The following is a 57671-nucleotide window of genomic DNA, read 5'->3' as shown; positions in this document are numbered from 1 at the left end:
CGCTGCAGAAGTAGGTCGCAGGTTGCCTGCCTGAGCGTGCCGTGGAGCGACGCAACGCGGCGCGCGTGCTGTCCGTGGAAAACTGTATGAATATACAGTATAGTATCCGTCGAACGCGTGCGGCCCGGGCATGACCCGGGCCGCACGCGCGCCGCTCCTGCGGGCATCCGCCGCAGCGTTCCGGCACCGTGAATTCCGGCTAACTCCATTCAGACGGGCAGGCAAATTGTCATCCAGCAATCTGATCCGCATTCGCGGAGCACGTCAGCACAACCTCAAGAACCTCGATCTCGACCTGCGCACCGGCGAAATGACGGTCGTGACCGGCCCGTCGGGCTCAGGCAAGTCGAGCCTCGTGTTCGACACGCTGTATGCGGAAGGCCAGCGGCGCTACGTCGAGACGTTCAGCGCGTACGCGCGGCAGTTCCTCGACCGGATGGATCGCCCGCAGGTCGAGCGTGTCGACGGCGTGCCGCCCGCGATCGCAATCGACCAGACCAACCCGGTCCGCAGCTCGCGGTCGACGGTCGGCACGATGACCGAGCTCAACGATCACCTGAAGCTGCTGTACGCGCGCGCGGCCGAACTGTTCGACCGCAAGACCGCGCGGCAGGTGCGGCATGACACGCCGGAAACGATCTACGCGGAACTCGTCGAGCGCACGCGTGCCGACGATCCGCGCGTCGTCGTCACGTTCCCGGTCGAGTTGCCGGAAAGCGCGTCGGAAGAAGAGGTCGCGCAGTGGCTGTCCGCGAGCGGCTACACGCGCGTGCAGGCGCAGCGCGAAGTCGCGTCGCCGACCGGCCCGCGCAAGCTGCTCGACGTGGTCGCCGACCGCTTCCGCGTGCAGCAGGCCGACAAGGTGCGGGTGGTCGACGCGATCGAAGCGTCGCTGAAGCGCGGCGGCGGCCGCGTGAACGTGTACGTGCTGGCTCCGGAAGCCGCGAACGCGGTGGCCGGGCCGCAGGTGTGGCGCTTCTCCACCGGCCTGCACGATCCCGACAGCGACCTGCGTTATGCGGAACCGCAGGCGGCGCTGTTCTCGTTCAACTCCGCGTATGGCGCATGCGAGACCTGCCGCGGCTTCGGCCGCGTGATCGGCGTCGATCTCGGCCTCGTGATTCCTGACGCGCGCAAGACGCTGCGCGGCGGCGCGATCAAGCCGATGCAGACGCCCGCGTGGAAGGAATGCCAGGACGACCTGATGCGCTATGCGGCGAAGGCCGACATTCGCCGCGACACGCCGTGGTCCGATCTGACGGATGCGGAGCGCGACTGGGTGATCAACGGCTCGCCGGACTGGAACGGCAAGTGGCAAAGCCAGTGGTACGGCGTGAAACGCTTCTTCGGTTATCTCGAATCGAAAGCGTACAAGATGCATATTCGTGTGCTGCTGTCGAAGTACCGCAGCTATACGCCGTGCGACGTATGCGGCGGCGCGCGCCTGAAGACGGAATCGCTGCAGTGGCGTCTCGGCTCGAAGGCGAACGCCGACGCGGTGCTCGCGCCGGCCGATCGCTTCATGCCGCGCGGGGTCGACTGGACGCGCGCGCAGCTCGAAGCGCTGCCGGGCTTGACGGTGCACGACCTGATGCTGCTGCCGATCGGGCGCATCCGCCGCTTCTTCGACGAGATCACGCTGCCGAGCGCGCTGCTCGACGATGCGCTGAAGCTGCTGCTTGCCGAAGTGCGCACGCGGCTGAAGTACCTGTGCGACGTCGGGCTCGGCTATCTGACGCTCGACCGGCAAAGCCGCACGCTGTCGGGCGGCGAGGTGCAGCGGATCAACCTGACGACCGCGCTCGGCACGTCGCTGACCAAGACGCTTTTCGTGCTCGACGAACCGAGCATCGGACTGCATCCGCGCGACCTCACGCGGATCGTCGACGCGATGCAGCGGCTGCGCGATGCGGGCAATACGCTGGTCGTCGTCGAGCACGATCCGTCGGTGATGCTCGCGGCCGACCGCCTGATCGACATGGGCCCCGGCCCCGGCGAGCGCGGGGGCACGATCGTGTACGACGGCACGCCGGCCGACATCCGGTCCGCGCGCACGCTGACAGGCGAGTATCTCGGCGGCCGCAAGCACGTCGCGCATGCGTCGAACTGGGAACGCCGCCCGGTGGACGCGAACACGCCGCGCATCGTGCTCGAGGGCGCGACCGAGCACAACCTGCGCGACGTGACGGTCGAGATTCCGCTGCAGCGGCTCGTGTGCGTGACGGGCGTGTCGGGTTCCGGCAAGTCGACGCTGCTGCAGGACGTGCTGTATCCGGCGATGGCGCGCCACCACGGCAAGGCGACCGAGTCGCCGGGGGCGTTCCGCAATCTGATCGGCGCGGACCAGGTCGGCGACGTCGTGTTCGTCGACCAGTCGCCGATCGGCAAGACCACGCGTTCGAACCCGGCCAGCTACGTCGGCGCGTTCGACGAGATCCGCAAGCTGTTCGCGAAGGCGCCGCTCGCGCTGCAACGCGGCTACGGCGCGGGCACGTTCAGCTTCAACTCGGGCGACGGCCGTTGCCCGACGTGCGGCGGCTCCGGCTTCGAGCACATCGAGATGCAGTTCCTGAGCGACGTCTACCTGCGTTGCCCCGATTGCGACGGCAGCCGCTATCGCGCCGAGATTCTCGAAGTGCGCATCGAGCGCGACGGCCGCGCACTGAATATCGCCGACGTGCTCGATCTGACCGTCAGCGAAGCGGCGGCGTTCTTTGCGACGGATGCCGAGGTGCTGCGCGTGCTGCAGCCGATCGTCGACGTCGGCCTCGAATACGTGAAGCTCGGGCAGCCGGTGCCGACGTTGTCCGGCGGCGAAGCGCAGCGGCTGAAGCTGGCAGGCTTCCTCGCCGAATCGGCGGCCGCCGCCGGCGGGCGGCGGGTCGTCAGCGAAGAGGCACGGATCGCGCGCGCGAAGCTGTTCATGTTCGACGAGCCGACCACCGGGCTGCACTTCGACGACATCGCGAAGCTGATGCAGGCGTTCGGCAAGCTGCTCGCGGCCGGCCATTCGCTGATCGTGATCGAGCACAACCTCGACGTGATACGCGCGGCCGACTGGCTGATCGATCTCGGTCCGGAAGGCGGCGACGGCGGCGGCCGCGTACTCTGCGCGGGCACGCCCGACGACGTGAAGGCGTGCGCGGAATCGCATACGGGTGTCGCGCTGCTGCAGTACGACCGCGCGATGGACGGCGAAACTGCGCTCGCCGACGAAGGCGTGCCGCTGCAGGCCGTGCTGAGCGCCGCGCGCGAGCGCCGCGCGATCGAGGGCGAGGACGTCGTGCGGATCGTCAATGCACGCGAGCACAACCTGAAGGCGCTCGACGTCGACATCCCGCACGGCAAGTTCAACGTGATTACCGGCGTGTCGGGTTCCGGCAAGTCGACGCTCGCATTCGACATCCTGTTCCACGAAGGCCAGCGCCGCTATCTCGAATCGCTGAACGCATATGCGCGGTCGATCGTGCAGCCGGCCGGGCGGCCGGAAGTGGACGCCGTGTACGGCATTCCGCCGACCGTCGCGATCGAGCAGCGGCTGTCGCGCGGCGGCCGCAAGAGCACGGTCGCGACCACGTCCGAGGTGTGGCACTTCCTGCGGTTGCTGTACGTGAAGCTCGGGCTCCAGCATTGCATTCACGACGGCACGCCGGTCACGTCGCAAACCGTCGAATCGATCGCCGCGCAACTGCTGCGCGATCATCGCGGCGAACACGTGGGCTTTCTCGCACCGCTCGTCGTGAACCGCAAGGGCGTCTACACCGATCTCGCGAAGTGGGCGAAAGCGCGCGGCAGCACGCATCTGCGGGTGGACGGCGAGTTCGTCCCCGTCGATCCGTGGCCGAAGCTCGACCGCTTCCGCGAACATACGATCGAGCTGCCGGTCGCCGATATCGTCGTGTCGCCGGACAACGAGGCCGAGCTGCGGCGCCTGCTCGACGAAACGCTGGAGCTCGGCAAGGGTGTGGTGCACCTGCTCGCGCCGCTCGACGGGCTGCACCACGCGATGCAGAACGATCATTCGACCGCGTGCGTCGGCGAGGTCAAGGTGTTGTCGGTCAAGCGCGCGTGCCCGGTGTGCGGCACGAGCTACCCGGAACTCGATCCGCGGATGTTCTCGTACAACAGCAAGCACGGCTGGTGCACGACCTGCGTCGGCACCGGCGTCACGCTCACGCGCGAACAGCGCGCCGCTTACGACGACACGCTACTCGCCGGCGACGATCGCGGCCGCGAGCAAACCTTGCCGTCGGACGAGCAGGAACCGGAAGGCGTCGGCAACGAGCCGTGCCCGGATTGCGGCGGCACGCGCCTGAACCCGTCCGCGCGTGCGGTCACGTTCGATGCGCATCCGATCGTCGAGGTCGCGCAGTGGACGGTGTCCGACACGCGCCGCTGGATCGATGCGCTCGAATTGACCGGCCGCGACGCGCAGATCGCGCGCGACATCGTCAGCGAGATCGGCAGCCGCCTCGCGTTTCTCGAGGAAGTCGGGCTCGGCTATCTGAGCCTCGATCGCGCGGCGCCGAGCCTGTCGGGCGGCGAAGCGCAGCGGATCCGGCTCGCCGCGCAGCTCGGCAGCAACCTGCAGGGCGTGTGCTACGTGCTCGACGAGCCGACGATCGGCCTGCATCCGCGCGACAACCAGATTCTGCTCGACGCGCTGCGCAAGCTCGGCGACAAGGGCAACACGCTCGTCGTCGTCGAGCACGACGAGGACACGATTCGCCGCGCCGACCACATCATCGACGTCGGCCCGGGCGCCGGCAAGCGCGGCGGCACGCTGGTCGCCGAGGGTGCGGTCGCCGACCTGGCAGCGCAGCCGGATTCGGTCACGGGCCGGTTGCTTGCGCACCCGATGACGCACCCGCTGCAACCGCGCCGCGCGGTGAGCGTGGCCGGCAAAAAGGGCGCAGCGGCGGTGCCGGACGGCTGGCTTACGGTCCATCGCGCGACGCTGCACAACCTGCGCGACGTCACCGTCGGCATTCCGCTCGCGCGGCTCGTCGCAGTGACGGGCGTCAGCGGGTCGGGCAAGTCGACGCTCGCGCGCGACGTGCTGATGACGAACCTGCTCGACGCGGTCGGCCGTTCGGTGCTGTCGTCGCCGGCCACGCGCCGCGCGCGCAAGGCCGCGCAGCAGGACGCGCCTGCCACGAACCGGCGTTCGAGCGTGCTCGCGCGCAGCGTGCCGCGGCCGTCGCTCGACGTCACGCATGGATGGCAGGGTTGCGAATCGCTGAGCGGCTGGGAGCAGATCGACCGCGTGCTCGAAGTCGACCAGACGCCGATCGGCAAGACGCCGCGGTCGTGTCCGGCCACGTACATCGGCGTGTGGGACACGATCCGCAAGCTGTTCGCCGATACGCTCGAAGCGCGGGCGCGCGGCTATAGCGCGTCGCGTTTCTCGTTCAACACCGGCGACGGGCGATGCCCGGCGTGTGAAGGCCAAGGCGTGCGCACGATCGGAATGAGCTTCCTGCCCGATGTGAAGGTGCCGTGCGACGTGTGCCACGGACAGCGCTTCAATCCGGAAACGCTCGCGGTTACGTGGCGCGGCCGGAACATCGGCGACGTGCTGACGATGGAAATCGACGAAGCGGTGGAGTTCTTTGCGCCGATTTCGAACATCGCGCATCCGCTGCAGCTGATGAAGGACGTCGGTCTCGGCTATCTGACGCTCGGTCAGCCGTCGCCGACGCTGTCCGGCGGCGAGGCGCAGCGGATCAAGCTCGTCACCGAGCTGACGAAGGTGCGCGACGACATCACGCGGCGCGGGCAGAAGGCGCCGCACACGCTGTACGTGCTCGACGAGCCGACGGTTGGCCTGCACATGGCCGACGTCGCGAAGCTGATCCGCGTGCTGCACCGGCTGGTGGACGGCGGTCATAGCGTCGTCGTGATCGAGCACGATCTCGACGTGATCGCGGAAGCCGACTGGATCATCGATCTCGGTCCGGAAGGCGGCGTGGGCGGCGGCACGATCGTCGCGGCGGCGCCGCCGGAAGGGCTCGTGCAGGTGAAGGCGAGCCATACCGGGCAGGCGCTGAAGCCGGTGCTGGCACGAACGGCGAGCGCAGACGTCGAGGCGGAGCGGCAGGGCGCGGCGCGGGTCGGCTGAACGCGGGCGCGTGCCGTGCAGCGAGCGGTGTACGGCATGCGGCCCCGATGTCGGATCAGCCCGGTTCGGGCATCGGGGCCGCGCATCGTGCGTCGCTCATGTCGCGGCCGCTCATTCCCCCTTCACGCCGATCGTCTCGATGATGGTCTCCAGTTGCGGGCTCATCGGCAGATTGAGGCTCACACCCGATGGAAGCGGGCGCAGGAACCAGCGCTTGTATTGACGCGCGATTTCGCCGTCGAGGGCCAGCTCCTGGAACGTGCTTTTCACGACCTGCGCGAGCTGCGGATCATCCTTGCGAAACATGATTCCGTACGGGTCGTAGGACAGAAAGTCGCCCACGACGTCGTACTGTCCGCCCTTGCCCGCATTCTCTGCGATCAGCCCATACAGCAGCACGTCGTCCGTCGCGAACGCGTCGGCGCCGCCGTTCGCGACGAGCGCGAAGCCCTGCGCATGGTCGGGCACCACCTGCAGCTGGATTCCAAGCCGGAATCGCTCGTCCAGATCGCGCAGCGCCTTCTCGTTGGTCGTACCGGCGGTCACCGCGACTTTCCGGCCCGCGAGATCGCGGAACGAGCGGATCGGCGCGCCGCGTTTCACCATCACCTTCGTGCCGGCCACGAAGATGATCGGCGAGAACGCCACGCGCTTCTGGCGCTCGAGGTTGCTCGTCGTGGAGCCGCATTCCAGATCGACCTTGCCGCTGACCACCGCGTCGATGCGGTTGTCTGACGTGACCGGCACCCAGCGGATCGTCAGGCTCCGGTTGATCGCGTCCTCGATAGACGCCACGAGCGCCTTGCACAGCTCGATCGAATAGCCGATCGGCTCGTTGCGCGCGTTCAGATACGAGAACGGGATCGACGCGTCGCGATAGCCGAGTGCGATCGTGCCGCTGCCGCGCACCTTCGCAAGCGTGCCGGTCAGTTGCGCCGGCGCGAACGGCTCGACGCGCGGCAGCGTCGATGGCGCATCTTCCGCGCGCGCGGTCGCGCCGATGGCAAGCAGGCCCGCGAGCGCGAGCGCACGCCAGAATCGCTGCATCTTCATCGCCGGGCCTCCGTCAGACTTCGGTCGGATGTGCGATCGTCGCTTCCTGTTCGGCTTCGATGCGCGCCGCGTTGGCCTCGGCTTCCGCTTCGGACATAAGCTGGCCTTCCCACTTCGCGACGACCGCGCTGGCAATCGAGTTGCCGACCGCGTTGGTGGCCGAGCGTCCCATGTCGAGGAACGTATCGACGCCGAGAATCAGCAGCAGCCCGGCTTCGGGCAGCCCGAACTGGTGCAGCGTGGCCGCGATAACGACGAGCGAGGCGCGCGGCACGCCGGCCATCCCCTTCGATGTCAGCATCAGCACGAGCAGCATCGTGATCTGCGTGCCCAGCGACAGATGGATGTTGTACGCCTGCGCGATGAACAGCGACGCGAACGTGCAGTACATCATCGAGCCGTCGAGGTTGAACGAATAACCCATCGGCATTACGAAGCTGGAGATTTTGCGTCGCACGCCGAACCGGTCGAGCGCGTCGAGAATCTTCGGATACGCGGCTTCGGAGCTGGCCGTCGCGAACGACAGCATGAACGCTTCCTTGATCAGCACCAGCAGCTTGAACACTCTGCGCCCGAGGAACGCGAACCCGGCACAGACGAGCAATGCCCAGAGCAGGAACAGGCTCACGTAGAAGTCGCCCATGAACACCGCGAACTTCAGCAGCACCGACAACCCATTGACCGCGACGGTCGCGGCCATCGCCGCCATCACCGCGAGCGGCGCAAGCTTCATCACGTAGCCGGTGATCTTCAGCATCACGTGCGACAGCTGGTCGATCGCGGCGATCAGGATCTTGCCGCGGTCGCCCAGCGCGGCGAGCGCCACGCCGAAGAACATCGAGAACACGACGATCTGCAGGATTTCGTTATTCGCCATCGCCTCGGCGAACGACTTCGGCACCATGTGGCCGACGAAGTCCTTCAGCGTGAACTTCGACGTCGCAAGGTTCGCCGATGCGCCGATGTCCGGCAGCGGCAGGCCGAGATTGTCGCCGGGCCGCAGCAGGTTCGCCATCAGCAGCCCGAGCAGCAGCGAGACCAGCGACGCGGTGACGAACCAGCCGAACGCTTTCACGAACACGCGCCCGACCGAAGCCGCGTCGCCCATGTGCGCGATGCCGACGACGAGCGTCGAGAACACGAGCGGCCCGATCACCATCTTGATCAGCCGCAGGAACACGTCGGACACGAGCGAGATGTACCCGGCGATTTCGGCGGCGGCCTTCTTGTCGGGAAAGCTCGTGAAGATCATGTAGCCGATCACGATGCCTGCCACCATCGCGATCAGGATCCAGACGGCTGCTGCATTCTTTTTCCGCATCGTGAGCCTCCCATGCACCGGTTTCGCCATCGGGGATGGAAGGACGATACAGGACCAGAATGGCGATGAACAGTGCAACCGGGGCCGGGTTTGCGCTAGCGCCGGGGCGACGCCGATCGGGCGACGGCGAATGCGAGGGTGGCGCTTCGGGCCCGGCATCGGCGCAACCCGATACCGGTTTGTGCGGAGCAGCACGCCGGCTGTTCGACTGCTGGCGAGTCGACTGTGCGCGTCACGTCGGCGCCGCCTGAGTCCCGTAAAGCGCACGCGCAGCCCCGGGCGCCTGGCGTCGCCCGATTACCGCAGGTACGGTCGCATCGCTGGAGCCAGCGATACCGATGCCGGAGCAACGACAGCCGCAGTCGCATGCTCGCGTGGCACGCGAACCGCACCTCATCGCAATGGCAGCCAGAGCGGGCCGTCCCACCCTTTGAGCGCATCCAGGAACGCCTTCAGCTTCGACGGCATGAACCGCCGTGTCGGATAAACGGCATGAACGAATATTTCCGGCGAGGACCAGGCCGGCAGCACGCGCACGAGTTTTCCCGTCGCGATATGCGGGTCGCAATAGTTCGACGGAAGCAGCGCGATGCCGTGCCCACGAAGCGCAAATGCACTGACGACGTGAAAGTCGCGCGCGGCCACCGGCCCCGTCAGATGCACCTTCACCGATTTCCGGCCGTTGACGAGATGCCACTCCGTCTCGTTGTTGCGCGCGTTCATCATCACGCACGCATGTCGCGCGAGATCGTCGGGCCGCGACGGCAGCGCGTGCGCTCGCGCGTATTCCGGCGACGCGACCAGATACCGGACGCTCCGGCCGATCCGTTGCGCGACGAGGCTCGAGTCCTGCAAGTCACCGAAGCGGATCGCGACGTCGATGTTTTCGGCGATCAGGTCGAGAAACGCGTTCGTGAAGTAGAGATCCACATGGATGTGCGGATAGGCGCTCAGAAACGACGACAGGAAATCGTAAAACGGTTCCTGCTCGAGCATCACCGGGCCGGAGATGCGAAGCAGGCCTTCGGGCTTCTTCTGCGTTTCGGTGATCACGCGCTCCGCGTCGTAGAGGTGAGTCAGCGGCTCGCTGCACGCGTCGAAATACGCGCGGCCCTGCGCGGTCAGGCTCAGCTTCCGGGTGGTCCGCTGCAGCAGCGTCGCGCCCAGACGCTCCTCGAGCGCCGTCACTTTGCGGCTGACCGTCGAGACCGGCATTCCAAGGGCATGCGCCGCCCGGCTGAAGCTTCCCAATTCCACTACCCGGACAAAGACGGCGATGTCGTTCAGATTGGCCAGTTCGCTCTTGTGGGATTTTTGCATGGATGGAAAAGTCATTTCAGACATTCCAGTCTAATCAAAAATCGCGCCGAGGACGACACTTCTCTCCACGCAGTCCCACAACCCCAAGGAGAGCAATCATGGCTAACAAAGTCGTCGTCATTACCGGTGCTTCCAGCGGAATCGGTGAAGCCACCGCCAAGCGCCTCGCGTCAAACGGCGCCACTGTCGCGCTGGCCGCACGCAGGCTGGAAAATCTCGAACGCATCGCGACGGAAATCCGGGAAAAGGGCGGTAATGTATCCGTCCATCAGGTCGACGTGACAGACCAGGCGCAGGTCAATCGCCTCGTCGCCGATGTCGTGTCGCAACACGGGCGCCTCGACGTAATGGTGAACAACGCCGGACTGATGGCGATCGCGCCGTTGTCGTTGCGCAAGACCGACGAATGGGATCGGATGATCGACATCAACATCAAGGGTCTCCTGTACGGCGTCGCGGCCGCGTTGCCGGTTTTCGAAAATCAGGAATCCGGCCATTTCGTCAATATCGCGTCGGTCGTCGGGCTGAAGGTCTTCAGCCCCGGCGGTACCGTGTATTCGGGCACGAAGTTCGCGGTCCGGGCCATTTCGGAAGGCTTGCGTCACGAAGTCGGCGGCAAGATCCGCACGACCGTGATTTCACCGGGAGCGATCGACACGGAGCTGAAGTTCGGCTCGGGGCACGACGAGAGCCGCGACTTCGTCGTCGATTTCTACAAGATGGCGATTCCGGCCGATGCCATCGCGCAGGCTATCGCGTATGCGATCGAGCAGCCGCCTTCGGTCGACGTCAACGAGATCGTGATTCGTCCCACCGTGCAGGATTTCTGAGGTTGCGCATGTCGTCCATCCTTTCCCGACATGCGGGTCACCATGGCAACTGCTGAACCGCTGTTGCGGATTGGCCGTGCACGCGCGATGCCCGGCGCGCGTGCCGGCCAACCCGGATCGGACATGCATGAATCCATGTTGACGATCGATGTCACCGTCAAGGATTTCCACCGCGCGGGGCAGGCGGGCCCGCTGGATAAGGGCGTTCCTGCCACTAACCGGGGCCATCGCTGGCGGCGGCGAGAAGCGGCACGATCAGGTCGCTGATCGGCGTCGGAATGCCGTGAATTCGTCCGTATCGCTGCACGACTCCATTTCGGCAATCCCATTCGAGCGGGCGATTGCCCTGCCGATCGGCGAGAATCGACGTCCCCAAATCTGGCGGGAAACGATGGAACGCGTCGACGATCTCGCGGGGCACTTCATCGCCGAGCTTCGCACCTTCCGCGCGGGCGACCTCGAGACATTCCCGCAGGTACGCAAGCGCCAGTTCGGTGATGTCGCTTCGCGAGAACATGCCGGCGCGGCGGCCGGTCAGCACCATGAGGCCCGCCACCGCGTTCTGCAACAGCTTGCGCCACGCGAGCGAGATGAAATCTTCCGCAACCTCGACCGAGCATCGCGTGCCCCGCAACGCCGAGATCACCGCGTTGCTCGCCGGCGTGTCGGGCAGAGTGACGCGCGGTTCGCCGCGCAACCACACCGACGCGTCCGCTTCGCGTTGCGCGGGAAACCAGACCACCGATGGCACCACCGCAGCGCCGACCGAATACGGCGCGAACGCGGCTGCTTGCTCGACGCCGTTTTGCAGCACGCAGACGACGGAGTTCGCATCGCATAGCGCGGGGAGCCACGACGCCGCGCTCGCGACCTGCGTCGATTTGACTGCCACGAATACAACGTCGAACCGCTCGTCGATCGCTTGCGGATCTGTCAGCACGGGCCCGGGCACGACGATCTCGCCGCCGTCGAAGCGCAACGTCAGCCGCTCGTGCGCCGAGCGGCCGCAGATCGCCGGCGTGCGGCCGGCTTCATGAAGCGCCGCGGCAATGGTCGTGCCGATTGCACCCGGCCCGACGATGGCGACGCTGCGGTAGTCATCCTCTGTCATGGTGTTCATCCTGTCCGTTGGTCCGCCAGATGCGGGCGCAGTGCGAACGCAAGCGGAAAAATCGCGAGGGCGGTCAATGCGGTCGCATACGTCGCGGCATGCACGCCGATCCGGTCGCCCAGCAAGCCGTAGAGAACAGGCGATAACGCACCGGATGCGATCGTTCCCGTATAGAAAATCGCGAACGCGCGCTCGGTGCGATCGGGCGCGGACATCTCCGGAACGGTTCCGTACAGCACCGAGGACGTGCCGTTGAGCATCATGCCGAGGATCGGCAGCAGCACCATCGTCAGCGGCAGCGGCAGATACATCACCGCGACGATGCATGCGGCCGTGCCGCCCTCCGTGAGCAGCACCGTCTTCACCACCCCCATGCGCGCGCCCAGCCAGCCGCAAACGAACTTGCCGGCCGCACCGCCAATGAACACCAGCGCGAGAGCCGTTCCGACCAATTGAGGCGACACGCCCTTCGCACCGAGCAGGAAGGGCAGAAACGTAAGCAGCCCCATGCGTACCGCCGTATCGAGCACGCCGATCGAAAACAGCGCGGGAAATCCGCTCGTGCCGGTGCGCTTGCGTGCAGTGGTCGCGTGCTCGGCGCTGGTCGTCTTCGCGGGGCCGCGCGGCACCGCGGGAAACCGGAGCGCGATGATCGCAGCCACGACGCAGCCCCATCCGGCGACGATCCATAGCGCATGACGCCACGGCATCATCGTCGCGAACAGCGAGATGGCGGCCGGCAGCAAGGATTTGCCGAGGTCGCCGGAAAAATTGTAGATGCTCAGCGGGCCCCGTGCGTCGCGGCCATAGGTGCGCGAGATCGCGCCCGAAGCGATCGGATGCTGCGTGCTCGACCCTGCGCCCGAAATCGCCAGCGCGACGCACAAACCGAGCAGCCCGCCCGACAGGCCGGCGAGCGCATAGCCGAGCGCGGCGAGCAGCGTGCCGGCGGCGAGCGGCGCGCGGCTGCCGAGACGTTGTGCGACACGCCCCGCAGGCAACTGCAGCGCCGCCATCGTGCCGGCATACACGCCGCGCAGAATCGCCAACGCAGCGAAGTCGAGGCCGAACTCCGACTGCCATACGGGTAGCAGCGCGTAAATCATGTCCGTGTAGCCGTCGTGGATCGCGTGCGCGACGCAGGACAACCACAGTACGCGCGGTCGTGACGACGTGGTGTCCGGTGTCGCGGAAGGGGAAAAAACCGGCAAGCTCATCGTCGTTCTCTCCGCACGAGTTGCTGACGTAAGCCGCTCGTGGTTTGGTTTTCAGGCTGGGACGGTCAATTCTATGGCCGACGTGGCGGCCACTTCAATTGAGCTAAAATCGCGTCAACAGAGAGAAAAAGTCACGTCATGAACGAAAGCCCCGATGCGAAGAACCGGGACCAGCTCCCTCCGCTGAACGCATTGCGCGCTTTCGATGCGGTTGCGAGGCACGGCAGCTTCGCTGGCGCGGCGGCGGAATTGCACGTGACGCATTGGGCCGTCGGAAAACAGATCAGATTGCTGGAGAACTGGTTCGGCCTGCCGTTGTTCGACCGTCGTCCGCGCGGTGTCGTGCTGACCGACGAAGGCGCCGCATTGCTGAACGACGTCAGCCACGCGTTCGAGCGCCTCGGCAGCGCAGCGGTGCGGCTGCGCCACAACACGGCTACGCACCGGATCTCGGGCATCGTGCGCGTGAACGTGCCGATGAGCTTCGCGCTGTGCTGGCTGCTGCCGCGCCTCGCCGATTTCCATTCGCAATACCCGGACATCGACGTGAGGGTGTCGACGACGTCGCGCAAGCTGCGCTATGTCGCCGACGCTTTCGATATCGGGGTTCGGTCCGGCCCGGAGCAAGGGGCTGGTATCGAATCGCGCCCGCTGATGCCCGACTTGCGCGTGCCTGCCTGCAATCCCGTATTGCTGCGCAAGCAGCCGATACAGACGGCGGCCGACTTGCGCCATCACACGCTGCTGCATTCGGCCACGACGCGCTCCGCGTGGACACACTGGTTGAAGGAAGCGGGCGCCGCCGATCTGCGGCCGGCGCGCGACGTCGAATTCGATCACGTGAATCTTCAGCTGGGTGCTGCGATCGAAGGCCTCGGCGTGGCGCTGGCGTCGTTGCCGCTGATCGGCCGCGACCTGGCGGAGGGGCGGCTCGTATGTCCGCTCGCGTCGCCGGTCTGGCGTGCCGACGATTACATGTTGGTGACGAACGCCGATCGCGCCGACGATGCCGCAGTGTCCGTGTTCGCCCGGTGGATCGAACGCGCGGCGAGCCAGGAGGCCGGGCACGCGCCGGCATGAATCCACGCGCCACCGCTCGAGTGCGCAGCGGATCGCCTGTTTGCGGCCACGGCGACAGACGTTCAACCGCACTGGTCCGCAGCGTCCGCAAACCCGCCCGCCCCGCCTAAGCGAAATACGGTTGCAGCACGCGCTCGATCCAGTCCATGAACGCCCGCACGCGCGGCGACAGATTGCGCCGATGGGCGACGACGAGTGACGCCGCGAGCGGCTCCGGGCGCAGCGCCGGCAGCACCTCGACCAGCGCACCGCTTTCGATGTGACTCGCGATCCCCGAATATCCGGCCTGGATCAACCCGAGACCGGCAAGCCCGGCCGCATGATAGGTCTGCACGTTGTTGACCTGCATCGCGCTCGGCAACGCGAGCGTCGCATAGCCGTCGCCGGTCGGATATTCCCAGCCGGGATGCCGCGCGCCGAGTGTCAGCGTGTAGTGAACCATCCGGTGGCCGTGGGCGAGCAGATCGTCGAGCGTATGCGGCACGCCATACCGCGCCAGATACCCGGGGCTCGCCGCATTGATCATCCGCAGCCGGCCCAGCGGCCGCGCAATCAGTGTCTCGTCCACGATCGGCCCCAGACGGATCACGCAATCGAACCCTTCCTGCACGAGATCGACACGCCGATCGGTGCTCGACAACTCCAGTTCCAGCTCCGGATGCGCGGCCATCAGTTGCGGCAGCGCGGGCACCACGACGCTGCGTGCGAGCTCGGTCGGCATGTCGACGCGCAGTCGTCCGCGCACGCGCGTGCCGTCGCCGGAGAACATCGATTGCAGTTCCTGCACCTCGGCCAGCAGATCGCGAGCACGTGAATAGAACGCGCGGCCGTCTTCGGTCAACTGCACGCTGCGCGTCGTCCGGTGCAACAGCGCGGCGCCGACGTCGCGCTCGAGGGTGCGGACCACCATCGACACACGGCCTTTCTGGATGCCGAGGCTTTCGGCCGCCCGCGTGAAGCTCGACATTTCGGCGACTCGGGCAAAGATCAACAGCGCGTCGAGATTTTGCATTGTTCACTCGAAGAGTAACAGTACGTTCAATCGATCATCATTTATAACTCAGTTGCGGCTCGGTAGAGTGCCTTTCGATGTCGTCGCCCGACGACAACCTGAGCGAAAGGACGCAACCATGACGCAACACACCTCGCCGGCCAAAACGGCCGTCGTCTATCACTCCGGCTATGGGCATACCGCACGAATGGCCGCGGCGGTCGCCGAAGGCGCCGGCGCCGCGCTCGTCGCGATCGACGCCGACGGCAACATTGCGGACAACGCATGGGACACGCTCGCGAGCGCGGACGCGATCGTGTTCGGCTCGCCGACGTACATGGGCGGCCCGAGCTGGCAGTTCAAGAAATTCGCAGACGCGTCGTCGAAGGCGTGGTTCGAAGGCGCGTGGCGCAACAAGATCTTCGGCGGCTTCACGAACAGCGCGAGCATCAACGGCGACAAGCTGAACACGCTCGAGTACTTCGTGCTGCTGGCCGGGCAGCACGGCGGCATCTGGGTGAGCATGGACATCAAGCCGGCGAACCTGAAGGCGTCGCTGCGTGACGACCTGAACCGCATGGGCTCCTATATCGCGCCGATGGCGCAGACGCCGGCCGATGCGTCGCCTGACGAGATGTCGCCGGGCGACCTCGAGACCGCCCGCCGCTATGGCGCACGCGTCGCGATGATCGCCGGACAGTTTCGCGCAGCGCAAGCCCGGCTCGGCTGAAATCCCGCGCATTCGGCGTGCCGGCGCGCGCGCCGCTGCATCCTTTTATACGATCCTGATGGACACGGTCATGAAATACAAGCAACTGGGCCGCACGGGCCTGTACGTCTCCGAACTGTGCCTCGGCACGATGACATTGGGCGGCAATGCCGACGCCGGCATGTGGGCGGCGATCGGTTCGGTCGGCCAGGACGACGCGACGAAACTCATTGGCCGCGCGCTTGCCGCGGGCATCAACTTCATCGACACGGCCGACGTCTACTCGTTCGGCGAATCCGAACGCCTCGTCGGGCAGGCGCTGCGCGACATCGGCGTGCCGCGCGGCGAAGTCGTGCTGGCAACGAAGACGGCCGGCGCGATGGGTCCGAAGCCCAACGACCAGGGCGCATCGCGCGGGCACATCATGGATTCGGTGCAGAGAAGCCTGGAACGGCTGCAGGTCGACCATATCGACCTCTATCAGATCCATGCGAACGATTCCGTCACGCCGCTCGAGGAAACGCTGCGTGCGCTCGACGACCTGACGCGCCAGGGCCTGGTTCGCTATGTCGGTGTGTCGAACTGGCGCGCCGGCAAGATCGGCAAGGCGCTCGGGCTGAGCCAGGCGCTGCACGCGACGCGTTTCGAAACGCTGCAGGCCTATTATTCGATCGCGGGGCGCGACGTGGAGCGCGAACTGGTGCCGCTCGCGCTCGAAGAGCAGTTGGGGATGCTTGTCTGGTCGCCGCTTGCCGGCGGATTGCTGTCGGGCAAATTCGGTCCGGGCGCACCGTCCGCCGAAGGTTCGCGGCGCAGCCGTTTCGACTTTCCGCCGGTCGACCTCGAGCGTGCGTGGCCATGCGTGGCCGAGATGCGCGCCATCGCCGACGCGCGACGCGTGTCGGTCGCGCGGATCGCGCTTGCGTGGCTGCTCGCGAAGCCGCATGTCACGAGCGTCATCGTCGGCGCCAAACGGGTCGACCAGCTCGAAGACAACCTCGGCGCGGTCGATGTCGCGCTGACCGACGACGAGCTTGCACGTCTGGACGCCGTGAGTGCATTGCCGCCGAGCTATCCGGGCTGGATGATCGATCGGCAGGAAGCAGCCAGACGGCCGCCGGCTTTTACGGGCGGGCGTCGCGTTGAAGCGTGAGCGGTGACGTCACGTGCGCCCGTGATGCGGCGTGCGGCAACGCGCAATGTCGAAGCGACGCGCGGCCGCGCATGACGGCCTGCTGTCCGATGTTTGCGCGCGCGCCGGTGCCCGGCAGCCCGGCGGCCGGGCGAGCATGTTTGCGGCGCCCCTGCGGTGTAGCGACAGGCGTGCGCCGCTCCGCCGGTGCGCACCATCTCCGCGATTTGGCGTGGCGCATCGACCGCAGCGGCGCGAAGCATCTTTTTGCGTCCGGTACGCTCGCACGGCGCCCAGGGACGAATCCGGACGACCGTCGTCGCGACGTCATCCTCAATAGGATAAAAAATAGCATATTGAATCTGCGATGCTCATGAACTAAGTTCCTCAAGGCCGATACCAAAGCGGCTGGCAAATCGACCGGTACGTGCCTTTGCATATGATTCCGTATTTCATATGGCGCGGCATCGATCCCACGGGCGGAGACCGCGCCCCGTCGACACGCCGACACACAAAACGGATCGCCCACGATCCCCAACGGAGACACCACTGATGAGCAGCGTTACCAATCCCGGCGCCCGCGCAGGCGCCGCGCCTTTCTTTTCGAAGGAAGCGACCATCGCGCCGCCGGGCTTTTCGCGATGGATGGTGCCGCCGGCCGCGCTGGCCGTGCATCTGTGCATCGGCCAGGCCTACGCGTTCTCGGTCTTCAACGGTCCGCTCACGAAAGTGATCGGCATCGCCGAATCCGCCCCCGACGACTGGTCGCTTACCACGCTCGGCTGGATCTTTTCGCTGTCGATCTTCTTCCTCGGGCTTTCCGCGGCGTTCGCCGGCAAGTGGCTCGAGCGCGTCGGCCCGCGCCGCACGATGTTCACGGCCGCGTGCTGCTTCGGCGGCGGTTTCCTGATTTCCGCGCTCGGCGTGAAACTGCACCAGATCATGTTGCTGTACATCGGCTACGGCGTGGTCGGCGGCATCGGGCTCGGGCTCGGCTATGTTTCGCCGGTGTCGACGCTGATCCGCTGGTTTCCCGACCGCCGCGGAATGGCGACCGGGATGGCGATCATGGGCTTCGGCGGCGGTGCGATGATCGCCGCGCCGCTGTCGGTCGCGCTGATGAATCATTTCAAGAGCGCGTCGAGCGTCGGCGTCGCCGAGACGTTCGTCGTGCTCGGCATCGCGTACTTCATCTCGATGTCGATCGGCGCGCTCGCGATCCGCGTGCCGCCTGCCGGGTGGAAGCCGGCAGGCTGGACGCCGCCCGCGGTGACGAAGCACAAGATGATCACGTCGAATCACGTGCACATCGACCAGGCGCTGAAGACGCCGCAGTTCTACCTGATCTGGCTGGTGCTGTTCCTGAACGTGACGGCCGGAATCGGCATCATCGGGCAGGCATCGGTGATGATCCAGGAGAGCTTCAAGGGTGCGGTCAGCGCCGCGGCGGCGGCCGGCTTCGTCGGTTTGCTGTCGCTGTTCAACATGGGCGGGCGCTTCGTGTGGGCGTCGGCGTCGGACTGGGTCGGACGCAAGAACACGTACTTCATCTTCTTTGCGCTGGGCGCCGTGCTGTACTTCTGCGTGCCGCTCTTCGCCGCGTCCGGGCAAATCGCGCTGTTCGTGCTGACGTTCTGCCTGATCCTGTCGATGTACGGCGGCGGATTTGCGACGGTGCCCGCGTATCTGGCGGACATGTTCGGCACCGCGTACGTCGGCGGCATTCATGGGCGGCTACTGACGGCGTGGGCCGCGGCCGGTATTGCCGGGCCCGTGCTCGTCAACTACATCCGCGCATATGAAGTCGCGCACGGTGTCGTGAAAGCGGATGCATACACGATGACGGTTCACATCATGGCGTCGCTGCTCGTGATCGGCTTCATCTGCAACCTGTTCGTGAAGCGCGTCGACGAGCGCCATCACATGACCGATGCACAGCTCGACGCGGGCAAATAAATTCTGGAGACGCGAGAATGAATGAAACGGTTGCTTCGATGCGCCCGACCAACAAGGCGGTGCTTGCCGTGTTCTGGCTGTATGTGCTGGTTCCGCTCGCGTGGGGCGTCGTGAATACGATCACGACCGCGATGAAGCTGTTCGGCTGAAAGCGGCAAGGATGTACGTGCCGCGGCGGTGCGTGCACGCGGAAGGCGGCGCGCGCCGCCTCAACGGCCATGCCGGTTGGACCGCGATGTACCGCACTGCCTTCTACGGGCGCAACGCGAACCGGCGCACCGCGCCGCGACGCCATCTTTTGACGGGAATGACATGAAACGGCAGATTGGCCTGATCGGCGTGGGGCTGATGGGGCACGGGATTGCGCGCAACGTGCTGAAGCACGGTTATCCGCTCACGGTCGTCGAACATCCGGGCAATCAGCCGCTCGACGAACTGCTGCGCGGCGGCGTACGGACGGTGCGAACCGCGCGCGAACTGGCCGCGCAGGCGGACGTCGTCATCCTTTGCGTGACGGGCTCCCCTGAAGTGGAAGCGGTCCTGACCGGTGACGACGGCGTGTTGGCGGGGCTGAAGAACAATGCGATCGTCGTCGACTGTTCGACCGCCGTTCCCGAATCGACCGTTCGGATGGCGCGGCTTGTCGAAACGGCAGGCGGGCGCTTCGCCGACGCGCCGATGACGCGCGGCGCGCGGGAAGCGCACGAGGGCCGGTTGAACCTGCTGGTCGGCGCGGCGCCCGCGTTGTTCGAGGAGATCAGGCCCGTGCTCGCGTGCTTCGCCGAAAACATCACGCGCGTGGGCGACGTCGGTGCGGGCCACAGCATGAAGCTTCTGCACAACTATGTTTCGCTCGGCACCATCGCGCTGCTGTCGGAAGCCGTCGCGTGCGCGAAACGCGCGGGCGTGGACGTCGCGGTGCTCGCCGACGTGCTCGCCAACGGCGGTGGCGGCGGCGCCGCACTGAACCGGCTGCGTCCGTTCCTGGAAAGCGGCGACGCATCGGCGTTGCCGTTCCATATGGCGAACGCGCTGAAAGACTTGTCGTACTACTCGGCGATGGCCGACGGCGTCGATGCGGCTCATGCTATCGCGGCGGCCGTCACGGATACGTATCGCGACGCCGTTGCCGGCGCCGGCGCGCATTGTCCCGTGCTGAAATTGTCCGATGTGCTGATGGCGGCGCACACGCACGACGCGCGCGCGTCGTCCTGAGCGGGTTCGCGTCCACCGGCGCGCTGCTGATCGCGCGCGCCGCGATCAGCGCGGCGGCGCGACCGACGCGCCGGTGATCCCGTGCCGCCGCAGCGAATCCGCGACGAAGCCCGACGCCTTCATCTCCTCGACGAACTCGCCGAGAAACGCTGCAGCCGCTGCGCCGCGGCTCTTCGGCACGCCCATCGCCTGACGGATCACCATGAAGCGCTCGTCGAGCAGGCGCAGTCCCGAAGTGTTCGCCGCGTCGGCTTCGAGTTGCTGCTTGACGCCCGCGGCGACTTCAAGCTGCTGTTCGACGAACGTCGGCACGACCGCCTGCGACGTTGGTGCGCGTACGATCTGCGCGGCCTTCAGTTCGCGCGTGAGGAACAGGTCGTACGCGCTGCCCTTGCCGACGGCCACGCGATTGTGCGGTTGATCGACGTCCGCATTGGTGCGGATCGGCGATGCGTCGCGCACGAGATAGAAGCCCTCGATCAGCACGTACGGCTCGGTGAACGCGACGGTCTCGCCGCGCAGCGGATCCACTGCGAAGAAGCCGAAATCAGCGCGCTCGTCGGTCAGCGCCTGCACGGATTTGCCGGCCGCATCGAACACCACGAGTTCGAGCTCGGACGACAACCGCTCGGCGAACGCACGCGCCAGGTCGATCGACACGCCGAATGGCTCGCCGGTTGCAGCGTCGCGATTCGCGAGGATCGGGTTGCCGAGGTTGATCGACGCGCGCAGCTTGCCGGTCGGCGTGAATGCGGAGAGGACGGAAGGATCGATGGGCATGGAGACACTCATGAAGATCGAATGCGCCGGTGCGCTCGGCACGCGGCGGCCGAGGTTTCATGCGGAGATGCGAGCGGACGTTTTCGGTGCTCGCCGAAAGGAAATCGCAAGCACCGCCGGACGTGACCGGCGGTAGTGCGCCCGGATATCGGTTCGTCTCCGCTGCGATTACTTTACTGCGACTTCCGTGTGCACGACCTGCGGCGGGCTTTTGAAGAACGGCCCGGCCAGCTGCCGCCACGCCTGGAAGTCTTCCGATTGCCGGAAATGCACGATGTGGTCGTCGACGGTGTCCCACTTGACGACGAGCAGGTAGCCGCCGCTGCGCTCGATCACGCGGTGCAGTTCGGCGCCGCCGCAGCCGCGCGCACGGGCAAAGAGCGGGAGCGCCTGACGAACCGCTGCTTCGAACGGCTCGGCCTGCGACGGATCGATTTCGAGCGATGCCATTTCCAGAATCATGGATGCTATTCCCGGGGTGTGAATGATGCGGACTGTTCGCGATGCGACGCGCGCATCGGTCGGCGTCTCGCCACGATACCGGAAGTCGGGATCGCGCGCCCGCGAGACCGGTTCCAGCGATGCCGCTGCCGTCCCGCGAGCCGTCCGCCAACTCGTGCGCATTCGCGTTTTCCCCTATGTGGAATGACGCCGCGCAGGCCGATGTCACAGAGGCGGCGATAACAATCCGAGGCCAGCCATGACGATATCCGCGACAAACGGAACAAACGACACACCGCCGGCAACCATCGCCGAAGCCGCACCCGATTACGCCGTCGCGCCAGCGACGGTCCTGCTGGTCGACGACGAACCGGCCGTGTTGTCCGCGCTCAAGCGGGTGCTGCGGCCCGCGCGTTACGACGTCGTCACCGCCGAAAGCGGCGAAGCCGCGCTCGAACTGCTTGCATCGAAGGAAGTCGACCTGATCGTGTCCGACATGCGCATGCCGAACATGAGCGGCGCCGCGTTTCTTTCCCGCGTGCGTGCGCTGTACCCGGACACGATGCGGATCCTTCTGACCGGCTATTCGGACATCGCGTCGATCGTCGAAGCCGTCAACGACGGCGGCGTGTATCGCTACCTGAACAAGCCGTGGGACGACCACGACCTGCTGATGACGCTCGAGCAGGCGCTCGAACAGCGGCGCTTGCGCGGTGAAGCCGCCCGGCTCGCCGCGTTGACGGAAGCGCAGAACGAAACGCTGCGCCGTTTCAACACCGAACTCGAAACGCAGGTGCGCGCGCGCACGGACGAGCTCGGGCAAACCGTGATGTTCCTCGAGGCGGCGCAGCACGACCTGAAAAGCAGTTTCACCGCGATGGTTCAGGTCTGCGCGAGCATGATCGAAATGCGCTGCGGATCCGCAAGCGGTCATGCGATGCGCGTCGGCGAAATCGCGCGCCAGCTCGCGCTGGCGGCCGGGATGAGCACGCTGCACGCGCAGGACGTCTATTACGCGGGGCTGCTGCATGGAATCGGCAAGCTGTCGCTGCCGGACGAACTGCTGCACAAGCCGCTCGTCAAGATGACGACGGACGAACACAGCCTGTTCCAGCAGCATCCGCTGCGTGCGCAGATGGTGCTCACGCCGGTCGCGCAACTGCACAAGGTCGCGTCGATCGTGCTGCACCAGTACGAGCGGTTCAACGGCCGCGGCACGCCGGACGGGCTCGCGGGCGACGCGATTCCGCTCGGCTCGCGGATCGTCGCGATCGCGCGTGACTTCGAGGGGCTGCGCAACGGCGAGATCGGTGCGCCGCATTCGGTCGAGCAGGCGATCGACGTGCTGCGTTCGCAGGCCGGCGTGCGCTACGACCCGGTGCTCGTCGCGTGCTTCGTCGAACTGATGCGCAACCCGGCGCGCCTCGGCATCGCCGCATCCGTCGCGGAGATACGGTCCGCGCAACTGCGCGAAGGGATGCAGCTTGCCGACGATCTGCGCACGCATCGCGGCGTCCTGCTGATGACGAAGGGCAGCGTGATGTCGGCGCATCAGATCGAACTCGTACGTCGCTTCGAGGCGCGTGAAGGGACGCCGTTCGACATTCTCGTGCTGACCGGTGCGGCTGCTGCGGCGCAGGCTCACGCACCGTCCGGCGCTTCGCCCGGCTGACGTCGCGCCGCGCGGCCGTTGCATCCGACCGACGACCCGCAGTCGCAACGCGTTCATCTCGACCGGGCGCCCGATCATGCATGGCACGTACAACCCGCCGCTCGTCCTGCTGTCGCTCGTCATCGCGACGCTGGCCTCCTATACCGCACTCGATCTGGCTGCGTTCATTTCGCTGCTCGACAATCCGCGGCTCAAGCGCGCGTGGCTCGCCGGCGGCGCGGCCGCGATGGGCACCGGGATCTGGTCGATGCACTTCGTCGGGATGCTGGCGCTGTCGCTGCCGGTGCCGCTCGGCTACGCGCTGCCGGATACCGGCGCGTCGCTGGCGATCGCGGTGCTCGTGTCGTACTTTGCATTGAACGTCGTCACGCGTGCGCGCCTGAACGGCGGGCGGCTGCTGGGCGGCGGCGCGCTGATGGGCGCGGGGATCGTCGGGATGCATTACACCGGAATGGCCGCGATGCGCATGGAGCCCGGTATTCGCTACGATCCCTTGCTGTTCGCCGCATCGATCGGCGTGGCGGTGATCGCGTCGACCGCCGCGCTATGGATGGCCCAGGCGCTGCGCGCGCAACAGGCGCGCCATGCGACCGCGCAGCGCGTCGGTGCGGCGCTCGTCATGGGGATCGCGATCACGGGCATGCACTATACGGCGATGGCCGCCGCGCATTTCGCGCCGGATGCGCGATGCTCAGCCGCAAACGGGATCGATGCGCCGTGGCTCGCGACGACGATCGCGCTGTTTACGACCGCGACGCTGATCGTCACGCTGCTCGTGAGCCGCTTCGATGCGCGCACGACGTTTTTGCGCGGAATGACGGACACGCTGGAACGGCTCGTGCGGTTGCGGACCGCGGAACTGGAAACGGCGTTGCGGCGCTACGAGCAGACGACCGCGATGCTGCAGCGCACGCGCGAGAACATGGCGACCGAGATCGACGAACGCCGGGCGGCGCAGGCCCGGCTCGAACAGGAGAAGGACGAGCAGCGGCGCCTGCTGCGTGAGCTCGAGGAAACGCACGTCCAGTTGCTGCAATCGGAAAAACTCGCGTCGATCGGTCAGCTCGCAGCCGGCGTCGCGCACGAGATCAACAATCCGATCGGCTTCATCAGCGCGAATCTCAACACGTTGAGGACGTGGGTGCGAACGCTGCTGGACGTGATCGCCGCGCACGAGGCGGCAATGCCGCAGCTCGAACCGCGGACGCGCGACACGCTGGCGGCGATGCACGGCGCGGCCGATCTCGACTACGTGCGAGACGAGATCGTGACGCTGATCGACGAATCGATCGATGGTGCGTTACGCGTACGGCGCATCGTGCAGGATCTGCGCGATTTCTCGCGGCCGGGCAGCGGCGAGTGGAGCGTCGTCGACGTGCATGCGGGGCTCGAGAGCACGCTGAACGTCGTGCACAACGAGCTGAAGTACAAGGCCGACATCGTGCGCGAATACGGCGACGTGCCGCACGTCGAATGTCTTCCGTCGCAACTGAACCAGGTGTTCATGAATCTGCTCGTCAATGCGGCGCACGCGATTCCGGCGCGCGGCGTGATCACGATCCGCACGTCGAGCGACGGCGATCAGGTGTCGATCGCGATCAGCGACACCGGAACCGGGATGACGCCCGACATCGTGCGGCGCATCTTCGATCCGTTCTTCACGACGAAGCCCGTCGGGCAGGGCACGGGCCTGGGGTTGTCGGTGTCGCACGGCATCGTCGAGCGCCATCGCGGCACGATCGACGTGACGAGCGAACCGGGGCGCGGCACGACGTTCTGCGTCCGGTTGCCGATCCGGCGCGCGGCAGGCAGCGCCGACGACGCGACGGCGGTCGCGCAGCGGGCATGAACGCGCGGGGCGCGATGCGCGCAACGGACGCGTTCGTCACGTCGCGCGCTTGCGCCGCCGCCTGCGGAAGAAATTCCAGAACATTGCGGTCGCGTCCGGTCCCGTTGCCGAGTGGAACGCTTCGCTTGGATCGCCGCCGCTCCACGCGTGCGCGAGCCGGCGAACGACGCATACCCTGACGAGCAGCCGGCCGCCGCGCAGATAGTCCGTATAGTCGGCACCGTCCTGCGCATAAGCGAGTCGTTCGCCGACGCGCAGTGCGCCGTGTTCGTCGATGAGCCGATTGATCCGGGCGAATGCGATGCCGAGCTGCTGTGCGTTCCGTTCGTCGACGACCGTATCGAGGCCACCATGTACGACGAGCGCGGGCATGCCCGGATAAGTGCGGACGTCGACGCACGCGTCCACGACGTGGATCGGATCGTCGCGCAGGCCGCGCCGCATCACGCTCATCGCAGCCATCGTCGACAACGGCGGCGCGATGGCCGGCCCGGAATGCAGGCCGACCGCCGCGAACAGTTCGGGATGGGCGACGGCGAGCTGCGCGGCCAGCCCGGCGCCGGCCGACATCCCGGCCAGATAGATCCGGTCGCGATCGAACCCGCGCTCGTGCACGAGCGCGTCGATCAGCGACGCGACCGCCGGGGCTTCCGACTGCGACGCGTCGCCATGCCAGTTCCAGCAGCGATGCGAATGCGCGGTCTTTGCCTGTTCCGGAAACAGTACCGCGAAGCCGGCACGGTCGGCGATGCGGCAGATGCGCGTGCCCGCCGCGAACGACTCGGCGGTCTGCTTGCAGCCATGCAGCATCACGACGACGGGCATGGCCGCGATGGCGGCCGGCGTCGCGGGCAGATACAGCGCGTAGGCGAGGTGGTTCACGAAGCGGCCGGCGGTCGGCCGCGCGGAGTGGAACGAGCGTAGCCACGTGCCCGCGGGCTGGCGCGGCGGCGGGCGGGCAGCGTGGGCCGCGCGGGCGGGGCGCGGAGGTGCGGCCGGCTTGCGGCGCGCGGGCGGCGCAGCCGCGAGGCGCTTGGCTGCCGCGGCGGGTTTGGACGACCGCCTTTTCGGCCGCGGACTCGTCGCGGCGGACAACAGGTCGAGCGGCCTCAGCCATAGGCTGGTTTTTTTCCTGGGCATGAATGAATCTCGTGCTGGTGCTCGTGTAACCGCATACGACGAGCCGCCGTCGGGTGGTGTCGAATCGGGGTGGAGCAGGATCCGTGCTCGGGGTGCGTCGCCGCCGACGCGATCACCCTTCGCCGGCGCGGGCAGACGTCCGGTTGGATCGCGCGACGTGTCGCCTCTGCTGCAGCGTCGTGATACGGGCCGGCCTCGCATCATGCTAGCGGATATCGCGTGCGGGCGCGAAGCGGCTCGTCGCGCGAACGCGCAAGCGAGTGGCGCGGAAGTTATGTTGACTGGCGCCGCGATACCGCATGCCGGTGCACGGTGACGGCAAGCAAGGCCGCCATCGCGACCGGTGCCAGATGAAAGCGCAGAGGGAAAACGCCGGTGCAGCACGCTTGCACGGGCATTAGCCATGCGACGCCGACGATTGCGCGATCGACGCGGGACAACGGGCTGTGGGTCGAATCGTGCGCGAGCAGCGCAATCGGGAGCCCGAGCCACGCCAGATCGTAGCTCATCATGTATGGCTGCATAAGCAGACTGGCCACCGACAACGCGGCTGCGCGCAATTCGAAACGTGCGCGACGGGCCCACAAATACAACGCCGACAATACCGCCGGAACGGCGACGAGCATATGACACGCGTACGCGCCGACAACCGGAAGGCCAGCCATTCTGGCCGCGGCGAACACGGTCGGCATGCCCGCCCAATGATCATTCCCGTTCAGCAGCAGCGAACGGTTGAATGTCGGCACGTATGACACATAGGTGCGCCACGCGTCGACGCCGAGCACCGCAGCGGTGCATGCCGCGAATGCGATGAACAGGACGGCCGACGCGAACAGCCCCCTCCAGTAGCGTCCGCACAGCAGCGCGAGCGGAAACAGCACGCCGAACTGGGGTTTGATCGCCAGGAACGCAATGCATGCGCCAGCGCGCAGTGGCGCTGTCTCCAGCAACGCAAGGGCGGCACCGGCCGCCGCTGCGGTGAGGAGCGAATTTTGACCGGCGTAAGCGGCAAGTGCGACGCCCGGAAAAGCGGCAACGACCAAAAGTGCGGACCGGTCGATGCCGCGGCATAGACGGGCAATGACGGCGCTGTATGCGCTCAGGCCAAGGACCGTGAACAGCGCAACGGCGCCGTCGAACTTCAATGCGCCGAACGGGAGAAGGGCCAGCAGGAATGTCGGCGGGTAGGGAAACGGTGCATACGCTGCCATCGGCCTGACCTGCGCTTCGACGGTATTCATCCACTCGGCCGAGAATACCGCTGGTGCGCCATGTTCGATTGCGACCCGGGCCGCTGCCCAAAAAATGCCGAAATCGATTCCGACCATTGGCGCAGTCCGGTCGTTCAGTATGTAGTATTTGACGCACCAGATCGCGAGCACGGCAATTTGTGTCGCGAGCGCCGCACCGGCATAGAGCGGCACGCGGCCGACACGCTCGCGACGGTTGTCCCATGTGCTCACGATCCGTTTCCCGCTCAGCTGCGCCCTACTCGAGCGCACGTACTTCGGCTCTTTACCGATACGTCCACAACCGGTGCATCAGGAACGTCGTCGGCGGAATCAGCAGCGCGATCGCGACGATGCTCCAGCCGCGCGGCACGTCGAGCAGTTCCGCAGTTCGTGCGAGCAGCATCGTCTCGGTGAAACCGGCTGCGGCGACGGCCAGAAAACGCAGCAGGTTGCGCGATTGTACGGATGACGAAAAACTCCACAGCGTATTCGCGAGATACGAGAACACGGTTGCGCAGATGAACGCGACGGCATTCGCGGCAACCTGTGTCGCGTCGAACAGCGCATACATTGCGCACGCGATCAACGCGTGCAGTGCGGTCGAGCACAGCCCCGACAGGCCGAAGCGGACCAGTCGCACGCGTTCGGCGTAGAGCAGCGCGAACATCGTCTCTTCCCCGGCTCAGCGCGCGCCGACCCGCACGCGGGCAGGCTGTACGCGGCGGCGCGCGATCGTGCGCCGCGCATCGCGCGCGACCGGCAACTCGACGACCTTCGCATGCGACTGATAGCGGCGGCGAATCAGATAGACCGGACGTTGCTTCGATTCGTCGTAGATGCGGCCGATGTACTCGCCGACCACGCCGATGCCGATGAGCTCGATGCCGCCGATGAACAGCACGACCGACAGGAGCGACGAGTAGCCAAGCACCGGATTGCCGAACACCAGCGTGCGGCCGACGATGAACGCGCCGTACAGGAATGCGAGCGCGGCGATGCCGAGGCCGATGTAGGTCCAGCTGCGCAGCGGCACGGTGCTGAAACTCGTGATGCCTTCGAGCGCGAAATTCCACAGCTTCCAGCCGGAGAATTTCGAGTGCCCGGCGCTGCGCGGGTCGCGCTGATACTCGACGATCACGGTCCGGTAGCCGACCCACGCGAACAGCCCTTTCATGAAGCGATGCCGTTCGGGCAGGCTGCGCAACGCGTTGACGACCTTGCGGTCCATCAGCCGGAAGTCGCCGACGTTTTCCGGCAGCTTTACGTCCGACAGCACGTTGTGCACGCGATAGTAAATCGCGGCCGCGGTGCGCTTCGCGAATGAATCGCACGCGCGGCTGCTGCGTTTCGCGGCGACGACTTCCGCGCCGTCGCGCCAGTGTTCGAGCATGACCGGGATCAGGCTCGGCGGGTCCTGCAGGTCTGCATCGAGCGGGATCACCGCGTCGCCGGCGGCTTCGTCGAGGCCGGCGGTCAGCGCGGCCTCCTTGCCGAAGTTGCGGGTGAGATCGATCACGCGTACGCGGCGATCGGCCATGCTGACGCGGACGAGCCGCTCCAGCGTGTCGTCTCGGCTGCCGTCGTTGACGCAGACGATCTCGAAACGGATCGCATCGAGGCCGGACATCAGCGGAATCACGACGTCGAAGAAGTGCTCGACGGCCTCGCCTTCGTTGTAGAACGGCACGACCAGCGAGACGAGCGGTGTGTAGAGCGATTCACGCATGATGGGATCCCCTGTAATCATGTATCAGCGATCGGCGCCGAAAGTCGGGCGGCCGATGCGGCGCAGTCCGTGCGCCGGGCGGTGGTGCGACCGGACCGGGTGCGTAAAGCCGGTGTCGGTGGAACGGTCGCGTGCGTCGGGCAACGACGGCATGTCCCGCCGTTCGTGTGCGATCCGGCCGACGAGCAGCGCGAGTGACGCGAGCGTGAAGATCGGCATGAACTGGAACGACAGGTGCGGTACCAGCAGCAGGCCGGCGAGCGGCATCGCCCACATCAGCAACAGCCATTCGCGTTCGAAGCGACGCCAGCCGTGCGTCCACGCATAGCGTGCGTACCACGCGATCACGAGCCCGTACCAGGTGAGGTCGTAGTCGTACAGGTACGGGCTGACGAGCAGGCATGCGCAAGCGAGGGTCGCGGCCCGCAGCGCATAGGCGCATGCGCCGCGCCATGCGTAGACGACTGCGATCGCGGCGACCGTCGCCGACAGCAACTGCAAGGTGTGCGCGACAAAGGCGGGCCAGCCGGCCATCGTCGCGAGCGCGAACAGCGTAGGCATCCGTGCAAGCTTCGACTGGCCGGTGCTGACGATCAGCAGCGCATCGTGGACTCCGTGTGCGAACGCGAGCCACGTGCCGAACCCGAACACGAGCGCCGTGAGCGCCGCGCTGCCCGCGATCGTCGCAGCCCACGCGGCCAGCGCGCGCCATTGCCCGGCGCACAGCAACGCGACGGGGAACAGCGCCGCGAGCTGCGGCTTCACCGTCAGCAGCCCCATGCAAATGCCGGCGACGACCGGCCGGCGGTTTAGCTCGATCAGTCCCATACCGGCGAGCGTTGCGGTAAAGAGGCTCGTTTGGCCGCCGATCAGCGTCAGGAACACGCCGGGGAACGCGAACGCGCAAAGCAGCGCGGTGTCGCGCTGCACGATCGCACGGATCACCGCCGCGAACGCGATGCAGGTCGCGCCAAGCCACAGCACGGCGGCGAGCGTGTACGGCAGCCAGCCAAGCGGCAGTACGACCAGCAGCATGGTCGGCGGATACAGCCAAGGCAGCGTGCCGTCCGCGACGCTCATCGTCGGGACCGCGAGCTTTTCGAGCGCGAACAGCGCCGGGAAATTCCACGCGTCGACCGCATGTCCGTGTGCCGCGAGCCGCGCGGCGCTCCAGATCGGCGAGAAATCCTGCGACAGCGGTTCCGGAGCGCCATGCCGTGCCAGCGACACACGGAACAGGTAGATGCCGATGAACAGCAGTTCGGTCAGCAGCACGCCGCCCGCATAGAAGCGCACGCGATCGCGGTTGAGCCAGTGCGGGAAGCGGCGAGGGCCCGCGATCGGTAGTTCCGGATGGAGATCGGCGGGCGAATGCCCATGGCGGACGGTCAGCGGCGCTCTCATCGCACGCTCCGCCCGGCAAGCATCGTGCGCCGCACGACGACGAACAGTACCGCGAGCAGCACGAATGGCCCGATCTGCGGCAGCTTCATCAGCCGGTTCAGCATCTCGAAGATCGGCAGCAGCCACGCGAGCACGAGGATGAGCTGTTCGCCCGGCAGCCAGCCGTCGTCGAGACCGCACGCGATCAGGCAAAACAGCGCGATGCCGAGCCACGTCAGCTCATAGCTCCACAGATACGGCGTCGTCAGCAGTGTGGCGACGGCGAGCGCCGCGGCCCGCAGGCGCATGTCATTCGTGCGGCGCCACACGTGGACGGCCGCGGCGATCGCGAGCAGCGCGACCGTCGCCTGGGCAGCCAGCGCGCCCGCCACCGACACGTGCGCGAGCCTCAGCGTAGCGAACAGCGTTGGCGATGCGAGCCAGTACGACGCCTGCATGAAATGCTGGTCCCGAACCGTCGACATCGCGTGGGTCAGACCGTGCAGTGCGGCGGGACCGGTCAGTGCGATCCCGGCCGCCGCGAACAACGTCGCGGTGATCGCCGCCGCGGCGAATGTGCGCCACGCCCGCGCTGCGATCAGCACGAACGGGAATACCACCGCCAGCTGCGGCTTGATCGCGAGCAGCCCGATCAGCACGCCGGCGACGATCGGGCGCTTGCCGAGCAGATGCAGTGCGAGTGCGGCGGTGCCGGCGGTGAGGATGCTGTTTTGGCCGAACAGCGCCGACAGGCAAACCGCCGAGTAGCCGATCATCACGAGCCCTGCCGCGCGCGGTGCGGGAAGGTGCGTGCGCAGGCCCGACAAGCGGGAGATAGCGAACGCATAGCATAAAAGGCTGCCCGCAAGAAAGAGGAAGTAAGCGGGCAGGAAAGGCACAAGGGCAACCGGCGCGATGAGCAGCAACATCGTCGGCGGATAGAGCCAGGGAAGCGGCTGATGCTGCAGATATGCACCGAAGTGCATCGATTCAGCCTGCAGGAATGACGAAGTGTCGTAGACCGACGATGCGTGGCCTTGCAACACGAGATTCGAAGCGGTCCAGAAGACCGAGAAGTCGGTGCCCGGACGGCTGACCGCGCTCGACGTGAAACCGTCCGTGACGATACCCCAGACCGTTGCCAATGCAACGAAGAGCATCAGCATGATGCAGCTGTACGGAACGATCCGATCGGCCGTCAGCCATTGAGCACAGCGTATTGCGCGATCGCGCGTTCCACGATTGGCTGTGTACATGATGCCCCGTCTGTAGTGGAGGCCGCGTGGTCTGTCGCAGCCGTTTGAGTTTGATGTTGTCGTGCCTGCGGATCGAATCGCCTTAAACGGCGTTGTCCGGTGAACCCATTGTTGGAGAAAAAAACGCGTGATGCAAACCGCGTACTGAATTCCGGAATCGGAAAGGGCGGCCAACACGCGCGATAACGGCTTTTTCTGGTATGAGAAAACGCGGCGGACGGGTTTGGTGTTTCCGAGTTGAAACATTCCAGGTTTTGCCGCACTGCTGCATCCCTCGGAACTGGCGACCGGCGATTGGCGCGCGGTGTTCGGGAAAATACCGACAAAATTTTTTTTGCCTCTTGCGCAGAGCCGCAGCGAGCGGTCGGGCCTGGGCGCACGTGGCCGCACGCATATCAAATCTGAAACATTTTCAACATTGCGCCCATACCGCCGGAACGCAGGTATCGCCGAAACCCTTGATCCACATGGATTCCTGCCGATATGGCCTGCTCTTTGCGTAAGCCTCGGCACGGCAGTCGACGAGGTGACGACCGGGCGGTATCGGCAAATGACCGATGGAACCCGCCCCGCGTCCCCCGCGGAAACGAAGGACCCGAGCGCGTCGGGGAACGTACGCAGCTTCGGGCCACGGAACCGCAAGCACCTTCGCCGATCGACCGACGAGACCCGGGTTGCTTCCGGGCGACAAGAAAATCGGCATGGCAGCACTTGGGGAATAAAAATGAAAGACCACAGCGCATCGCGGTCGGCAAGCCGCGGCAAAAGCAAGTTTCAGTTTCTCAGGGAGCTCTTCTCCCGTTCAATCGGATTTCGCGCGTCGAACGGCAATGCCGTCATTCGATTCGGCCGCCATGCGCGGCCCGTCGAACCGGCCATGCGATGCGCGTTTCTCCTGCCTTCCCCATCTTTGATAGTCGTTCGCACGGACAGGCGAGTGCATCCCTGTCATCGCGGCTGAGCGTCGCGTTTCGATTTCTCGAGTAGTGCCGGTGGTGCCAGCCCCCGACGTCGTGACGGGCGAAGGGGTTTTAGTAGCAGTCCGAAAGGAGTGTGCTCATGAGCAGCTTGATCGAAAAGATACCGTGGTTCATCCGGGATGAAAGAGGCGTGACGGCCATCGAGTACGGCCTGATCGCCGCGCTAATCGTGATTGGCATCGTTGTCGCGCTGACCACGGTTGGCACCGATCTGCAGACCGTGTTCAGCACGATCGCCGCAGACCTGGATTCGGCAGTAACAGGCTTCTGATGAACGGAAGGGGGGAGCGGTTCATCCGGATCGTTCATCGCCACCATACGGCATTGACAGCATTCCTCGACGTATCGACGCCGATCGTTCGATCAGGCCGGCACGCGGGGTATTGAACGTAACTCAAGGAGATCATCATGTCCAAGCTCATTCAACAAGCAGCCCGCTTCGTCCGCGATGAAGACGGCGTGACCGCCATCGAATACGGCCTGATCGCCGCACTGATCGCCGTCGGCATCATCGCCGCGCTGTCGACCATCGGCAAGGATCTGGCGACCGTGTTCAGCACGATCGCCGACGATCTGAACTCGGCCGTTTGACGTCGTTGAACAGCAGAGCGTGGGGCGGCTCGGCCGGTGCAGCGATCGAGCCGCCGCCACTCTCCTGACCGACCTGAAGCTGGAGACCGTCATGAAGGCCAATGTACGTGTCGTGATCGACCGGATCGGCGACGAGCAAGGCGTGACGTCGATCGAGTACGCGTTGCTCGGTGCGATGTTCGCAGTCGCGGTGCTGGGCAGCGTCGTCGGCTTGAGAAGTTCGGTGATCGACACGTACCGGGTGATCGCGGCAGCCGTGACTGCTGCCGTGACCACCGCGCTTTCCCTGGTTTCCTGAACGATTCGATTCGACCTTGCGAGGTTCGCCATGCTGCTCGTTGCGCCGCCTTACCCGGTTCCGTTGTGCGTGACGCTGCTCGCGGTTGCCGCGGCCAGCACGGACATCGCGAGCCGACGTATTCCGAACCGTCTCGTCGCGATCGGACTCGCCGGTGCACTGGTCGCCCAGTGCGTGTTGCATGGCGTCGCGGCCGGCGTGCTCGGTTGGCTGGCGGGCGCGGCAACCGGCTTTGGCCTGCTGCTGCCGTTCTACCTGTTGCGCGGGATGGCGGCCGGCGACGTGAAGCTGATGCTCGCGATCGGCGCGTGGGTGGGAGCGGAAATGACGGTGTACATCGTGCTCGCCACGTTCGTGGCCGGCGGGATCGCCGCGATCGGTTTCGTGCTGATGCGCGGCCGGATGCGCGAGCTGCTGACGAACGTTCGCGCACTGATCGTGCGCGGTGCGCGGCGCTCGCGCGCAGAAGCGGCGGACGGCACCGCGGAAATCGCCTCGGTCGGCACGCTGCCGTATGGCGTGGCGATCGCGGCCGGCACGCTGGGGATGCTGTTCGCGTCGTGCGCATAGCGCGACGTACCTGCAACGAGGACGAACATGAACACGAACCACACCGAACCGAAACGCGACGCGCAGGTATCGCACTTGCCCGACCCGTCGCCGTCGCGGGAAATCCATACGAAGATCGGTGCGCACCTGCCAGCGGCGCCGCGCTCGCTGGAGGACACCGGGCTGAGCATGACGTTCGTCGCCGGCCTCGTGCTGAAGTCGACGCTGATCCTCGGCCGCCCGTCTTACGGCGATCTGGTCGAGCGGCATTGCCTGCCGCTTGCGGTGCTCGACGACGTATTCGCTTTCCTGGTGCGCGAGCATCTCGTCGAGTTGACCCATCGCGGCGCGACCGATCTCGACGTGACCTTCCGCCTCACCGACGCGGGCCGCGTGCTCGCGCTGGAGGAAAAGGCGCGCAGCGGCTACAGCGGGCCGGCGCCGGTGACGCTCGAAGCGTATCTCGACTGCGTGAGCACGCATTCGGTCCGCAAGCTGCACATCGGTTGTCGCGACGTGTGGGAAGCGTTCGAAGGCATCGTCATCGACACGGCCGTGCTCGATGCGGCGGCCGCCGCGCTGAACGCGGGTCGTCCGTTGCTGATCTACGGCCCGGCCGGCAGCGGCAAGACGTTCCTCGCCGAACGCCTCGGTTCGCTGATGCGCGGGCGCGTGCCGGTGCCGCATGCGATCTGCGCGGCCGGCGAAGTGATCCAGATCTACGATCCGCTCGTGCATGTCGACGTGGCGGTGCAAAGCGGCCAGTCCGTCGATCGCCGCTGGCGCCTGTGCGAGCGGCCGGTCGTGATGTCCGGCGGCGAGCTGACGCTCGAAGAGCTCGATTTGCGCCGCGACGAAGTGTCCGGCTTCTATCAGGCGCCGCCGCACATGAAGGCGAACATGGGCATGTACATCGTCGACGATCTCGGCCGCCAGCGTGTCGAGCCGCGCGACCTGCTCAATCGCTGGCTGCGCCCGCTCGATCGTGGCGTCGATTTCCTGACGCTCGAATCCGGCAATCGCTTCGTTCTGCCGTTCGACGTGTGGCCGGTGTTCTCGAGCAACCTGGCACCCGAACAATTCGCCGACGATGCGTTCCTGCGCCGGCTCGGCTCGAAGCTCCACGTCGGCCCGATGTCGATCGACGAATATCGCGCCGTGTACGACGCGGCCTGCAAATCGCTGGGCCTCGTGTCGGCGAACGACGCGTTCGAATTCCTGCTGCACCGGTTGCACTTCCCGACCGGCAAGGCCTTTCTCGCATGCTTTCCGGCGGACCTGCTGCGCCTCGTTGCCGCCGGCGCGCGCTACCGCGGCGATCCGCTCGAGGTGACGCACGACGCGCTGTACGACGCGTGGGCCAGCTACTTCGGCGCAGCGCCCGAGCGCGACGGCAATCATCCGCCGCCGGCCGAGCGTGGTGGGCGTACGTTCATCACCGGTTGAGCCGTTTCTTTCACGCTTCATCGAGGAGCATAGCCATGAAAAACAGTCGAGCGGTCATGATGCTGGTCGTCGCGATGGTCGCGGGGCTTGCCGCGGTCATCTTCGCGTCCCGCTGGCTGGTGCAGACGTCCACCAGCTCGGTCACCTCGGTCGCAGTGGCGACCACCGACCTGAACCTGGGCGAGCCGCTCGGGCCGAACCAGATCCACCTGGTCAGCTGGCCGTCGGGGAGCGTGCCGACCGGCGCATTCACCGATACGAAGGAACTTGAAGGGCGCGTCGTGCGGACCAGCCTCGCGCGCGGCGAACCGGTGATCGAGTCGAAGCTCGCGCCGGTCGGCACGAAGGGCGGGCTGTCCGCCGTGATTGCCAACGGCAGCCGCGCGATCACCGTGCGCGTGAACGACGTGGTCGGTGTCGCGGGCTTCGCGCTGCCGGGCAACTACGTCGACGTGATCGTCAATACGCAGGAACAACAGGGCAAGAGCGACGGGCAAAGCATTTCGAAGATCGTGCTCGAGCACATCCTCGTGCTGGCCGTCGCGCAGCAGGTCAGCCGCGACGACACCGCACCGAAGGTGGTCAATGCGGTGACGCTCGAAGTCACGCCGGAGCAGGCCGAACGCCTCGACCTCGCGCGCAGCGTCGGCACGCTGTCGCTCGTGCTGCGCAACCAGATCGACCAGAAGACGCTCACGACCGACGGCGCGACCAAGCTCACGCTGCTCGGCAAGGCGCCGGTTCCGCCCGCACCCGCGCCTGCGCCCGTGAAGGCCGTGCGCGTGCACGTCGCGTCGCACGCGGCGCCGGAGGCACGCCGCGATTGCGTCGGCGTGCTGACCGGTGTGCGCGGCAGCGTCGAATGCTTCTGAATTCATAGAACACAACCAGATAACCAGATTAACCAGATCGGCCGCCGTCAACGCGCGACGGCCTTGGAAGACGAAAACCGGCGTCTCGCCGGTCACTCGGGGGATCAGACGAAATGAAGATCAATCCGCAACACTCAGGTGCCGGCCCGGTGCGCACGCGCATCGCGCGGAGCACGATGCTGGCCGCGATCCTGTGTACGGGAACGCTGACCGTGTACAGCGCACTCGCGCAGGAAGGTGCCGAGTCGGCCGCGCTGATGAAGGGGGGCGCGAGCGCCCCGGCCGCGGTCGCGAAAGGGCCGATGCAGATGACGATCAGCATGGCGCCGGCGCCGGCCGCCGCGGCCGCCGCGACGGCGGGCCCGCTGCGCGGCCCGAACTGCGTGGGCGCGGTGCGCGAGTCGACCAGCGTCAGCGTGCCGCTCGGCAAGTCGCTGCTGGTGCCGATGCCGGAGCCGGTGCGCAACCGGACGATCGGCAACCCGGCCGTCGCGCAGGCGACGATGGTGTCGCCGCAGACGCTGTACATCCTCGGACTGTCGGTCGGCACGACGAACATGATCGTGCAGGGCAGGAGCGGCGCGTGCCGTGTGATCGACGTCGCGGTCGGCGCGGACGCCGGCGGCCTGCAGGCGTCGCTGATGCAGCTGATGCCGAACGAGCGCGACATCCACGTGTCGACTGCCGCGGGCACGATCGTGCTGGCCGGCACCGTGTCGAACTCGCAGGCCGCGCAGCAGGCGATGCAGATCGCGCGCGCCTACGGCGACAGCGCGGCGGGCGACGGCGGCGGTGGCGGCGCCAAGGGCGGCGGTGTACTGAACATGCTGGCCGTCACGTCGCCGCAGCAGGTGATGCTCGAGGTGAAGGTCGCCGAAGTGTCGAAGACGCTGATCAACCAGATGGGCAGCGCGTTCAACATCCAGGGGGGCTTCGGCTCGTGGAGCGGCGCGCTCGTCAGCAACCTGCTTGCGGGCGTCGCGAGCGGCGCGGTCTTCAACAAGGCGAACAACAAGCCGTTCAGCATCGCGGCCGATGCGCAGAACACCGACAACCTGGTCAAGATCCTCGCCGAACCGAACCTTGTCACGATCAGCGGCCAGGAGGCCACGTTCCTCGCCGGCGGCAGGATCTTCATCCCGGTCCCGCAGAGCAGCGGCAACGGCGTTTCGTCGATCACGCTGCAGGAAGAGGAGTTCGGCGTCGCGCTGAAGTTCACGCCGACCGTGCTCGGGAACGGCAGGATCAGCCTGAAGGTTGCGCCCGAAGTGTCGGAACTGTCGCCGACGGGTGTCACGTTGAGCGCGACCAACGTCGGCGGCACGTCGATCCTGCCGCTCATCACCACGCGGCGCGCATCGACGACGGTCCAGATGGGCGACGGCGAATCGTTCGCGATCGGCGGACTGATCAAGGACAACGCCAGCGGCGCGCTGAAGGCGATCCCGGGCGTCGGCGAGGTGCCGGTGCTCGGTGCGCTGTTCCGCAGCACGTCGTTCCAGCAGGACCGCACCGAGCTGATCTTCGTGATCACGCCGCACCTGGTGAGGCCGCTGCAGACCGCCGACGTGCCGCTGCCGACCGACAGCTTCTCGAAGCCGAACGAAGTCGACGTGTTCGCGACCGGCAACATGGAAGGCCGCAAGGGAGTGCGCCGCTCGGGTGCGCAACCGGCGAACGGCGCGGCGGATGCACCGCAGACGCCGGCCCAGGCGCCGGCTCCGGCACCGCAATCGGGCGCGCCGGCTGCACCGGCCGCCGCGATGCCCGCACCGCGTGCGCCGCAGCCCGCCGAAGCGCCGGCACCGGTGCCGGCGCGGCCCGAAAACGCTGCGGCGGCGTCAGCCGATGCAGCGGGGGCGGCGCGCGTCACGCCAGTGGATGTCGGGCAACCGGAATCGCGGCCGGCGTCGCAGCCGCAACCTCAACCGCAGGCGGACGCGGCGCGTGCGGCACGGATCGCGCGCATCGAAGCCGCGGCCGCGCGTCTCGCGGCGGCCGGCTCCGACACGCCGGCCAAACCGGCGTCGCGTCTGAAGCAGCAACCGGCCGCCGCCCACGCGCAGCTCGCAGGGGCGACGCCGGAACCCGCGTCCACCGATCGTTGAAGCCATTGAAGGGGAAGCCCATGAAATCCGCCTACCTCGTATTCATGCGCCGCGCGACGCTCGCCGTCCCGCTCGCGTTCGCACTCGCCGGCTGCATGTCGTCGACACCGGTGTGGGACAGCCGCTTCGGCGATTCGGTCCGCTCCGTCATGCAAGCCCAGATCATCGATCCGCATGCGGCCGAACACGCGGCCGCGCGCCCGGGGGTCGACGGCAGTGCCGCCGCGTCCGCCCTCGACAACTATGACAAGTCGTTCAAGCAGCCGGAGCCGAAAGGCAGCAATGCGTTCGTGATCGGCATCGGCAAGTCGTCGCAATAAAAGAGGCACGCTCAGGGAGAACGCCATGTCCAGCGCAGCTCGTCATCCGAAACTTACGCGTCGCAGTCTCCGTCGTCAGCAAGGCGCCGTCGCGATCATCGTCGGTCTCGCACTGGCGGTGATGATCGGGTTCGTCGGGCTCGCGCTGGATCTTGGCAAGCTGTACGTCACGCGCAGCGAACTGCAGAACAGCGCCGACGCCTGCGCGTTGTCCGCTGCGCGCGACCTGACCTCGGCCATCAGCCTGCAGGTCGCGGAAGCGGACGGCATCGCCGCCGGCCACTCGAATTTCGCGTTCTTTCAGCAGAACGCGGTGCAGATGCAGACGGATTCGAACGTCACGTTCAGCGATTCGCTGACGAATCCGTTCCTGACCAAGACGGCGGTCACCACGCCGGCGAACGTCAAATACGTGAAGTGCACGGCGCAGCTGAGCAACATCGCGCACTGGTTCATCGAGGTGCTCAACACGATTCCTGGCGTGCGGGTCGCGAACGCGGCGCAGGTCACGGCCAGTGCGATCGCGACGGTCGGCGCCGGCCAGACCACCTGCGCGATCCCGGTGTTCGTGTGCCGCGCGGCGTCCAGCGCGCCGTACAAGGTCGGCGACTGGATCTCGTCGCCATCCGGCTCGTCGACGACGTACGGGCCGGGCAACTTCGGCTGGGCGGCGCTCGACGGGTCGACGAACGAACCGACGATCGCAAGCGAGCTGTCGGGCAATACCTGCAACATCGTGTCGCCGCCCGACCTCGGATCGACGGGCCTGAAGGCTGCGTCGCTGCGCGCATGGAACACCCGCTTCGGCATCTACACGAACGGCGCGAACGGCTCGAGCGGCCAGCCGGATTTCACCGGCTACGCATATGTCGGCCCGAACTACGGGCCGCCGGGAACGCCCGGCATCGTCGGCGATGCGTACACGCAGTTCGTGAAGGATCGCGCGGCGTTCAAGTCGTACCAGGGCGATGGCGCGCCGCCAGCCGGCAGCGGCATCGCGACCAAAGGAACCGCCACGGCCAGCAACTACCAGACCTACGGCGGCGACCGCCGGGTTGCGCTTGCGCCCGAGGGCGACTGTTCGACGCTGTCCGGCGCAAGCAGCAAGCTGCACGTCACGCAATGGGACTGCGTACTGATGCTCGATCCGCTGCCGTTCAGCCCGGGCGCCGGCGGCGTCGTCGCGCATCTCGAATACCTCGGCTCGGCATCGTCCGGCAGCACGCCCTGCGCGACGCACGGCTTGCCGGGCAGCGGCAGCTCGGTCGGCCTCAAGGTGCCGATGCTCGTTCAATAGAGGAGACGCGATCATGAAAATGCCCCCGATTCGCCGCTCGCGCATGCGCGGCATCGCCGCGGTCGAATTCGCGCTGGTGCTGCTGCCGATGACCGTGCTGGCGACCGGCGTGGCCGAGTTCGGGCGCGCGATCTACCAGTACGAGACGCTCACCAAGGCGACGCGCAACGCGGCGCGTTATCTGTCGGTGTTTCTGCCGACGGACAGCGCGTATCCGCTTGCGGCGGCGCAGTGCCTCGTCGTGTACGGCAATACGACGTGCGGCGCTGCCGGCACCGAACTGCTGCCGGGGCTTACGACGTCGATGGTGATCGTCTGCGACGCGCAGCATACGACCGATTGCGCGGACGCGTCCGATCCGCCGCAGTTCGCCAACCTGCCGACCTACGACTCGACCAACAACGCGGCAAGCGGCACGGCGACCGGCAGCATCAACGTCGTCGAGGTGAAGGTGAAGGGTTACAGGTATCAGCCGATTCCGGCGTACCCGGGGCTGTCGTCGATCACCTTCGGCAACATCGTCACCGTGATGAGGCAAGTGTCATGAACGCGCGCCCGCTTTCGCTACCTCGTCGCCGCGTTCAACGCGGCGCGACGATCGTCGAATTCGCGCTGGTCGCGTCGATCCTGGTGCTGCTGCTGCTGGGCATCCTCGAATTCGGGCGCGTGCTGTTCTACTGGAACACCGCGAGCGAAGCGCTACGCCTCGGCGCACGTACGGCGGTCGTCTGCGACGTGAACGCGGCCGGCGTCGTGAAGCGCGTACGCTCGCTGCTGCCGATCCTGTCGAACGCGAACGTGTCGGTTACCTACACACCGTCGGGTTGCGACGTGAGTTCCTGTTCGTTCGTCACGCTCAGCGTCACGAACGTGTCCGTCAAGACGATGATTCCGATTGCGAACGCCACGCTCACGATGCCGCCGTTCACCACGACGCTGCCGCGGGAAAGCCTGAACTCCACGACGGGCGGCACAGCCTGTCAATAATCGAACCGACGAGGCACTGTCATGATCAATATCCTCGTAGCTGCCGACGATACGGCCCGGCTCACGCAGATCGCGCGCATGGTCACGGAATGCGGAAACTATCGCGTGACGCGTGCGCATGGGCGACCGTCCCAGATCGAGCATCGGACCGACGGGCTCGATTCGTTCGATATCCTGCTCATCGACGGCGCCGTGACCGACGCGGCCGAGTTGTCTGCCATCGAGCGCATCTGCAGGCTGCATCCGGGCCTGACCGGCATTCTCGTCGCGGCCGATGCATCGCCGCACGTGCTGCTGGACGCGATGCGCGCCGGCGTGCGCGACGTGCTGCAGTGGCCGATCGATCCTGCCGCGCTTGCCCGCGGCCTCGAGCGTGCGGCCGCCCAAAGCACGCGGCGCGACGCCGAAGACACGCGATTCGTGTCTTTCATGTCGTGCAAGGGCGGTACGGGCACGAGTTTCGTCGCGAGCAACGTGGCCTACGAGATCGCCGAGGTCTACAAGCGTCGCGTGCTGCTGGTCGATCTCAATCAGCAGTTCGCGGATGCCGCGTTCCTCGTCAGCGACGAGACGCCGCCTTCGACGCTGCCGCAGCTGTGCGCGCAGATCGAGCGGCTGGACGGGGCATTTCTCGATGCGAGCGTCGCGCACGTGACGCCGACGTTCCACGTGCTTGCCGGCGCCGGCGATCCGGTGAAGGCCACGGAAATGCGCGAGGACGCACTCGAATGGATCCTCGGCGTCGCCGCGCCTCGCTACGACTTCGTGATCTTCGATATCGGCGTCAGCGTCAATCCGCTGTCGGTCGTTGCCCTCGATCGCAGCGACCAGATCCAGCTCGTGCTGCAACCCGCGATGGCGCACGTACGTGCGGGCCGCCGTCTGATGGAAATACTCGTGTCGCTGGGCTACCCGCCCGATCAGGTTCGGCTCGTGGTGAACCGGATGACGCGTGCCGGCGACCGGACCCGTGCCGCGCTGGAGGAAGTGCTTGGCCTGCGCGCGAGCTGCACGATCCCGGACGACGCCGACACGGTGCGCGAAGCGCTCGATCTGGGGCATCCGGTGTCGTGCGTCGCACGCGGCGCCACGGTCGCGCGTGCGTTGCAGGGGTGCGCGAAGCAAATCGTCGAGGGGGACGTGCGGGCCAGGCCCGGCGCCTCCAGCAGCGAACCGTTGATGTCCCGGCTGTTCGGCCGCAAGGCCACGCCGAAGCTCAAGTCCATGTGATCTTTCGGGGAATCCATCATGTCATTGCGCGAACAGATGTCCTTGCATCGGACTCAGCCGCTGGCGGCTGTCACCGAACCGGGTGCGGCCACGCATTCGTCGGTACGCGATGCGTATCAGAAGCTTCGCCGTGAAATCCATCTGGCCGTGCTCGAGCGCGTCGAGCTCGAGCGCCTGTCGCGCCTGCCGCAGGATCAGGTCCGCCAGGAAATTGCCGTATTGATTTCGCGCATCCTCGACGACGAGCGCATGCCCGCGAACGACATCGAGCGGCGCCAGCTCGCGATCGACATCTACGACGAGATGTTCGGCTTCGGTCCGCTCGAGCCGTTGCTGCGCGACCCCGGTATTTCCGACATCCTCGTGAACACCTATCGGCAGGTGTACGTCGAGCGCGGCGGCCAGCTCGAGCTGACCGACGTGACGTTCTACGACGATGCGCACCTGATGAAGGTGATCGAGAAGATCGTGTCGCGGGTCGGGCGTCGTATCGACGAGTCGAGCCCGATGGTCGATGCGCGGCTGCCGGACGGTTCGCGCGTGAATGCGATCATCCCGCCGTCGGCGATCGACGGGCCGCTGATGTCGATTCGGCGCTTTGCGGTCAACCCGCTGAAGATGGACGACCTGGTGCGCTACCACAGCCTCACGCCGCCGATGGCCGAACTGCTCGACGCGTTGGCCAAGGCGAAGGTCAACGTGCTCGTGTCGGGCGGCACCGGCAGCGGCAAGACGACGCTGCTCAACATCCTGTCGGGTTTCATTCCGCGGTTCGAGCGGATCGTGACGATCGAGGATGCGGCCGAGCTGCAACTGCAGCAGCCGCACGTGCTGCGCCTCGAGACGCGGCCGCCGAACATCGAGGGCAAGGGTGAGATTACGCAGCGCACGCTCGTGCGCAACGCGCTGCGCATGCGTCCCGACCGGATCATTCTCGGCGAAGTGCGCGGCGCGGAAGCGCTCGACATGCTCAATGCGATGAATACCGGCCACGAAGGTTCGCTCGCGACCATCCATGCGAACACGCCGCGCGACGCGCTCACACGACTCGAGAACATGATCAGCGTCGGCGGTCTGTCGTTGCCGCCGAAGACGATGCGCCAGCAGATCGCATCGGCGATCTCGGTGATCGTGCAGGCGACGCGGCTCACCGACGGCAAGCGCAAGATCGTCAGCATTCAGGAGTTGACCGGGATGGAAGGCGACATCATCAACATGCAGGAAATCTTCACGTTCAAACGCACCGGCGTGGATCGCGACGGCACGGTGCGCGGCTATTTCTGCGCGACCGGCGTCCGGCCCAAATTTGCCGAGCGGCTGCAGGCATTCGGCATCGACCTGCCTGATTCGCTGTACGACCCGTCCAGGCACTTCGAGACGAAGTGACGGACGGCGCGGTCCGATCCCGGGGAGGCGACATGGACTCGATCTTTTACGGTTTTGTGATTCTCACTTTCGTCGCGGTCGTGCTTGCGATCGAAGGCGCCTATCAATGGTGGAATGCACGGCATGGCGCGGCCGCGCGCCGCATCGAGTCGCGGCTGCGCGCGATGTCGGCTGGCGGCAATGTGCAGCAGGAGCGGCTGTCGATCCTGAAGAAGCGGATGCTCGACGAGTCGAAGCCGCTCGACCGGTTGCTGCTGCGTGTGCCGCGCGTACAGGCGATCGATTTGCTGCTGCAGCAGTCAGGGCTCGACTGGAGTGTCGCGAAACTGGCGACGCTGACCGTCGCGTTTCCGCTGGCGATCGGGCTGACTCTGCTCGTCACGCCATTGCCGACGGTCGTCTCGGCGCTTGTCGCGTTGCTGAGCGCGTGCTTGCCGACGATGTATGTGCTGCGTCATCGCAACCGGCGGATGGCCAAGCTGCATCGGCAGCTTCCGGACATCTGCGACATGATCTCGCGCGCGCTGCGCTCCGGTCATTCGTTCACGAGCGCACTGGGGATGGTTGGCGAGGAGTTTCCCGACCCGATGGGCGGCGAGTTCCGGATCACCTTCGACGAGATCAACTATGGCGTGTCGCTGCACGACGCGCTGGTGAATCTCGCGACCCGCGTGCCGGCTGACGACCTGCGCTATTTCGTGATCGCGGTGCTGATCCAGCGCGAGACCGGCGGCAATCTCGCGGAACTGCTCGACAGCATTGCGGCGCTGATTCGCGAACGTTTCAAGCTGTTCGACAAGATCCGCGTGCTGTCCGCGGAAGGGCGGCTGTCGGCATGGATCCTCGGCCTGCTGCCGTTCGCTACCGCGTCGCTGATGGCCATCGTGAATCGCGAGTTCTTGTCGGTGCTCTGGACGGATCCCGCCGGGGTGAAGATGGTCGGCACGATGATGGTGTCGATGGCCTTCGGTCTCGTCTGGATGCGTCGCATCATACGGATTCGCGTCTGACGCGTGTCACAGGCTTCACGAACCGTTTCGAGGTTGTCATGCAAAACCTGAGCGTAGTACACACCGTGATGCTGGCCGGCTTGTTCATTTTCGTGGCCGGTGGCGTGCTCGTCGCGATGCTGCTGTTCGCGCCCCGCAGCATGCAGCGCCGGCTCCAGCAGGCGAGCGGCGGTATCGGCGTCGGCGCGGACGGCGGCGGCAACGCGGGCCCGCACTGGGTCGAGAAGCTCGTCGAGCTGTCGAAGCCGATTTCCAAGCTGTCGGTGCCGGAGGAGGGGTGGGAGAATTCGCCGTTGCGCCTCCGGTTGATGAATGCCGGGTGGCGTGACCAGAACGCGGCCGCGCTGTACTTCACCGCCAAGACGCTGCTCGCGCTCGCGCTGCCGTGCGCCGCCCTGTTGATGCTGATCACTACGCGGCTCGCGGAACAGCGCATGTTGCTGTCGTTCCTCCTCGTCGCGCTGGCCGGGATCGGTTACTACTTGCCGAACGTCGTGCTGACGCGGCGTGTCAATGCGCGCCAGCGGACGATCTTCGAGGATTTCCCGGACGCGCTCGACCTGCTGACGGTATGTGTCGAAGCCGGGCTCGGACTCGATGCGGCGTTGATGAAGGTGAGCGACGAATTGCGCTTTCGCAGCGAGGTGGTCGCAGGCGAATTCGATTTGTTGCTGCTCGAGATGCGCTCCGGCTTCACGAAGGAGACGGCGCTGCGCAACCTTGCGCTGCGGACCGGCGTGGAAGATATCGAGTCGTTCTGCGCGATGCTGATCCAGGCCGACCGTTTCGGCACGAGCATCGCGGAGTCGTTGCGCGTGTTGTCGGACATGCTGCGCACGCGGCGGCAGATGCGGGCCGAGGAACGGGCCGCGAAGATCGCGCTGAAGTTGTTGTTCCCGTTGATCTTCTGCATTTTCCCGGCACTGATGATGGTGCTGCTCGGGCCGGCGATGATCCACGTGTATCGCGTGCTGCTGCCGACCTTCACCAGTATCGGGCAGTGACCCGCGGCGCGGAGCGGCCGCGCGAGACTGACAAGCGTGTTGGCGGGGCCTCCCCGGCCGGCACGTCCACCGTCTTCATGGGAGGCTCCTCCTCCCCCCGGGCGGCGTCGCGAGACAGGTCGATCATAGCGGCGTCAATGCAACCCGGACCCATGGTCGACCCTGGACACAGCCATAGTCCACTGCCCGCGCGGGTGGCCCCCTACGGCTTCAGTCGTAACCGGGCGGTGCACCGGCCCCGCTCGCGTTACCGGCCTGCGTCGTTCTCGCTCGGCGATTGCTCCGGTGTGCCGCATGCACAGTGACCGCATGCGACGTGAATGCGGGAACGCGCATGCGCGCGGCGATATTCGGTCGGCGACATGTCGAGGTGACGCCGAAACAGATGCGCCAGGTAATCGCCGCTGCCGAGCCCGCTGCGGCGGGCAATCGAATCGACGGGCAGCGCGGTGCGTTCGAGCATCGTTCGCGCGTGGGCGAGTCGCACCTGCGTCAGCCACGCGCTCGGCGTCATGCCGATTTCACGCGTGAAGCGGCGCAGCAGCGAACGCTCGCTCATTGCGACGAGGGCGGCGGCTTCCCGGATCCGCACGGGGCGGGCAAAGTTGGATGCGAGCCAGTCGGCGACATGGCGCATCTTCTCGGGCATCGTCCACTCATTCAACGGAATGCGGATCGCCCGGGCGTCCGGGCGGTCGGCACCGCGTGCGGCGCCGTGACGTACGGCGTGAAGTGACGTTGGGGTGTCGCTCCGGACCGATTCGCTCTGGTCGTCGTATTGGCGTTCGTTGTCGCAGGCACTGCACGTCGAGCGTCGAGCGTTCGGGATGAGTGGCATCAAGAGGGTTGTCCTGTCGTTGTCATGTGAGGATTGTCGATGCGGTTTCGGACATTCGATGTCCGGATGCAGAACGAAGCTGCGCCGTCTGCGGCATCGTTCCGATCGATTCCTTGCGACTTCAGTCCTCGTCGAGCGCGGGCGCCTCCATCGCGTCGAGTCGGGTCGCGATCAGTGCAAGCAGGTCGGTGCGCACGGCGATCCTTCCATCGGGTCCATGCACGGCCGATGCATGCAGCGCGCGCGCGAGTGCATCGAGCGCGGCGCAGCTGTCGAGCGTGCCGGCAATTGCCCAATGGCCGGCGCGGCGATTGGGCAACTGGCGTGTGTGTCCGGCAAGCAGCGCGACTTCGCTGCGTGCACCATCGCGCGACCGCACCATCGCACCGTTGGCGCCGATGCTGTTCCAGCAGAATCCGTCTGACCGGCGCGCCGAAGGCTTGACGACGTGCACGACGATGTCTGCGCCGACGGCCGCGCGATCCCGAGCGATCTGCCATGCGAGCCGCGGATGTTGCGATTGCAGCCAGGGCAGCCACCCCTGTGCGGTGCGTTCGTCGATTCCCCACAACCGCAGCGCAACGCGAAGTACGCGCCGTAGGCCGTCGGGTGCGTGTGCATTCGATGCGTCGCTGGCGTTGAGGTGATCGATGGGTCGGGTCATAGGGTGGAGGCACGAGTGAAGGAAAGCGGATGGTGTGCCTTCGTCGGGACAAAATATGTCCCTTCTTGCGTCCCGACGAGAATGGCGTGTCGTACGACCCTCGGGACACGATTTGTCCCGATGCGAGGCTAAGGTGGCGGCGCGCACGATCGACGCCGCCGGACGCGTGACTCGCGAACGATTTGATTGCGATGCGGCGGTCGGTCAGGCGGACCGGTTTTGCGGAGCAGGCGGCCGCAAGCACGTCGCGGCACGCCACCCTCGACGGCAGGCGATCCCGCGTTCGCGCCGCCGGTGCGGTCCGCGTGCCGCCGCCTCATTGCGACGCCGGACGATCGATGCCTTTACAACGTTTTTCAAGGATCCCCATGAACGGCTATCCGTCACCGCTTGAAAGTCTTGCCGCGTTTGCCATTGCGTTTGCCGCTGGTGTGTTGTCGACCGCCGTGCTTACCCGATACGTCGACAAGTTGCATGCCGATGCACGGCGTGCGGTCGGCGAAGGCCGTTGACGATCTGACCGGCACCGGCACCGGCACCGGCACCGGCACCCGGTCGGAGATGCGCACGCGATCTGCGGCGTGAGACGGCCGGGGCGGCGGCTTGCTGGGTGCAAGGGCGATGTCCGGGACGACGCGCGTCGTATTAAAGAATCAGGGTCTGGTGCCGTAAATCAGGGAGATTTCTCTTCAAGGCCCGATTCACGCCCCATGCCAGACCTCGATCGCGACATCATGCGCCTGCTGCCCGACGCCGGCACGCATGCGGACTACGTCAGCACGCCGGAGTTGTATGCGCGGATGCAGGACACCGTGCCGGACCTTCCTTCGATCAAGACAGTGCTGCGTCGTCTCGCTGAACTGGAAGCGCGCGGCCTCGTGGAGACCGACCGGCGCGGCACCGCTTCGGTGTGGCGCCGCAAGGACGGCGCGAGCGGCATGGCCGCCAAGGCGGGCTCGATCATGAGCTTCGACGAGGCGCTTGCATTGCAGACGTTGCGGCGCTTCTCTTCCCGGCAGATTCCCGGGCTTGTCGCCGATTCGATCTCCGCGTTGTTCAGGATCGCGGATGCGCGGCTCGAACGGCCCGTCAGCGAATCGGAACGGAAGTATGCGCGCTGGACCGCGAAGGTCGCGGTCGAAAGCGGCGGCTTTTCCCTCCACTATCCGTCCATCGACCGCAAGATTTTTGCGGCCGTTTCGCGCGCGCTCTTCGAGGAGCGCAAACTGAAGATTGTCTATCGGCCGCGCCACAACGCGGACAACGAGACGCCGAGGATCGTGCTGCCGCTCGGTCTCGTCGAGGTCGGCGGACTGGTTTACATGGTCGGCGCGACCGAGGGCAAGCCCGAACCGACGCTGTACAGGATGGACCGGCTGTCGCGCGCCGAGGCGATGCTCGAATCGTTCGTGTATCCGGCGTCGTTCTCGCTCGAGGTCTACGTGAAGCAGCAGCGACGCTTTGACTTCATGGTGGACAAGGCGGTGAAGTTGTCGCTCAAGTTCGTCAACCAGGCCGGCGACCATCTGCTGGAGGCGCCGCTGTCGCTGGACCAGACGACGCGCCGCACCGACGATGCGCTATTCGTGCAGGGCACCGCGATGCTGAGCCAGCGGTTGCGCTGGTGGCTGCGCTCGTTCGGGCCGAACGTCGAAGTGCTGGGGCCGGCAAGCCTGCGCGCCGAGCTGGCGGCCGAAGCGCGGGCACTCGCGCGGATTTACGGCGGATAACGGGCGGCGCATGGCTCAGATTTTTCCGAATGGCTGGGATGCGATAGCGGTCAGCGGTGCAGCACAACGCGAGATCGAGACGCTCGAGATCCTGCGGCGCGACTTGCCGGACAGCTACACCGTTTACCACGGTGTGCACTGGACGCAGCTCGACCGTGGTTTCGCCATCTTCGGTGAGGCCGACTTCGTTGTCGTCGGACCGTCCGGCCGCGTGCTCGTGATCGAGCAGAAGTCTGGCCTGCTCGAAGAAACCCCGAACGGTTTGGCCAAGGTATACGGGACGACCCGCAAGAGCGTGCCCGCCCAGCTCGCGAGGACAATAGCAGGGATGCACGGCCGCTTCACGACGGCCTTCGGCTCGATGCGCTATCGGCTCGAGGAGTTGTTGTACTGTCCGGACTACCGCGTCATGCGGCCGGAGATCGCCGGCGTGAACCCGGCGAGGATTGTCGATGCACGGCGCCGTACCGCGCTGGCGACGATCATCACGACAATTCTTCCTGCCGACGAAGTGCGCCTGCCCTGTGCCGATCGCATTCATGCGTTTTTGAGCGACGAGCTGTCGCTCACGCCCGACGTCGGCGCGACGATCGGCGAGGTGGCGCGCGTCGTTACGAGAATCTCCGGCGGTCTCGCGACGTGGGCACGGGCGATCGAGTGCCGGCCGTTTCGCCTGCGGGTGATCGGCACGGCCGGATCGGGCAAGACGCAGCTCGCGTTGCGTGTGCTCGACGATGCGGCAAGGGCGGGGCGCCGGGCGCTCTATCTGTGCTTTAACCGTCCGCTCGCCGACCATCTGAGCTTGATCGCGCCGTCCGGCGCGACCGTGCTCACCTATCACAAGCTCTGTCAGCAAGCAGCGGCGCGCCGCGGCGATACGATCGATTTTGCCGACGGCGACGTATTCGAGCGGCTCGAGCGCGCACTTGCCGGCTGGCAGCCGGACGAAGCCGAGCGCTTCGACACGATCGTCGTCGACGAAGGGCAGGACTTCGTGCAGGAATGGGTGGCGCCGATCGAGCGGCTGCTGAGCGCAGAGGGCAGGCTGTGGTGGCTCGAGGATCCGATGCAGAACCTCTACCGGCGCGACGGCGTCGCGCTGCCGGGCTATGTCGAGGTGCGGGCGATGTCGAACTATCGCAGTCCGCGCGACATCGTGCGCTTTGTCGGTGCACTCGCGGGTGCGCCGATGGGATTCGAAGCCGCCAGCCCGTTCGACGGTTCGGACGTGGAGCTCATGACCTATGCCGGCGCAAACGCGGCGCCGACGACGCGCCAGGCAGTCGACGCCGCGCTTGCGGCCGGTTTCGCGCTGTCCGACATCGCGCTGCTGAGCTTTCATGGCCGGGACAAATCGATGTTCACCGTGCTGGACAGGCTCGGCAGGCATGCGTTGCGCAGCTTCACCGGCGCGTACGACGCGCACGGCGCACCCGTTTACCGGGATGGCGAGCTGCGGTTCGAGTCGGTGTTCCGGTTCAAGGGGCAAAGTGCGCCGTGCGTGATTCTGACCGAAGTCGATTTCGACCACTTCGACGAGATCACACTGCGACGGCTGTTCGTTGGCGCGACGCGGGCGACGGTCAAGCTGTTTGTCGTCATGTCCGATCGCGCGGCGCGGATGTTGATGGAACGGATCGGGTAGCAGCGCAGTCGTGAACGCTACATGCCAGGGTCCCGTGTGTGCGCCGCACGCGTGGCGATCTCGCCGGCCGGCACACCGGCATCCGTCATCCACCGCGCCATGCGTTGCGGACATGAATTGTCCAAACCATGCGATATCTTCGCCGACGGCGGATTCGGAGCGCAAGGCGCCCCTAAAGAACGGCACGACCGTGCCGTTAGACCCTTAGCGGCAGTCCGCTTCCGGCGACGATGCAGCATCGCGAGCGTGCGATGCGGAAGCTCACGTTATCACGGCACTGGATTTTCATGAAAAGCGCGCGAGCGGCACAGGCAGAACTTGGCAAACTGATCGATCGGATCCGCACCATCATCTCGAGCGACACCTCGGTTGGCAACTACTTCGACGACGAACACCGTTGGTTGAACGATCGCGAGCGAATCTGGCGGAACGATGCATTCCGCATCGGGCTGATGGGCGTCACCAGTTCCGGAAAGTCGACACTGGTCAACGCGCTGCTCGGCGCGGAGCTGCTGCCGCGCGCGGTGCGCCCGAGCTCCAATAGTCTGGTCGTGTGCGAATGGGGCGAACAGCTCGAGTGCACGATTCATTTCGACACGGCGGGTGCGAAACCGAAGTCGCTGACCGGCAGCTCGATCGCGAAGCGGCTCAAGCACTACGCTGACGAAGAGACGAACCCCGGCAACCGCGAAGGCGTCGCGGAGATCCGGCTGCGCTCGCCGGACTTCCGGTTCCGGCGCGGCGTCGCACTGATCGATACGCCGGGGCTCGATGCGGCCGGCCATGACGATCACGAGCGGCTCACGCTGGAGGTGTTGTTGCCGACGGTGGATGTCGTGGTATTCGTCGCGACCTGCAAGGCCAATTCCGACGAGAAGATGCGCGATTACGTGTGCATGGCGGACGAACTCGGCAAGCCGATCGTCGTCGTGCAGAACATGATCGACAGCGTGACTCCGAAGCTGGGTCAGAACGGCGAACAGCTGAAGAGCTGCACCGAGGTGCTGGTCGAGCATCGCCGGCGCGTCGAGGGCGTGCTCGCGAAGGCGGGCGTCAAGGCTGCCGGGGTCTGCCAAGTCTCGGCCAGAATGGCGCTCGAGCAGTGGGACGATCGTTCGGGGATGCCCGATTGCGCCGCGTTGATCCAGCGGCAACTCGATGCGCTGGCGCCAGCGATCGCGAGCGGACGACGCCGGCAGCTGGACGACTACCTGACCAGACTCATCAAGCGCGAGTTGGAACCGGGCGATCAGGCCGCCGTATTGCGGCGGCAACACAAGGAGGCGGAGCGGCTATCGGATCTTCGCCGCACGCTTGCCGCACGCTACGCGTCGTTGCGGGAGGAGGCCGGACGCGTGCCGGCCGCGCGCGGCATCGAAGCCGATGCGCTGCGACACGAAGCGGCAGCACTGACCGCGACCGACATCGACGCGGCACATGCATTGAAGACGCGCGTCGAGCAATGGCAGAAGCGATCGGCAAAGGCCCTCAGTGAACTGAACAAGCGGTTGAATGCGCGGATCGCGGATGATTGCACGACGTTGAATTTGCGTACGGAGGACATCGATCTCGCCGCGAAGCTGGCGCGGCCCGCCAGTACACTCAAGATCGAAACCACCGAACGCACGCGCACGGTGCGGACCGAACAATCGAGCGGCTGGGGCTGGTTGAAGCGCAAGGTCGATTTCTTCGATCAGAACTGGGGCTATGACGAGCGGACCGAGAACTGGACTGAGATCCGCGATATCGGGGCGTTCCGGAAGTCCGTCGCGCATGCGATCGACAAGGAACTCGATTTCGTGGACGGCTTCGTCGAGGCGGCCGTCAAGCGCATCCAGCAGATCGACCGGCAGTTCAAAAGCGAAGTCTCTGCGCAGGAGCGGGGTGTGGTTGCGAAGATGGCGGCGGCGAGCGCCATCGTTCAACGCAAGGCCATCGCGCAGCAACTCGATGCCTTGCTTGCCGAGCCGCGGCAACCTGCCGCTGCGCCGCAAGCGGACACGGGCGCCGCGCAGATAACGACGCCAGCGGTCGAACCAGAATGGCACGACGTTGACGTGCCGGCGATCGTGTTGACAATGGCGCGGCTCGCCAGGCGGATCTCGCGCCGACGCTTTCCCGATCTGCGGGACCAGGTGCTGACAGCCGCGACGGGCAAGCGCTCGCGCGACGGTCGACGCGTGCTGATGCTCGGCTACGACGCGGACAGCCTCGGCGACTTCGTCGACCGGTTCTGGTTCGACACGCTGAAGGGCTCCGATAGCGGGGCGGCGGGCTTCACGTCACGGAGCTTCGACACCGGCCGCTTCGACGAAATCGCGGTGGCCGTGCCGGCCGCCGGCACGCTCGACGCGGTACGCGAATTCATGACGTCGCCGTGCGTGATCTTCCTGATGCTCGACATCCAGCAGATCGGTGCGACGAAGAGCGCGCTGGATCGCTCCGGCATTCGGTTCGGCTCGCTCAAGCATCCGATCGTCGCCGTCGTGCAATCGATCCGCGAGCTTGAGCGATCCGGCTCGATCGTCGAGGCGCTGCGCGAACTCAAGCGGCTGTGCGACGAGCGCGGCTATCCGCTTGCCGGCGTGCTGGTCAACGACGAGAAAGATGTCTACTCGACGCTCGCAAACCGCCTGCTCGTCGCGGAAAAGCCGTTCGAAACGATCGCGGAGCAAACGCAGTTCATTGGCGGGCTTCCCGAATACCACCGAAAAGATGCCGCTGCGATCATCCGCTCCTGGGGGGCGATCGCAGCCTGACGCCGGTTTCAAGGACAACTATGATCAATCACACGCGAATCACTGTCGACGACGAGACGCGACGGGTGCTCGACGAACTCAGCGGGCACCTTGCTCAGACACCACCTTGGGCCGGTCAGCTGGCCGATGCCATCCACGCGGAACTTCGGGAGGCGACGCGCACCGCGCTGGCCGGGCCGATCAGGGCGATTGGGCAGCTCGACGCCCAGCTTGCCGCGCTTCAGGTCCGGATCGCGTCGGCGACCGACACGCTGGCGGGATTGACTGGCGCGGCGCAGGCGCTTGACGGCCGCATGGCGGCGCAGAGTGCCGTACTCGACCAGCAGGTTCGGGCGATCGACGAAGCCGGCACCGCGGTGGCCGGGCACACGCAGGCGATCGCGGGGTTGCAGCAGCACGCACAAGCCACCAACGACAAGGTGGACGCGCTGCGTGCCGCCGCCGATATTCATGGAGACCAGCTCGCTGCGCTGATCGACCATTCGCGAAAGCTCGGTGCGGCCACTGACGCGCTGCTCGGCACGCAAGCGGTGCTTCAGGACGTGCAGGCGGCCCAGGCCGCCCAGCGCGATGTGCTGCTGAGCGTGCTGCAACGCGTCGAGCACCTGTCGAAACCCTGGTGGAAGCGTCTGTTCGGCGCGGCGGAGCGCGCGCGATGACGAACCGCAAGGCGATGCTCGAATTACTGGACGATTCCCGTTGGGAAGCGCTCGGCGAGCGCCATGATCCGCGCGAGCCGGCCGGCGAGGCGCCCGGCCTGGTCGAGCGCCTGCATGCATACCGTGGCCAACTGTCGGCGGAGCGCTTCGTGTTGCCGATCGCCGGTATCCAGGGCAGCGGCAAGAGCACGCTGCTGAATGCGCTCGCGTTCGACGAACCCGTGCTGCCGATCGATGCGGACGAAACCACCTGCGTGCCGGTGGAGATTGCGTGGGCGGCCGGCCAGAGTCCGCACGCGCGGGTCTACTTCGCTGACGGCCGCATCGAGACGCTGTCTTGCACCGAGGACGCGCTTCGCTCGGTCGTGCACAACGAGCAGAATCCCGGCAACGTCAAGCAGGTCACGCGTGTCGCGCTCACGTCGAACCGGGAGCTCTTCCGGCACGGGCTGGTACTGGTCGACCTGCCGGGCGTCGGCAGTCTGACGCAGGCCAACCGGGACACCACGCAGCGCTACCTCGCCGAAGCGGTCGGTGTCATCTTCATGCTGCGGACGGTGCCGCCGCTCACGCGCTCCGAAGCCATTTTCGTCAGGCTGCAGTGGGCATCGCTGCGCACGGCGATTTTCGTGCAGAACCGCTGGAACGACGAGTCCGACGACGAGGCGCTGGCCGGACGCGAACATAACGCGAAGGTCTTGGGGCAAATTGCCGGGCAAGCCGGGATTCCGTTCGACGAACCGCCTGCCATTCATGTCGTGAACGGGTTCGACGCACTGCGCGGTACGCTCTGCCGGGACGCCGGACTCGTCGAGTCGTCGGGACTCGCCGCGCTGGACGGCGAACTCGGCCGTTTCGGCGCCGGCTGGGCGGCGCGTGTGGCCGATACCGTCGCGACGGCGCTCGCGGCCGACGCCGAGCGGCTGGCTGCCGCCATCGGCGATCGCCTGGAGGAAACGAAACTGGACCGTAGTGCGCACGCGGCCCGCATGGCCGAAGATGCGCGGCTGCATGTCGAGCGCCTGCAGGCGCTCGACGAGCGCGCAACGCGCATGCGGGACGATGCCGACGCGTTTCGTCGCGCCGTGCGCCAGCAATTGCGCGCATGGGCGAACGACAAGGGCGCGGAACTGCGCAACCGCATGCGGACCAAGATGCGCGCGGGCATCGTCGACGGGCCGCGCCTGTCGCGCGCGCTGAAGGATGAGCAGTCGGATGCAACGGACGACATCTTCAATCAAGTACAGGAAGATGCCCTCGAGATGCAAGAGCGCTTGCGCATGGACCTCGACGGGCTCGATGCGTGGTCCGCCGACATGCCGGATATCACGTTCACCGTCGACAAGGCGGAAGCGAAGCGGTTCGAGAACCTGGCTGCGCGAGCCGGTGCGGCCGCGGGCGGTGTATGGGCCGCAGTGGAAGCGGGCGCGCTGGTCGGCAGTTTGGGCGGCGGGCCGGTTGGCGCCGTGATCGGCGGCGCCGTCGGTGGCCTGCTCGGTGCGATGGCGGGCCAGTGGCTCGGCGGCAAGGCCAGGGAAGGTGTGACTGAACTCCGCGCACGCGCCGTGGAGCCAGAGGTGTTTGCTGCGATCGACCGGTACGTGTCGGAGACGGCCAATGCGCTCAACCGGATCGTCGATGAATTCGTCGAGCATCTCGACGTGCTGCTCGAGCGCTGGCGCGCCGCAAAATCCGCGGCATTCGAGCAGGAGCGGGAGTGCTCGCTTTCGATGATGAACATGTCGGCCGACGAAAAGGGGCGCGCGGCTGACATGCTGGCGGCCGATCTCGATGCGGTCGCCGTGTTGCGCGGCAAACTGGCGGAGGTGCGTGCATGACGGCGCATGCCCATCACTGGATCGACGGCACAGGCGAACTCGTCGATCTGCTTGAGCGTGGCGGCGAAGAGGCACGGGCGAGCGTCGCGCGGCTGCTGCTTGGCCGTCTGACGTTGCCGCAAGCCTACGTGACCGTGGTCGGCGAGACCAGCACCGGCAAGTCGTCGCTGATCAACGCGCTGCTCGGACAGGACGTGCTGCCCGCCAGCGCACGGCCGACGACCGGCGTGGTCACGCATGTCGCGTGCCGCGACGAAGCCGCATCGCGTTATTTCGCGATCTATCGCGACGCCACGCAGGAAGCGATCGACCACGACCGGTTCCGCACGCTGAGCGAGACGCCGGACGGCGATATGTTGCGACTTCAGGTCCGGACAAGACCGAAGGCAGCCGGCAACGTCGGCCTGCACGTGTTCGATACACCCGGCTACAACGCGGTGCTGAGCGAGCATGAGGAAGTGTTGATGAACTTCCTGCCGAACAGCGACGTGATCGTGTTCGTCGTCGGCTATCGCACCGGGTTCGGCCAGACAGACCAGGATCTGCTCGAGGCGATCGCGGCCGCGACCGCTCACGACAGCACGATTCCGCTGGTGCTGGCGATCAACCGTGTACCGGCGGGCTGCGGCGTCGACGACAAGCGGGTCACCGAGATCAGGCGCCTGGTCGAGGACGGGCTCCGGCGGCCGTTCACGCTTCAGCTTGTCGGATCGGCGAACCGGCTGGCGGACGGCGTGCCGATCGCACGGGCGCCGCTTGAGGCCGATGCTCTGTGGGATGAAGTGCGCCGGCACGCGTTCGATTCCACGGTGCTGGAAACCGTGCACGAACGCCTGCAGGCAAGCGTCCTGGCGGTGCTCGACGATGCCGACGCGGCGCTCGAGCGCGAGGAGGCCGGCCTGCTGGCCAGCGCCGAGGAAGCGGACGCGATCGCGCGCGCGCTTGACATCGCGCGTGCCGCGCAGGCCGAGTCGCTGCGCGAAATCGAGCGGACGATGGCGAACCTCGAAACCGCGCTGCCTCATCTGCTGGACTCGCTCGTCGCAGCGTCGCTGCAGCAGGTCGAAGCCGAAGTCCAGGGCGCGGACAAGTGGCTCGGCTATGCCGATTGCGCGGAATGGCTCGCCGGCCATTGCCTGCCATTGGAGGTCCGCCGGATGGGCCGTCAGCTCGAGGCGCACATGGAAGTCGAGATGGTGGCGCTGAACCGTCGACTCGAGGAGATTGCGAACACGGCGGTCGGCGAGCTGGACAAGACCGTGTCGCTACGGCCCGACGATCCGGTGCGACGCTTCACGTTGAACGTGTCGCGCACTATCGCGCAGCGTCTGACCGGCAATGCCGTGAACGCGATGCTGCGGGGGATCGGCGGGGTCGGCGGCGCAGCCGCCGGCGCCGGAAACCTGGCGAAGATGGCGGTCAAGCGGCTTGGCGAGATGTTCGGCCAGCGGTTCGGGCGTGAGGTCTATGACCAGATCGGCCGGATATTCACGAAGCGGATGCTCGAGCGTCTGAACGTCGCGGTGACCGTGCTCGTCGAGATCGGCTCGTTCGTCTATGAGGCCCAGGTCTGGCAGCGCAAGCTGATCGAGCAATGTCGAGAAGCCGTGGGCACCTGGCGAGACGAAATCGCACAGGTGTTGCGCAACCAGCACTTGCCGTCGCTGCGCGCGTCCAACGAGGCGATCGTCAACGAGTTGTACGGCGAATTCGAAGGCAGTCCGGTGGCGGTGCAAGAGCGCCCCGTGCGCCTGGCCGCGGTGCAGCGCACGCGCGAACAGCTGGCGGTCCTGCGTGAGCGGTTGATGCAGACGGCAAATCCCTGAACACGAAAGGAATACATGATGAGCGGTGATTCGATGGATCTGCCGGCCCGCCGGCCGGCAACGGTGCCCGCCGAACGTACCGGCACGCCGACGACCGGC

At 66.3% G+C, this 57671-nt stretch carries 50 protein-coding genes (2 of these 50 cut by a window edge); 33 read left to right on the top strand and 17 right to left on the bottom strand.

The features are described from left to right. Both KDW55_RS11085 and uvrA read left to right on the top strand, forming a co-directional pair. Positions 1-14 carry the final stretch of an OmpA family protein gene (locus tag KDW55_RS11085; protein WP_212161484.1) on the top strand. The gene continues 649 nt to the left of window position 1, outside the view, so the window shows 14 of its 663 coding nt (coding positions 650-663); its start codon lies off the left edge, out of view; it ends in the stop codon at positions 12-14. A 212-nt stretch (positions 15-226) separates the two neighbouring features. Continuing rightward, positions 227-6121, top strand: a complete 5895-nt coding sequence (gene uvrA / locus KDW55_RS11080; protein ID WP_212161485.1) for an excinuclease ABC subunit UvrA — start codon at positions 227-229, stop codon at positions 6119-6121. A gap of 111 nt (positions 6122-6232) precedes the next feature. Here uvrA and KDW55_RS11075 read toward each other — a convergent pair whose 3' ends face one another. The 3 genes from KDW55_RS11075 to KDW55_RS11065 all read right to left on the bottom strand — a co-directional run bounded on the left by KDW55_RS11075 (position 6233) and on the right by KDW55_RS11065 (position 9815). Then, a complete protein-coding gene (locus KDW55_RS11075; protein WP_212161486.1) occupies positions 6233-7174 on the bottom strand; it encodes an amino acid ABC transporter substrate-binding protein in 942 nt (313 codons plus the stop codon). Between the two features lie 13 nt (positions 7175-7187). Next, positions 7188-8495 (bottom strand): dicarboxylate/amino acid:cation symporter, encoded by a 1308-nt coding sequence (locus KDW55_RS11070; protein ID WP_038572330.1) that lies wholly within the window; start codon positions 8493-8495, stop codon positions 7188-7190. A 393-nt stretch (positions 8496-8888) separates the two neighbouring features. Next, on the bottom strand, positions 8889-9815 hold the full coding sequence (locus tag KDW55_RS11065) for a LysR family transcriptional regulator (protein ID WP_083253043.1): 927 nt from the start codon (positions 9813-9815) through the stop codon (positions 8889-8891). A 98-nt stretch (positions 9816-9913) separates the two neighbouring features. On the opposite strand from KDW55_RS11065, the gene KDW55_RS11060 reads away from it, so the two are divergent. Further along, complete coding sequence (locus KDW55_RS11060) at positions 9914-10645, top strand: SDR family oxidoreductase (protein ID WP_069242348.1); 732 nt, start codon at positions 9914-9916, stop codon at positions 10643-10645. A 214-nt stretch (positions 10646-10859) separates the two neighbouring features. On the opposite strand, the gene KDW55_RS11055 is transcribed toward KDW55_RS11060, so the two are convergent. Both KDW55_RS11055 and KDW55_RS11050 read right to left on the bottom strand, forming a co-directional pair. Next, on the bottom strand, positions 10860-11756 hold the full coding sequence (locus tag KDW55_RS11055; RefSeq protein WP_212161487.1) for an oxidoreductase: 897 nt from the start codon (positions 11754-11756) through the stop codon (positions 10860-10862). Positions 11757-11761: 5 nt separating this feature from the next. Next, positions 11762-12973 (bottom strand): MFS transporter, encoded by a 1212-nt coding sequence (locus tag KDW55_RS11050; protein ID WP_038571732.1) that lies wholly within the window; start codon positions 12971-12973, stop codon positions 11762-11764. A 138-nt stretch (positions 12974-13111) separates the two neighbouring features. Here KDW55_RS11050 and gcvA point away from each other — a divergent pair, with 138 nt between their 5' ends. Then, the gene (gene gcvA, locus KDW55_RS11045; RefSeq protein ID WP_059545610.1) at positions 13112-14053 is read left to right on the top strand and encodes a transcriptional regulator GcvA; all 942 of its coding nucleotides are present in this window, start codon (positions 13112-13114) and stop codon (positions 14051-14053) included. Between the two features lie 106 nt (positions 14054-14159). Here the strand turns inward: gcvA and KDW55_RS11040 are convergent, their stop codons facing one another. After that, the gene (locus tag KDW55_RS11040) at positions 14160-15065 is read right to left on the bottom strand and encodes a LysR family transcriptional regulator (RefSeq protein ID WP_059545608.1); all 906 of its coding nucleotides are present in this window, start codon (positions 15063-15065) and stop codon (positions 14160-14162) included. Between the two features lie 118 nt (positions 15066-15183). On the opposite strand from KDW55_RS11040, the gene KDW55_RS11035 reads away from it, so the two are divergent. The 5 genes from KDW55_RS11035 to KDW55_RS11015 all read left to right on the top strand — a co-directional run bounded on the left by KDW55_RS11035 (position 15184) and on the right by KDW55_RS11015 (position 20056). Next, complete coding sequence (locus tag KDW55_RS11035) at positions 15184-15774, top strand: flavodoxin family protein (protein WP_212161489.1); 591 nt, start codon at positions 15184-15186, stop codon at positions 15772-15774. Positions 15775-15844: 70 nt separating this feature from the next. Then, positions 15845-16906, top strand: a complete 1062-nt coding sequence (locus tag KDW55_RS11030) for an aldo/keto reductase (RefSeq protein WP_212161490.1) — start codon at positions 15845-15847, stop codon at positions 16904-16906. A 531-nt stretch (positions 16907-17437) separates the two neighbouring features. After that, on the top strand, positions 17438-18841 hold the full coding sequence (locus KDW55_RS11025) for an OFA family MFS transporter (protein ID WP_059545604.1): 1404 nt from the start codon (positions 17438-17440) through the stop codon (positions 18839-18841). A 17-nt stretch (positions 18842-18858) separates the two neighbouring features. After that, positions 18859-18990, top strand: a complete 132-nt coding sequence (locus KDW55_RS11020) for a hypothetical protein (protein WP_038571745.1) — start codon at positions 18859-18861, stop codon at positions 18988-18990. A 163-nt stretch (positions 18991-19153) separates the two neighbouring features. Then, a complete protein-coding gene (locus KDW55_RS11015; protein WP_059545602.1) occupies positions 19154-20056 on the top strand; it encodes an NAD(P)-dependent oxidoreductase in 903 nt (300 codons plus the stop codon). A 45-nt stretch (positions 20057-20101) separates the two neighbouring features. On the opposite strand, the gene KDW55_RS11010 is transcribed toward KDW55_RS11015, so the two are convergent. Together KDW55_RS11010 and KDW55_RS11005 are read right to left on the bottom strand one after the other, a co-directional pair. Then, positions 20102-20836 (bottom strand): ABC transporter substrate-binding protein, encoded by a 735-nt coding sequence (locus tag KDW55_RS11010; protein ID WP_038571751.1) that lies wholly within the window; start codon positions 20834-20836, stop codon positions 20102-20104. Positions 20837-21004: 168 nt separating this feature from the next. Next, positions 21005-21298, bottom strand: a complete 294-nt coding sequence (locus tag KDW55_RS11005) for an antibiotic biosynthesis monooxygenase family protein (RefSeq protein ID WP_038571754.1) — start codon at positions 21296-21298, stop codon at positions 21005-21007. 238 nt (positions 21299-21536) lie between these two features. Between KDW55_RS11005 and KDW55_RS11000 the strand changes: the two genes are divergently transcribed. Both KDW55_RS11000 and KDW55_RS10995 read left to right on the top strand, forming a co-directional pair. Next, positions 21537-22949 (top strand): HD domain-containing phosphohydrolase, encoded by a 1413-nt coding sequence (locus KDW55_RS11000; protein ID WP_038571757.1) that lies wholly within the window; start codon positions 21537-21539, stop codon positions 22947-22949. A gap of 76 nt (positions 22950-23025) precedes the next feature. After that, positions 23026-24798, top strand: coding sequence for a histidine kinase (locus tag KDW55_RS10995; protein ID WP_069242478.1), 1773 nt, complete (start codon positions 23026-23028; stop codon positions 24796-24798). A gap of 36 nt (positions 24799-24834) precedes the next feature. On the opposite strand, the gene KDW55_RS10990 is transcribed toward KDW55_RS10995, so the two are convergent. The 6 genes from KDW55_RS10990 to KDW55_RS10965 all read right to left on the bottom strand — a co-directional run bounded on the left by KDW55_RS10990 (position 24835) and on the right by KDW55_RS10965 (position 31535). Beyond that, on the bottom strand, positions 24835-25938 hold the full coding sequence (locus KDW55_RS10990; protein WP_212161491.1) for a PHB depolymerase family esterase: 1104 nt from the start codon (positions 25936-25938) through the stop codon (positions 24835-24837). Positions 25939-26210: 272 nt separating this feature from the next. Next, positions 26211-27362, bottom strand: coding sequence for a glycosyltransferase family 87 protein (locus KDW55_RS10985; RefSeq protein ID WP_349252597.1), 1152 nt, complete (start codon positions 27360-27362; stop codon positions 26211-26213). 91 nt (positions 27363-27453) lie between these two features. After that, the gene (locus tag KDW55_RS10980; protein ID WP_038571762.1) at positions 27454-27837 is read right to left on the bottom strand and encodes a GtrA family protein; all 384 of its coding nucleotides are present in this window, start codon (positions 27835-27837) and stop codon (positions 27454-27456) included. Between the two features lie 15 nt (positions 27838-27852). Next, on the bottom strand, positions 27853-28896 hold the full coding sequence (locus KDW55_RS10975; RefSeq protein ID WP_038571764.1) for a glycosyltransferase family 2 protein: 1044 nt from the start codon (positions 28894-28896) through the stop codon (positions 27853-27855). A 24-nt stretch (positions 28897-28920) separates the two neighbouring features. After that, the gene (locus tag KDW55_RS10970; protein ID WP_212161494.1) at positions 28921-30300 is read right to left on the bottom strand and encodes a glycosyltransferase family 87 protein; all 1380 of its coding nucleotides are present in this window, start codon (positions 30298-30300) and stop codon (positions 28921-28923) included. Next, entirely contained in the window at positions 30297-31535 is a 1239-nt protein-coding gene (locus KDW55_RS10965) for a glycosyltransferase family 87 protein (protein WP_038571767.1), read from the bottom strand. Before KDW55_RS10965 ends, KDW55_RS10970 begins: the two co-directional genes overlap by 4 nt. Positions 31536-32594: 1059 nt before the next feature. On the opposite strand from KDW55_RS10965, the gene KDW55_RS10960 reads away from it, so the two are divergent. The 15 genes from KDW55_RS10960 (at position 32595) to KDW55_RS10890 (ending at position 45613) form a co-directional block, all read left to right on the top strand. Then, a complete protein-coding gene (locus KDW55_RS10960; protein ID WP_038571776.1) occupies positions 32595-32786 on the top strand; it encodes a Flp family type IVb pilin in 192 nt (63 codons plus the stop codon). Between the two features lie 137 nt (positions 32787-32923). Beyond that, positions 32924-33106 carry a Flp family type IVb pilin gene (locus KDW55_RS10955; protein WP_038571779.1) on the top strand — a complete coding sequence of 61 codons (183 nt, stop codon included), beginning with the start codon at positions 32924-32926 and terminating at the stop codon, positions 33104-33106. Between the two features lie 91 nt (positions 33107-33197). Then, positions 33198-33404 (top strand): pilus assembly protein, encoded by a 207-nt coding sequence (locus tag KDW55_RS10950; protein WP_038572347.1) that lies wholly within the window; start codon positions 33198-33200, stop codon positions 33402-33404. 30 nt (positions 33405-33434) lie between these two features. Continuing rightward, the gene (locus tag KDW55_RS10945; protein ID WP_038571782.1) at positions 33435-33974 is read left to right on the top strand and encodes a prepilin peptidase; all 540 of its coding nucleotides are present in this window, start codon (positions 33435-33437) and stop codon (positions 33972-33974) included. Positions 33975-34001: 27 nt separating this feature from the next. Then, the gene (locus KDW55_RS10940) at positions 34002-35399 is read left to right on the top strand and encodes an ATPase (RefSeq protein ID WP_038571785.1); all 1398 of its coding nucleotides are present in this window, start codon (positions 34002-34004) and stop codon (positions 35397-35399) included. A 35-nt stretch (positions 35400-35434) separates the two neighbouring features. Next, a complete protein-coding gene (gene cpaB, locus KDW55_RS10935) occupies positions 35435-36271 on the top strand; it encodes a Flp pilus assembly protein CpaB (protein ID WP_212161495.1) in 837 nt (278 codons plus the stop codon). A gap of 113 nt (positions 36272-36384) precedes the next feature. Then, positions 36385-38379 (top strand): type II and III secretion system protein family protein, encoded by a 1995-nt coding sequence (locus KDW55_RS10930; RefSeq protein WP_212197954.1) that lies wholly within the window; start codon positions 36385-36387, stop codon positions 38377-38379. A 20-nt stretch (positions 38380-38399) separates the two neighbouring features. Beyond that, positions 38400-38699, top strand: coding sequence for a hypothetical protein (locus KDW55_RS10925; RefSeq protein WP_038571791.1), 300 nt, complete (start codon positions 38400-38402; stop codon positions 38697-38699). A gap of 25 nt (positions 38700-38724) precedes the next feature. After that, positions 38725-39996, top strand: a complete 1272-nt coding sequence (locus KDW55_RS10920; RefSeq protein WP_038571793.1) for a TadE/TadG family type IV pilus assembly protein — start codon at positions 38725-38727, stop codon at positions 39994-39996. Between the two features lie 43 nt (positions 39997-40039). Next, positions 40040-40543 carry a TadE/TadG family type IV pilus assembly protein gene (locus KDW55_RS10915; protein ID WP_174554690.1) on the top strand — a complete coding sequence of 168 codons (504 nt, stop codon included), beginning with the start codon at positions 40040-40042 and terminating at the stop codon, positions 40541-40543. Continuing rightward, positions 40540-40983, top strand: coding sequence for a TadE family protein (locus tag KDW55_RS10910; RefSeq protein WP_038571798.1), 444 nt, complete (start codon positions 40540-40542; stop codon positions 40981-40983). The genes KDW55_RS10915 and KDW55_RS10910 overlap by 4 nt, the downstream gene beginning before the upstream one ends. Before the next feature lie 21 nt (positions 40984-41004). Continuing rightward, entirely contained in the window at positions 41005-42213 is a 1209-nt protein-coding gene (locus KDW55_RS10905) for an AAA family ATPase (protein ID WP_059545589.1), read from the top strand. An 18-nt stretch (positions 42214-42231) separates the two neighbouring features. Then, positions 42232-43599 carry a CpaF family protein gene (locus tag KDW55_RS10900; RefSeq protein WP_069242360.1) on the top strand — a complete coding sequence of 456 codons (1368 nt, stop codon included), beginning with the start codon at positions 42232-42234 and terminating at the stop codon, positions 43597-43599. 32 nt (positions 43600-43631) lie between these two features. After that, positions 43632-44609, top strand: a complete 978-nt coding sequence (locus KDW55_RS10895) for a type II secretion system F family protein (RefSeq protein ID WP_069242361.1) — start codon at positions 43632-43634, stop codon at positions 44607-44609. A 38-nt stretch (positions 44610-44647) separates the two neighbouring features. Further along, on the top strand, positions 44648-45613 hold the full coding sequence (locus KDW55_RS10890; protein WP_059545585.1) for a type II secretion system F family protein: 966 nt from the start codon (positions 44648-44650) through the stop codon (positions 45611-45613). Positions 45614-45860: 247 nt separating this feature from the next. Here KDW55_RS10890 and KDW55_RS10885 read toward each other — a convergent pair whose 3' ends face one another. The 3 genes from KDW55_RS10885 to KDW55_RS10875 all read right to left on the bottom strand — a co-directional run bounded on the left by KDW55_RS10885 (position 45861) and on the right by KDW55_RS10875 (position 47684). Further along, positions 45861-46262, bottom strand: coding sequence for a helix-turn-helix domain-containing protein (locus tag KDW55_RS10885; RefSeq protein ID WP_069242363.1), 402 nt, complete (start codon positions 46260-46262; stop codon positions 45861-45863). A gap of 310 nt (positions 46263-46572) precedes the next feature. Continuing rightward, on the bottom strand, positions 46573-47115 hold the full coding sequence (locus KDW55_RS10880) for a hypothetical protein (protein WP_069242364.1): 543 nt from the start codon (positions 47113-47115) through the stop codon (positions 46573-46575). Between the two features lie 383 nt (positions 47116-47498). After that, a complete protein-coding gene (locus tag KDW55_RS10875) occupies positions 47499-47684 on the bottom strand; it encodes a hypothetical protein (RefSeq protein WP_212160681.1) in 186 nt (61 codons plus the stop codon). A gap of 141 nt (positions 47685-47825) precedes the next feature. Between KDW55_RS10875 and KDW55_RS10870 the strand changes: the two genes are divergently transcribed. From KDW55_RS10870 to KDW55_RS10840, 7 genes are all read left to right on the top strand, one after another. Then, the gene (locus KDW55_RS10870; protein ID WP_038571822.1) at positions 47826-48845 is read left to right on the top strand and encodes a WYL domain-containing protein; all 1020 of its coding nucleotides are present in this window, start codon (positions 47826-47828) and stop codon (positions 48843-48845) included. A 10-nt stretch (positions 48846-48855) separates the two neighbouring features. Then, on the top strand, positions 48856-50490 hold the full coding sequence (locus KDW55_RS10865) for an ATP-binding domain-containing protein (RefSeq protein WP_038571824.1): 1635 nt from the start codon (positions 48856-48858) through the stop codon (positions 50488-50490). A 287-nt stretch (positions 50491-50777) separates the two neighbouring features. Continuing rightward, a complete protein-coding gene (locus KDW55_RS10860; protein ID WP_212160682.1) occupies positions 50778-53249 on the top strand; it encodes a dynamin family protein in 2472 nt (823 codons plus the stop codon). A 20-nt stretch (positions 53250-53269) separates the two neighbouring features. Next, the gene (locus KDW55_RS10855) at positions 53270-53908 is read left to right on the top strand and encodes a hypothetical protein (protein WP_038571830.1); all 639 of its coding nucleotides are present in this window, start codon (positions 53270-53272) and stop codon (positions 53906-53908) included. Beyond that, positions 53905-55746 carry a dynamin family protein gene (locus KDW55_RS10850; RefSeq protein WP_212160683.1) on the top strand — a complete coding sequence of 614 codons (1842 nt, stop codon included), beginning with the start codon at positions 53905-53907 and terminating at the stop codon, positions 55744-55746. Before KDW55_RS10855 ends, KDW55_RS10850 begins: the two co-directional genes overlap by 4 nt. Further along, entirely contained in the window at positions 55743-57572 is a 1830-nt protein-coding gene (locus tag KDW55_RS10845; protein WP_212160685.1) for a dynamin family protein, read from the top strand. Before KDW55_RS10850 ends, KDW55_RS10845 begins: the two co-directional genes overlap by 4 nt. Before the next feature lie 15 nt (positions 57573-57587). Continuing rightward, positions 57588-57671 carry the 5' end (the start) of a hypothetical protein gene (locus tag KDW55_RS10840; protein ID WP_069242369.1) on the top strand. The gene runs 375 nt beyond the window's last position, so 84 of the gene's 459 nt are visible here — the first part of the coding sequence; it begins with the start codon at positions 57588-57590; its stop codon lies off the right edge, out of view.

The organism is Burkholderia sp. AU19243 (genome assembly GCF_018148075.1).
Lineage (GTDB): Bacteria > Pseudomonadota > Gammaproteobacteria > Burkholderiales > Burkholderiaceae > Burkholderia > Burkholderia latens_A.
Note: the sequence above shows the minus strand (reverse complement) of the source record. Positions and strands in the feature narration are given on the sequence as shown.

Excerpts from the sequence above, each read along its gene's own strand:
- KDW55_RS11040 (WP_059545608.1), bottom strand. The coding sequence starts at position 15,065 with ATGCAAAATCTCGACGCGCTGTTGATCTTTGCCCGAGTCGCCGAAATG.
- KDW55_RS10880 (WP_069242364.1), bottom strand. The coding sequence starts at position 47,115 with ATGACCCGACCCATCGATCACCTCAACGCCAGCGACGCATCGAATGCA.
- KDW55_RS10960 (WP_038571776.1), top strand. The coding sequence starts at position 32,595 with ATGAGCAGCTTGATCGAAAAGATACCGTGGTTCATCCGGGATGAAAGA.
- KDW55_RS10955 (WP_038571779.1), top strand. The coding sequence starts at position 32,924 with ATGTCCAAGCTCATTCAACAAGCAGCCCGCTTCGTCCGCGATGAAGAC.
- KDW55_RS10975 (WP_038571764.1), bottom strand. The coding sequence starts at position 28,896 with ATGCGTGAATCGCTCTACACACCGCTCGTCTCGCTGGTCGTGCCGTTC.
- KDW55_RS10895 (WP_069242361.1), top strand. The coding sequence starts at position 43,632 with ATGGACTCGATCTTTTACGGTTTTGTGATTCTCACTTTCGTCGCGGTC.
- KDW55_RS11075 (WP_212161486.1), bottom strand. The coding sequence starts at position 7,174 with ATGAAGATGCAGCGATTCTGGCGTGCGCTCGCGCTCGCGGGCCTGCTT.
- KDW55_RS10855 (WP_038571830.1), top strand. The coding sequence starts at position 53,270 with ATGATCAATCACACGCGAATCACTGTCGACGACGAGACGCGACGGGTG.
- KDW55_RS10860 (WP_212160682.1), top strand. The coding sequence starts at position 50,778 with ATGAAAAGCGCGCGAGCGGCACAGGCAGAACTTGGCAAACTGATCGAT.
- KDW55_RS11070 (WP_038572330.1), bottom strand. The coding sequence starts at position 8,495 with ATGCGGAAAAAGAATGCAGCAGCCGTCTGGATCCTGATCGCGATGGTG.
- KDW55_RS10870 (WP_038571822.1), top strand. The coding sequence starts at position 47,826 with ATGCCAGACCTCGATCGCGACATCATGCGCCTGCTGCCCGACGCCGGC.
- KDW55_RS10920 (WP_038571793.1), top strand. The coding sequence starts at position 38,725 with ATGTCCAGCGCAGCTCGTCATCCGAAACTTACGCGTCGCAGTCTCCGT.
- KDW55_RS11030 (WP_212161490.1), top strand. The coding sequence starts at position 15,845 with ATGAAATACAAGCAACTGGGCCGCACGGGCCTGTACGTCTCCGAACTG.
- KDW55_RS10965 (WP_038571767.1), bottom strand. The coding sequence starts at position 31,535 with ATGTACACAGCCAATCGTGGAACGCGCGATCGCGCAATACGCTGTGCT.
- KDW55_RS11050 (WP_038571732.1), bottom strand. The coding sequence starts at position 12,973 with ATGAGCTTGCCGGTTTTTTCCCCTTCCGCGACACCGGACACCACGTCG.
- KDW55_RS10850 (WP_212160683.1), top strand. The coding sequence starts at position 53,905 with ATGACGAACCGCAAGGCGATGCTCGAATTACTGGACGATTCCCGTTGG.
- KDW55_RS10980 (WP_038571762.1), bottom strand. The coding sequence starts at position 27,837 with ATGTTCGCGCTGCTCTACGCCGAACGCGTGCGACTGGTCCGCTTCGGC.
- KDW55_RS10990 (WP_212161491.1), bottom strand. The coding sequence starts at position 25,938 with ATGCCCAGGAAAAAAACCAGCCTATGGCTGAGGCCGCTCGACCTGTTG.
- KDW55_RS11055 (WP_212161487.1), bottom strand. The coding sequence starts at position 11,756 with ATGACAGAGGATGACTACCGCAGCGTCGCCATCGTCGGGCCGGGTGCA.
- KDW55_RS11020 (WP_038571745.1), top strand. The coding sequence starts at position 18,859 with ATGAATGAAACGGTTGCTTCGATGCGCCCGACCAACAAGGCGGTGCTT.
- KDW55_RS10900 (WP_069242360.1), top strand. The coding sequence starts at position 42,232 with ATGTCATTGCGCGAACAGATGTCCTTGCATCGGACTCAGCCGCTGGCG.
- KDW55_RS10970 (WP_212161494.1), bottom strand. The coding sequence starts at position 30,300 with ATGAGAGCGCCGCTGACCGTCCGCCATGGGCATTCGCCCGCCGATCTC.
- KDW55_RS11060 (WP_069242348.1), top strand. The coding sequence starts at position 9,914 with ATGGCTAACAAAGTCGTCGTCATTACCGGTGCTTCCAGCGGAATCGGT.
- gcvA (WP_059545610.1), top strand. The coding sequence starts at position 13,112 with ATGAACGAAAGCCCCGATGCGAAGAACCGGGACCAGCTCCCTCCGCTG.
- KDW55_RS11005 (WP_038571754.1), bottom strand. The coding sequence starts at position 21,298 with ATGATTCTGGAAATGGCATCGCTCGAAATCGATCCGTCGCAGGCCGAG.
- cpaB (WP_212161495.1), top strand. The coding sequence starts at position 35,435 with ATGAAAAACAGTCGAGCGGTCATGATGCTGGTCGTCGCGATGGTCGCG.
- KDW55_RS10940 (WP_038571785.1), top strand. The coding sequence starts at position 34,002 with ATGAACACGAACCACACCGAACCGAAACGCGACGCGCAGGTATCGCAC.
- KDW55_RS11065 (WP_083253043.1), bottom strand. The coding sequence starts at position 9,815 with ATGCAAAAATCCCACAAGAGCGAACTGGCCAATCTGAACGACATCGCC.
- KDW55_RS10950 (WP_038572347.1), top strand. The coding sequence starts at position 33,198 with ATGAAGGCCAATGTACGTGTCGTGATCGACCGGATCGGCGACGAGCAA.
- KDW55_RS10905 (WP_059545589.1), top strand. The coding sequence starts at position 41,005 with ATGATCAATATCCTCGTAGCTGCCGACGATACGGCCCGGCTCACGCAG.
- KDW55_RS10845 (WP_212160685.1), top strand. The coding sequence starts at position 55,743 with ATGACGGCGCATGCCCATCACTGGATCGACGGCACAGGCGAACTCGTC.
- KDW55_RS10930 (WP_212197954.1), top strand. The coding sequence starts at position 36,385 with ATGAAGATCAATCCGCAACACTCAGGTGCCGGCCCGGTGCGCACGCGC.
- KDW55_RS10915 (WP_174554690.1), top strand. The coding sequence starts at position 40,040 with ATGCGCGGCATCGCCGCGGTCGAATTCGCGCTGGTGCTGCTGCCGATG.
- KDW55_RS11000 (WP_038571757.1), top strand. The coding sequence starts at position 21,537 with ATGACGATATCCGCGACAAACGGAACAAACGACACACCGCCGGCAACC.
- KDW55_RS10890 (WP_059545585.1), top strand. The coding sequence starts at position 44,648 with ATGCAAAACCTGAGCGTAGTACACACCGTGATGCTGGCCGGCTTGTTC.
- KDW55_RS11025 (WP_059545604.1), top strand. The coding sequence starts at position 17,438 with ATGAGCAGCGTTACCAATCCCGGCGCCCGCGCAGGCGCCGCGCCTTTC.
- KDW55_RS10945 (WP_038571782.1), top strand. The coding sequence starts at position 33,435 with ATGCTGCTCGTTGCGCCGCCTTACCCGGTTCCGTTGTGCGTGACGCTG.
- KDW55_RS11015 (WP_059545602.1), top strand. The coding sequence starts at position 19,154 with ATGAAACGGCAGATTGGCCTGATCGGCGTGGGGCTGATGGGGCACGGG.
- KDW55_RS10885 (WP_069242363.1), bottom strand. The coding sequence starts at position 46,262 with ATGCCCGAGAAGATGCGCCATGTCGCCGACTGGCTCGCATCCAACTTT.
- KDW55_RS11010 (WP_038571751.1), bottom strand. The coding sequence starts at position 20,836 with ATGCCCATCGATCCTTCCGTCCTCTCCGCATTCACGCCGACCGGCAAG.
- KDW55_RS10995 (WP_069242478.1), top strand. The coding sequence starts at position 23,026 with ATGCATGGCACGTACAACCCGCCGCTCGTCCTGCTGTCGCTCGTCATC.
- KDW55_RS10865 (WP_038571824.1), top strand. The coding sequence starts at position 48,856 with ATGGCTCAGATTTTTCCGAATGGCTGGGATGCGATAGCGGTCAGCGGT.
- KDW55_RS11035 (WP_212161489.1), top strand. The coding sequence starts at position 15,184 with ATGACGCAACACACCTCGCCGGCCAAAACGGCCGTCGTCTATCACTCC.
- KDW55_RS10910 (WP_038571798.1), top strand. The coding sequence starts at position 40,540 with ATGAACGCGCGCCCGCTTTCGCTACCTCGTCGCCGCGTTCAACGCGGC.
- KDW55_RS10925 (WP_038571791.1), top strand. The coding sequence starts at position 38,400 with ATGAAATCCGCCTACCTCGTATTCATGCGCCGCGCGACGCTCGCCGTC.